This window comes from Actinomadura gamaensis (genome assembly GCF_042652125.1).
GTDB classification, from domain to species: domain Bacteria; phylum Actinomycetota; class Actinomycetes; order Streptosporangiales; family Streptosporangiaceae; genus Spirillospora; species Spirillospora gamaensis.
On sequence record NZ_JBHSIT010000004.1, the window covers coordinates 1 to 57,671 of the forward strand.

45 protein-coding genes, 2 pseudogenes and 3 CRISPR repeat arrays (1 of these 50 running past the window's edge) are annotated in these 57,671 nt (G+C 69.7%); of the genes and pseudogenes, 21 read left to right on the plus strand and 26 right to left on the minus strand.

Going from position 1 to position 57,671, the window contains the following annotated elements:
* The 11 genes from ACFPCY_RS14165 to ACFPCY_RS14215 all read right to left on the minus strand — a co-directional run.
* On the minus strand, window positions 1-452 hold a 452-nt coding region (locus ACFPCY_RS14165; protein ID WP_378255180.1), incomplete at its 3' end, for a transposase.
* Entirely contained in the window at window positions 443-1,045 is a 603-nt protein-coding gene (locus ACFPCY_RS14170; RefSeq protein WP_378255182.1) for a transposase family protein, read from the minus strand. The genes ACFPCY_RS14170 and ACFPCY_RS14165, both read right to left, overlap by 10 nt.
* A gap of 663 nt (window positions 1,046-1,708) precedes the next feature.
* Window positions 1,709-2,129: direct repeats of the CRISPR family, unit length 30 nt; unit sequence GTTGCGAACCCTCGCAGGGGCGATGAGTAC.
* A 147-nt stretch (window positions 2,130-2,276) separates the two neighbouring features.
* A complete protein-coding gene (gene cas2, locus ACFPCY_RS14175) occupies window positions 2,277-2,540 on the minus strand; it encodes a CRISPR-associated endonuclease Cas2 (RefSeq protein WP_253876619.1) in 264 nt (87 codons plus the stop codon).
* 9 nt (window positions 2,541-2,549) lie between these two features.
* Complete coding sequence (gene cas1, locus ACFPCY_RS14180) at window positions 2,550-3,530, minus strand: CRISPR-associated endonuclease Cas1 (protein ID WP_378255184.1); 981 nt, start codon at window positions 3,528-3,530, stop codon at window positions 2,550-2,552.
* Between the two features lies 1 nt (window position 3,531).
* Complete coding sequence (locus ACFPCY_RS14185) at window positions 3,532-4,029, minus strand: CRISPR-associated protein Cas4 (protein ID WP_378255186.1); 498 nt, start codon at window positions 4,027-4,029, stop codon at window positions 3,532-3,534.
* On the minus strand, window positions 4,026-6,437 hold the full coding sequence (gene cas3 / locus ACFPCY_RS14190) for a CRISPR-associated helicase Cas3' (protein ID WP_378255188.1): 2,412 nt from the start codon (window positions 6,435-6,437) through the stop codon (window positions 4,026-4,028). Before cas3 ends, ACFPCY_RS14185 begins: the two co-directional genes overlap by 4 nt.
* 17 nt (window positions 6,438-6,454) lie before the next feature.
* Window positions 6,455-7,108 carry a CRISPR-associated protein Cas5 gene (gene cas5, locus ACFPCY_RS14195; protein WP_378255189.1) on the minus strand — a complete coding sequence of 218 codons (654 nt, stop codon included), beginning with the start codon at window positions 7,106-7,108 and terminating at the stop codon, window positions 6,455-6,457.
* Window positions 7,109-7,183: 75 nt separating this feature from the next.
* Window positions 7,184-8,239: a type I-B CRISPR-associated protein Cas7/Cst2/DevR gene (cas7i, locus tag ACFPCY_RS14200; protein ID WP_378255191.1), complete on the minus strand. Its 1,056-nt coding sequence runs from the start codon at window positions 8,237-8,239 to the stop codon at window positions 7,184-7,186.
* Complete coding sequence (locus ACFPCY_RS14205) at window positions 8,236-9,693, minus strand: hypothetical protein (RefSeq protein WP_378255193.1); 1,458 nt, start codon at window positions 9,691-9,693, stop codon at window positions 8,236-8,238. Before ACFPCY_RS14205 ends, cas7i begins: the two co-directional genes overlap by 4 nt.
* Window positions 9,686-10,447, minus strand: a complete 762-nt coding sequence (locus ACFPCY_RS14210; RefSeq protein ID WP_378255195.1) for a CRISPR-associated endoribonuclease Cas6 — start codon at window positions 10,445-10,447, stop codon at window positions 9,686-9,688. Before ACFPCY_RS14210 ends, ACFPCY_RS14205 begins: the two co-directional genes overlap by 8 nt.
* Before the next feature lie 673 nt (window positions 10,448-11,120).
* Window positions 11,121-11,252, minus strand: a complete 132-nt coding sequence (locus tag ACFPCY_RS14215; protein WP_378255196.1) for a hypothetical protein — start codon at window positions 11,250-11,252, stop codon at window positions 11,121-11,123.
* 239 nt (window positions 11,253-11,491) lie between these two features.
* Here ACFPCY_RS14215 and ACFPCY_RS14220 point away from each other — a divergent pair, with 239 nt between their 5' ends.
* From ACFPCY_RS14220 to ACFPCY_RS14260, 9 genes and pseudogenes are all read left to right on the plus strand, one after another.
* Window positions 11,492-12,394: a HesA/MoeB/ThiF family protein gene (locus ACFPCY_RS14220; protein ID WP_378255198.1), complete on the plus strand. Its 903-nt coding sequence runs from the start codon at window positions 11,492-11,494 to the stop codon at window positions 12,392-12,394.
* Window positions 12,395-12,894: 500 nt separating this feature from the next.
* A complete protein-coding gene (locus ACFPCY_RS14225) occupies window positions 12,895-13,788 on the plus strand; it encodes a reverse transcriptase domain-containing protein (protein WP_378255200.1) in 894 nt (297 codons plus the stop codon).
* A gap of 1 nt (window position 13,789) precedes the next feature.
* A pseudogene (locus ACFPCY_RS14230) lies at window positions 13,790-14,021 on the plus strand (CRISPR-associated endonuclease Cas1); the annotation flags it as partial.
* Between the two features lie 18 nt (window positions 14,022-14,039).
* Window positions 14,040-14,213 (plus strand): annotated as a pseudogene (locus ACFPCY_RS14235) (CRISPR-associated endonuclease Cas1); the annotation flags it as partial.
* A gap of 16 nt (window positions 14,214-14,229) precedes the next feature.
* Entirely contained in the window at window positions 14,230-14,574 is a 345-nt protein-coding gene (locus ACFPCY_RS14240; RefSeq protein WP_378255201.1) for a CRISPR-associated endonuclease Cas1, read from the plus strand.
* Window positions 14,575-14,578: 4 nt separating this feature from the next.
* Window positions 14,579-14,860, plus strand: a complete 282-nt coding sequence (locus ACFPCY_RS14245; protein ID WP_378255202.1) for a CRISPR-associated endonuclease Cas2 — start codon at window positions 14,579-14,581, stop codon at window positions 14,858-14,860.
* Entirely contained in the window at window positions 14,857-15,015 is a 159-nt protein-coding gene (locus tag ACFPCY_RS14250) for a hypothetical protein (RefSeq protein ID WP_378255203.1), read from the plus strand. The genes ACFPCY_RS14245 and ACFPCY_RS14250 overlap by 4 nt, the downstream gene beginning before the upstream one ends.
* 64 nt (window positions 15,016-15,079) lie before the next feature.
* Window positions 15,080-15,880 carry a CRISPR-associated endoribonuclease Cas6 gene (gene cas6, locus ACFPCY_RS14255; protein ID WP_378255204.1) on the plus strand — a complete coding sequence of 267 codons (801 nt, stop codon included), beginning with the start codon at window positions 15,080-15,082 and terminating at the stop codon, window positions 15,878-15,880.
* Entirely contained in the window at window positions 15,877-16,317 is a 441-nt protein-coding gene (locus ACFPCY_RS14260) for a hypothetical protein (RefSeq protein ID WP_378255206.1), read from the plus strand. The genes cas6 and ACFPCY_RS14260 overlap by 4 nt, the downstream gene beginning before the upstream one ends.
* Here ACFPCY_RS14260 and ACFPCY_RS14265 read toward each other — a convergent pair.
* From ACFPCY_RS14265 to ACFPCY_RS14295, 7 genes are all read right to left on the minus strand, one after another.
* On the minus strand, window positions 16,280-17,356 hold the full coding sequence (locus ACFPCY_RS14265) for a hypothetical protein (RefSeq protein ID WP_378255208.1): 1,077 nt from the start codon (window positions 17,354-17,356) through the stop codon (window positions 16,280-16,282). The genes ACFPCY_RS14260 and ACFPCY_RS14265 overlap by 38 nt on opposite strands.
* A 791-nt stretch (window positions 17,357-18,147) precedes the next feature.
* On the minus strand, window positions 18,148-20,358 hold the full coding sequence (locus tag ACFPCY_RS14270; protein ID WP_378255210.1) for a TIGR03986 family type III CRISPR-associated RAMP protein: 2,211 nt from the start codon (window positions 20,356-20,358) through the stop codon (window positions 18,148-18,150).
* Between the two features lie 169 nt (window positions 20,359-20,527).
* Window positions 20,528-22,864, minus strand: coding sequence for a hypothetical protein (locus ACFPCY_RS14275; protein ID WP_378255212.1), 2,337 nt, complete (start codon window positions 22,862-22,864; stop codon window positions 20,528-20,530).
* A 136-nt stretch (window positions 22,865-23,000) separates the two neighbouring features.
* Window positions 23,001-23,540: a type III-D CRISPR-associated protein Csx19 gene (gene csx19 / locus ACFPCY_RS14280; RefSeq protein WP_378255214.1), complete on the minus strand. Its 540-nt coding sequence runs from the start codon at window positions 23,538-23,540 to the stop codon at window positions 23,001-23,003.
* A complete protein-coding gene (locus ACFPCY_RS14285; RefSeq protein WP_378255215.1) occupies window positions 23,537-25,180 on the minus strand; it encodes an RAMP superfamily CRISPR-associated protein in 1,644 nt (547 codons plus the stop codon). Before ACFPCY_RS14285 ends, csx19 begins: the two co-directional genes overlap by 4 nt.
* The gene (locus tag ACFPCY_RS14290) at window positions 25,177-27,528 is read right to left on the minus strand and encodes an RAMP superfamily CRISPR-associated protein (protein ID WP_378255217.1); all 2,352 of its coding nucleotides are present in this window, start codon (window positions 27,526-27,528) and stop codon (window positions 25,177-25,179) included. Before ACFPCY_RS14290 ends, ACFPCY_RS14285 begins: the two co-directional genes overlap by 4 nt.
* Window positions 27,525-29,141: a Cas10/Cmr2 second palm domain-containing protein gene (locus tag ACFPCY_RS14295; RefSeq protein WP_378255219.1), complete on the minus strand. Its 1,617-nt coding sequence runs from the start codon at window positions 29,139-29,141 to the stop codon at window positions 27,525-27,527. The genes ACFPCY_RS14290 and ACFPCY_RS14295 overlap by 4 nt, the downstream gene beginning before the upstream one ends.
* A 320-nt stretch (window positions 29,142-29,461) precedes the next feature.
* Between ACFPCY_RS14295 and ACFPCY_RS14300 the strand changes: the two genes are divergently transcribed.
* The 3 genes from ACFPCY_RS14300 (at window position 29,462) to ACFPCY_RS14310 (ending at window position 34,435) form a co-directional block, all read left to right on the plus strand.
* Window positions 29,462-30,529 (plus strand): hypothetical protein, encoded by a 1,068-nt coding sequence (locus tag ACFPCY_RS14300; RefSeq protein WP_378255221.1) that lies wholly within the window; start codon window positions 29,462-29,464, stop codon window positions 30,527-30,529.
* 663 nt (window positions 30,530-31,192) lie between these two features.
* Window positions 31,193-31,559: a CRISPR direct-repeat array (repeat unit 30 nt; unit sequence GTCCTCATCGCCCCTACGAGGGTTCGCAAC).
* An 87-nt stretch (window positions 31,560-31,646) separates the two neighbouring features.
* Window positions 31,647-32,204: direct repeats of the CRISPR family, unit length 30 nt; unit sequence GTCCTCATCGCCCCTACGAGGGTTCGCAAC.
* 1,077 nt (window positions 32,205-33,281) lie between these two features.
* On the plus strand, window positions 33,282-33,815 hold the full coding sequence (locus tag ACFPCY_RS14305) for a hypothetical protein (RefSeq protein ID WP_378255223.1): 534 nt from the start codon (window positions 33,282-33,284) through the stop codon (window positions 33,813-33,815).
* 47 nt (window positions 33,816-33,862) lie between these two features.
* On the plus strand, window positions 33,863-34,435 hold the full coding sequence (locus ACFPCY_RS14310; protein WP_378255225.1) for a hypothetical protein: 573 nt from the start codon (window positions 33,863-33,865) through the stop codon (window positions 34,433-34,435).
* A 301-nt stretch (window positions 34,436-34,736) separates the two neighbouring features.
* Here the strand turns inward: ACFPCY_RS14310 and ACFPCY_RS14315 are convergent, their stop codons facing one another.
* A complete protein-coding gene (locus ACFPCY_RS14315) occupies window positions 34,737-34,964 on the minus strand; it encodes a hypothetical protein (RefSeq protein WP_378255227.1) in 228 nt (75 codons plus the stop codon).
* Between the two features lie 955 nt (window positions 34,965-35,919).
* Here ACFPCY_RS14315 and ACFPCY_RS14320 point away from each other — a divergent pair.
* The 4 genes from ACFPCY_RS14320 to ACFPCY_RS14335 all read left to right on the plus strand — a co-directional run bounded on the left by ACFPCY_RS14320 (window position 35,920) and on the right by ACFPCY_RS14335 (window position 41,123).
* The gene (locus ACFPCY_RS14320; RefSeq protein ID WP_378255229.1) at window positions 35,920-37,782 is read left to right on the plus strand and encodes a methyltransferase domain-containing protein; all 1,863 of its coding nucleotides are present in this window, start codon (window positions 35,920-35,922) and stop codon (window positions 37,780-37,782) included.
* A 545-nt stretch (window positions 37,783-38,327) separates the two neighbouring features.
* A complete protein-coding gene (locus tag ACFPCY_RS14325) occupies window positions 38,328-39,200 on the plus strand; it encodes a peptidoglycan-binding domain-containing protein (protein WP_378255231.1) in 873 nt (290 codons plus the stop codon).
* Between the two features lie 50 nt (window positions 39,201-39,250).
* Window positions 39,251-40,138, plus strand: coding sequence for a peptidase inhibitor family I36 protein (locus ACFPCY_RS14330; protein WP_378255233.1), 888 nt, complete (start codon window positions 39,251-39,253; stop codon window positions 40,136-40,138).
* Window positions 40,139-40,175: 37 nt separating this feature from the next.
* Window positions 40,176-41,123 (plus strand): peptidase inhibitor family I36 protein, encoded by a 948-nt coding sequence (locus ACFPCY_RS14335; RefSeq protein WP_378255235.1) that lies wholly within the window; start codon window positions 40,176-40,178, stop codon window positions 41,121-41,123.
* Between the two features lie 246 nt (window positions 41,124-41,369).
* Here ACFPCY_RS14335 and ACFPCY_RS14340 read toward each other — a convergent pair whose 3' ends face one another.
* The 3 genes from ACFPCY_RS14340 to ACFPCY_RS14350 form a co-directional block, all read right to left on the minus strand.
* Window positions 41,370-42,845: an NBR1-Ig-like domain-containing protein gene (locus ACFPCY_RS14340; RefSeq protein ID WP_378255237.1), complete on the minus strand. Its 1,476-nt coding sequence runs from the start codon at window positions 42,843-42,845 to the stop codon at window positions 41,370-41,372.
* Window positions 42,846-43,087: 242 nt separating this feature from the next.
* Window positions 43,088-43,696, minus strand: a complete 609-nt coding sequence (locus ACFPCY_RS14345) for a LuxR C-terminal-related transcriptional regulator (protein WP_378256426.1) — start codon at window positions 43,694-43,696, stop codon at window positions 43,088-43,090.
* Complete coding sequence (locus ACFPCY_RS14350; protein WP_378255239.1) at window positions 43,696-44,991, minus strand: sensor histidine kinase; 1,296 nt, start codon at window positions 44,989-44,991, stop codon at window positions 43,696-43,698. Before ACFPCY_RS14350 ends, ACFPCY_RS14345 begins: the two co-directional genes overlap by 1 nt.
* Window positions 44,992-45,124: 133 nt before the next feature.
* Between ACFPCY_RS14350 and ACFPCY_RS14355 the strand changes: the two genes are divergently transcribed.
* The 3 genes from ACFPCY_RS14355 to ACFPCY_RS14365 all read left to right on the plus strand — a co-directional run bounded on the left by ACFPCY_RS14355 (window position 45,125) and on the right by ACFPCY_RS14365 (window position 48,712).
* Window positions 45,125-46,339 carry an ABC transporter ATP-binding protein gene (locus ACFPCY_RS14355; protein ID WP_378255241.1) on the plus strand — a complete coding sequence of 405 codons (1,215 nt, stop codon included), beginning with the start codon at window positions 45,125-45,127 and terminating at the stop codon, window positions 46,337-46,339.
* Window positions 46,333-48,279, plus strand: a complete 1,947-nt coding sequence (locus tag ACFPCY_RS14360; RefSeq protein WP_378255243.1) for an FtsX-like permease family protein — start codon at window positions 46,333-46,335, stop codon at window positions 48,277-48,279. The genes ACFPCY_RS14355 and ACFPCY_RS14360 overlap by 7 nt, the downstream gene beginning before the upstream one ends.
* Before the next feature lie 82 nt (window positions 48,280-48,361).
* Window positions 48,362-48,712 (plus strand): FtsX-like permease family protein, encoded by a 351-nt coding sequence (locus ACFPCY_RS14365; RefSeq protein WP_378255245.1) that lies wholly within the window; start codon window positions 48,362-48,364, stop codon window positions 48,710-48,712.
* A 22-nt stretch (window positions 48,713-48,734) separates the two neighbouring features.
* Here the strand turns inward: ACFPCY_RS14365 and ACFPCY_RS14370 are convergent, their stop codons facing one another.
* Window positions 48,735-49,748: a zinc-dependent alcohol dehydrogenase family protein gene (locus tag ACFPCY_RS14370; protein WP_378255247.1), complete on the minus strand. Its 1,014-nt coding sequence runs from the start codon at window positions 49,746-49,748 to the stop codon at window positions 48,735-48,737.
* A 140-nt stretch (window positions 49,749-49,888) separates the two neighbouring features.
* On the opposite strand from ACFPCY_RS14370, the gene ACFPCY_RS14375 reads away from it, so the two are divergent.
* The gene (locus tag ACFPCY_RS14375; protein WP_378255249.1) at window positions 49,889-50,764 is read left to right on the plus strand and encodes a helix-turn-helix domain-containing protein; all 876 of its coding nucleotides are present in this window, start codon (window positions 49,889-49,891) and stop codon (window positions 50,762-50,764) included.
* Here the strand turns inward: ACFPCY_RS14375 and ACFPCY_RS14380 are convergent.
* Window positions 50,698-51,105, minus strand: coding sequence for an isochorismatase family protein (locus ACFPCY_RS14380; protein ID WP_378255251.1), 408 nt, complete (start codon window positions 51,103-51,105; stop codon window positions 50,698-50,700). The two genes, ACFPCY_RS14375 and ACFPCY_RS14380, sit on opposite strands and share 67 nt — an antisense overlap.
* A 280-nt stretch (window positions 51,106-51,385) precedes the next feature.
* Here ACFPCY_RS14380 and ACFPCY_RS14385 point away from each other — a divergent pair, with 280 nt between their 5' ends.
* Window positions 51,386-51,859 carry a hypothetical protein gene (locus ACFPCY_RS14385; protein ID WP_378255253.1) on the plus strand — a complete coding sequence of 158 codons (474 nt, stop codon included), beginning with the start codon at window positions 51,386-51,388 and terminating at the stop codon, window positions 51,857-51,859.
* A gap of 405 nt (window positions 51,860-52,264) precedes the next feature.
* Here the strand turns inward: ACFPCY_RS14385 and ACFPCY_RS14390 are convergent, their stop codons facing one another.
* Both ACFPCY_RS14390 and ACFPCY_RS14395 read right to left on the minus strand, forming a co-directional pair.
* Window positions 52,265-53,395 carry an acyl-CoA dehydrogenase family protein gene (locus ACFPCY_RS14390; protein WP_378255255.1) on the minus strand — a complete coding sequence of 377 codons (1,131 nt, stop codon included), beginning with the start codon at window positions 53,393-53,395 and terminating at the stop codon, window positions 52,265-52,267.
* Window positions 53,396-54,729: 1,334 nt separating this feature from the next.
* Window positions 54,730-57,671 carry the 3' portion of an indolepyruvate ferredoxin oxidoreductase family protein gene (locus ACFPCY_RS14395; protein WP_378255257.1) on the minus strand. The gene runs 736 nt beyond the window's last position, so 2,942 of the gene's 3,678 nt are visible here — the last part of the coding sequence; its start codon lies off the right edge, out of view — the gene reads right to left on this strand; it ends in the stop codon at window positions 54,730-54,732.

The following is a 57,671-nucleotide window of genomic DNA, read 5'->3' on the forward strand; positions in this document are numbered from 1 at the left end:
AGCTGGAGAACCGGGACCGCGGGGTCCTCGGCCCGGCGTTGACGCAGGTACTCGCGGTGGGGATCGACGAGCGTGGGCCGGTACTGCGGTGCTCGCCGCATCCGTTCGGGCTTGTCGATCCGGGCATAGCGTTTGACAGTGTTCAGGGCGAGGCTCAGCCGACGGGCGCATTCCAGCAGGCCGACTCCCGCCTCGAGCAGGTCATGGACCTGCTGCCATCGCTGCAGGGCGGTGGTCGTTCCGCCGTCGAGTTTGCGCACCCGGGAGGCGGTAGCCCAGCAGCCGCTGTGAACGGCCACTTCCTTCCCGACGGCCTGGGCGAGGTTGTGCCAGATGTGCCACCGGTCACCGACCTGCAGGGCATCGGGCAAGGCCTGGTGGACGGCGTCGGCATAGCCGGCGGCTCCGTCACGGCAGACGATCTCGACGCCCGGGTGTTCACCTAGCCACACCGCGAGGTGTTGGATCTGCGGTCGGGCAGGACATCGACCCGTCGGCGGGTCTCGGCGTCGATCAAGACGGTGGCGTAGGTCCGGCCTCGCCGCAGCGAGAAATCGTCCACGCCCAGCACTCGCGGCGTCTCCACTGCCGGCAGCCGAATCCCCAGGAGGGCCCGCAGCGCGGTGTGGCGGGAGATCCGCACTCCCAGTGCGGGTAACACACGGGCACTGGCCCGGCTCGCTAACTCCCGGACCACCGCGCTGAGCTGGCAGGTCAGGCGGGTGGTTCGTCTTTGGTGACGTTCCAGCACACCGGTCACCTGTTCACGGAACGTCCGCTGAGGACACCGCCAGTCCCGGCAGGCCAGCCGCCGCACCCGCACATTCACCACCACCGGCCGCCCGTCGATCGGGACATCGGTCACGGTCCGCTCGCACCACGCGTGGACATGCGCAGTCTGAACAGCGCATCGCGGGCACGGCACTGGAACCTCCCGGCTACGGGCCCGCACCCGAATCAGCTCACCCTCGTCGATCACATCATCGATGACCAGGCCAGACAGGACCGAAAACACCACATCGACAAGCTGACCGACCTCAAGCATGCCCCAGCGTGACAGGACACCACCGTCCGTTACCACCGAAAGAACGACAGAGCCGAAATCCGTACAGTCCCCTCGCACGCTTTGATCCGTCCATGTGGGAGTCGGCCCCGCGCACGCGGGGATGGTCCGCGCTGGGTGGCGCTGGAGGGGCACCGCACCCGGTCGGCCCCGCGCACGCGGGGGTAATCCGAGGACGCTGACGACCCACTACACCGCGCAGGGGTCGTCCCCGCGCGTGCGGTAGTTCAGAAGGAGCCGACCGACTCGTCGCGCGGCCGCTTGGCCGACCTGCACACCGAGATCGGCCTTGGATGGGCGCGTTGGCCGGATCGACCACGGGCCCGTCTTGCTGGCCTCTCTATACGCGCGACCTCTCGGGTGGACGGATAACGCCCACGTTTGTCCTTCGAGAACAACCATCGCCAATCAGCCTGAGCGCTCCGGTTACGTTAAGTAACTGACTTGCGGTCATCGTTGCGTGGCGACTTCTGCCCTCTGGTGGGCACATCGTGGGCACGGACTGTCAATGGAGATGGCCGACAGCGGTATACCTAGTGGACTGTTGAGCTGGGGAAACGGGAATTTGGGGGACCGCAAATCATGACGTAGTACCGGTCACAGAGAGCTGGTCGGCGGATCCCCGGATCCGGGGGAGCCGATCGGGTTGCGAACCCTCGCAGGGGCGATGAGCACACTCGATGCCCGCCGACCGGCTCTGGCAGATGTACGTGTTGTGAACCCTCGCAGGGGCGATGAGCACGGATGCGCTGGAGCGCTGCTGGGGCCATGTCGTCGGGTTGCGAACCCTCGCAGGGGCGATGAGTACCCGCGCCATCCCCGGCGCCCGCCAGCGCATCACGTTGCGAACCCTCGCAGGGGCGATGAGTACCGGTCGACGTCATCGCGCAGGCCGAGCTGCTCATGGCGTTGCGAACCCTCGCAGGGGCGATGAGTACCACCTGAACAGCGGCAGGCCGACCTAGACCGGCTGTTGCGAACCCTCGCAGGGGCGATGAGTACTGGACGCCCGGCAGTTCCTGGCCGCCGTCCGCGTGTTGCGAACCCTCGCAGGGGCGATGAGTACCCCACAGTAAAGCCGCAGGTGGCGGCCGGTGTGGGCGGAGGTTGGGTGGCGACTTTTGCAGCGATCCGCCGGTTGTGCCATCGAGCCCGGCGTGTCGCTGAAAAATGCTTGATCAACTTTGTTCCGGCGACCGGTAGCTGGTGGGACTTACAGGATATCGGTGGGGGCAGGTTCAGCGGCGCCCCAGGCGTGGCGGATCGGTGTTGTTCCTGGTGGAAAGGTGTAGACGATGACGTTGTCGTAGCTGAGGTCCAGGAGGGTTTCGACCTCTGATTGGAAGCGGCGTAGTTGAGCTGGGCTGACCTGGCCTTCGAAAACGCTCCGCTGGACGTGGTGCAGGTATTTGCGGCAGGTCCGCAGGATGCGGGGGTTGCGTTCGGCTGCGGTGTCGTAGACGACGATGACGTGCACGGCGTGACTTCACCACCAGATCCGGAAGGGTTTGTAGGGAGTGCCTTCGAGGCATCGTCGGGTCAGCGCGAGTGCGTCGAGGTAGAGGAGTTCGTCGTAGGCGACGGCGCGGCCAAGGGTGCGGTGAGCGACGGTGACGGCGAGTTCATCGCGGACGGCCTGGACGGTGAGTTTGCGGCCGCTTTCGCTGAGCATGGCCTGGTTGGTCTCACTGTCGAAGTGGTGCTCCTTGAGTTGGTTTCGTGCGGCCATCCGAAGGATTAGCCGCTCGGCGAACAGCGGTTTGAACATCTCGGAGATGTCGAGGACCAGGGAGTGGCGCTGGCGTTCCATGCTGCTGTGCAAGAAGGCGATGCCGGTGTGCAGAGGCGTCAGCCGCAGTGCCGTGAGGGTTCGGGCGTAGATGATTCCGTTCACGTAACTGATGAACGCGTTGCCGGCGTTCTTGGGTGGGCGGCGGCTGCGACCTCCGAGTTGGAGCCAGTCGGGGAGTTTGGTGTCGAGGACCTCCCATGCGGAACGGCGGAACGTACCCTCGATGCCCATGAGATGGGCGGAGTTCTCGGCTGATTCGAGGCTCTTCTGCAGAACGTCGTATGGGCGGGCGAGGAGTTTTCGGTCGATGATGCGGCGGGCGTTGAAAGCGGTGGAGCCGACGATGCTGCGGGCGATCTGGAGTGCGGCTTCGGGGTTTTCGGCGAGTCGGGCTTGGGCGAGGGCGGTTTCGCCGGACGTGCTGGTTTCGGAGGTGAGAAGTGACCCCGCATAGTCGCCGTAGTAGCTGAGAAGGTGGACGTTGATGCGGTGGCGGTTGAGAAGCGCGACGACGGAGGTGTTGATGTCGGTTTCGGCGCAGGCGACGATGTCGCGGACGTCGGTGATAGGGATGTGGACTTTGCCGGCGGATTCGCGTTCGATGACTAGTGATTCGTCTTTGCGACGGATCCGGCAGGGGCTGGTGAGCCAGTAGGTGCGTGCGGCGGCAGGCATGTCACTCCGTCCAGCAGTAGTCGGTGAAGCTGCATCCGCGGCAGGCGGAGCGGGCCAGGCGGGGCGGCGAGGTGAGGGCCGCAGCGACGCTGAGAATTTCGGCGATGTCGTTCTGCGCTTGTCGGGCGGCTTCGGCTGTGTAGGGGTGGCGATGGGTGCGGCGGGTTTTGGGGTAGTGCAGGATAGCGCCTCGGGCGATGATGCCGATCTGTTCGAGGCGGTAGCAGTAGTGCCGTCCTTGTGCTTGGTCGGCTGGTGTCGGCCGTGTGGATGACTTGACTTCGTGGACCCAATGCTGGCCGTCGATGAAGTCGAGTTTGGCGGCGCCGAGGTCGATGGGGCTGCTGCGGGTATAGGAGGTCTCGTGGACGGCTTCGCCGAGTTTAACGGTGCCGCTCAGGTGTTCGGGGCGGATTCCGCGCAGGTAGAGCCAGAGCTGGCGGCGGCAGTGGTAGAGGTACTTGATGTGTACGCCGCCGACATCGTCCGCATCGATCAAAGGATTTCCCCCGGTTCATAAGAGTGCCGTACATCGCGATGTACGGTTTGCAGGCCGAGACGCGGATCGTACTCGGCGTCGATGATGCGGACTTTGAGATTCTTGTCGTAGGCTCCGAGGCCCATGCACCATCCCGGGAGAGGAATGAGGTACTGGTCGGCATACAGGCGGCCCGTAGTCTTGTCGGCTCCCTGATCCAGGGAGGCCTTGTACTGGTCGCGGTCCGCCGAGAGGATTGCTTCGGTTCCGTCGAACTGCTCGTCGAACGTTTTTGCGAGGTCGGAGCGGTCGTCGAAGGGGTGCAAAAATTCCAAGAAGGCTTGTTCGAACCAGTGCCGGTGGTGGTTCACTTTCTCGGCCCATTCTCGGCCCCAGGGACTGCTGTAGATCTCGTCGAGCCACCCGGTGATGACTTGTTCGTTGATGGTCCGTCCGTCGTGGCGGGTGAGGATGTCCCAGCCGTGCAGGGTGGGCTCGGCTTCGTAGACGCCGTCGGCCCATAGGTCGTCTCCGCCGCCGCGCCGGGTGGAGTAGGCGGGTTGATGGACGACGACCGGGGCGGGGGCCAGCGTGCCGAGCCGGTTGGTTCTGCCGAAGCGCTGGACGAGGGCTTCGAGGTCGGCGGCCGAGGTGTGACAGGCGTCGAGATCAAGGTCGAGGGAGACTTCGAGGGCTTGTGTTCCGATCAGCAGGCCTGGCCGGCGGGGTCTTCCGCTCGCGAAGCGTTCCTGGACGGCGCTTTCGATGGCGGTCCGGTCCATGCGGCGGTACCGCGAGTGCAGGAGGTGCGCGGAGTCATCGCCGTGGAGCTCGACGCAGTAGGGCCCAAGTGTTTGGTGGAGCGTGATCGCATCGCGGACGTTGTTGGCCACGACCAGGACGGACTGGCCGTCGGCGAGCCGTTGGCGTATCTCGTCGAGGGATGGTTCGTCGGTGAGGTGAGCTTGGCGGATGTGGAGCCGGTGGCGAATCGGCGCGTGGTTCTCTGGTGGTGGTTCGACCAGTGCTGTACGGCCGTCGAGGGCACGCGTGACCAGGTCTGCGAGGACGGTGGGCATGGTCGCCGAGAGCACGGCGATGCGTCCGCCGAGGCGGTGCCAGAAGCTCATGATGGCGAGGATCATGCCGAGGCGGCGGGCGTCGTAGGCGTGCAGCTCGTCCAGAATGAAGATCGAGTTGGCGCTGTCGGTCAGGATGCTGGAGTGCGCTGGTCCCGCGAGCGCGCCTCGAAGCAGTTGGTACGGGGTGCCGACGCGCAGGAGTTCGCGGAAGTTCTTGGTGGCTTCAGCGCGGGAATGAGCTTTGCCCGCGGCGTCGACCGGGTCGGTGTCGTCGTCGGGGCATCCCTCGGCGAGAGACCGCGCGAGATGGTACGAGGCTGCTCTGGAGTGGGCGACGCCGATTCCATCGGGCGAGTTCAGATCTTCGCCGAGACGGCCGGTCATGGCGTTGATGCTGGCCAGGTAGGGCAACAGGTAGAAGACGCGGGGATTGCCATTGGTGCGGGCCGCCAGGTCGTCGATTTGGGTCGCCGCCCATAGGAGGACCGCCTCGGTTTTGCCGCTCCCGGTCCAAGAGCGCAGGAGGAGGTCGCCGTTGGTGCAAGCGGCTTGGTGTTGTTGTGGCCGGAGCGTGTGACCTTGGGTGGCTAGCCGTTCTGCCAGGTGGGCGGCGTAGCTTCTGTCCAGAGGGTGGTGGGTGTGCAGCGAGGCGTGCGCCGAGGAGAGGTGGTCGGCCATGGTGACGGCGCCCAGCAGCAGGACGGCCGTTACGCCGCTGGCATCGCCGCGCGGGAGTGGCCATTCCCATCGCTTCATGACGTTCTGGAATAGTTGGTGAGCGGCGTCGGTCAGTTGCCGGACATCGGTTCGCGGTGCGGTCTCAGGGAACGGCAGCCCGTGCCGCCGTCCCGTGGCATGTAGCCACGCCATGAGGTCGACGAGTTGTTCAGAATCGGCGGGGGTGAATTTGCCGGCGAAGTCTTCGGCCTTGTCGTCGCCGTACTGGGTGAGCAGCGGGAGTTTGGACGAACCTTCGAGGCCGGAGGTGAACGAGCGATGGTGGCCGGCGACCGCTGCGGCGACCCAATCACGGTGTTCAGCCGGCAGGTCCGCGAGGAGCTGGTGCACGAATCCCAGAGACAGCACCTCGTGTCGTTCGCCCCAGACGGCCTGCTTCTGTTGGGGAGGGTTACCGATCATGCGCTGGAAGCCGTCCGGCAGCTTCCCGGTGTCGTGGAGCAGCGCGGCGAGCGCCGCCCACGTCCAGAACTCGGTCGGCATGCCCGGGATGTCACCGACCCGGGCGCGGATCTGCTGAACGGCTTGCAGGGTGTTGAGCAGGTGGCTGATCAGCAGCTCACCGGGCACTCCCGGCGTGGTGGAGCTTTTGGCGCGCAGGTCCTTCACGTCGGTGCTCCGCGGGTTCAGACGATCGGTGCCAACTGGTGCGGATGGACGGGCGGGAGCATCGCGACGGCGTAGCCGTGCCTGGTGGCGAGCCCGGTGTGGATTTCGGTGTGGGCGCCGGCCGGGGCGTACCGGTAGTCGTCCCAGGTGAAGCGGGCGCGGTCGTCGGAGATGACAGTCGTCAGCCGCATCGCAGTACCGGCTGCGTTCGGCACTTCGAACGGGACTAGGGAATGGCCCTGGCGTCCGCTGGATGTGGTCAGCTCGATGTGGCGAGTGGCGGCGGCGACCAGGTCCTGGCTGCGGCCGAGTCGAAGTGGCCAGACCGGACGGCGGATCGCACGGGCCCACAGGTCGGTGTCCTCGGTGAGCCATACCGTCAGCGTGACGAGGGCCAGGAAGTCGCGGTCCTTGATGGTGACGTTGGTCGGGGTGCCGGGGCTGCCGAGCGGGTGGTAGGTCTCCAGGTCTTGGCCCGAGCCGGCGGCGTGGAACGTCATGGCGAACCGGGTGTGCAGGGGCACTCGGTCCCATCCTCCGGCGGCGGCGGCGAGCATTCCGCCGACCGTGGACGGTGGTGGGCAGGGCAGCCCGACCTGCAGCCCGTCGTAGAGCGGGTTGCGGAAGCTGACGACCGGAGCGGTGACGGTCACTTCCAGGGCCTCGGGCATGGTGGTGCTCCTTGCAGGCGAGCGGCGCAGATGGCGAAGACTCCCCTCGAAGGGGCGATGAGCGACGCGGTCGCGCTACTGCGGGTCGTCGAACCAGGAGTCGTGGACACCGGCTTCGATTTCGTCGGCCAGAGCGTTCAGCACGGTCCGGGGGTGGCCGAGGACGAGCCGCTCCTCCTTGATCAGGTCGGCGAGGTCGCTGCCGGCACGGTCGCGCTGGCTGCCCAGGAATCCTGGGGCCCAGCCGATGCGGACGGGGCCATCCAGTTCGTCGGCCCACGCCTCGATCTCCTCGCGCAGGACGTCGGCGTCGAAGTACGTCGCCTTCTCGCGCTCCCGCACGACCCTGGTGAACGGGTTGGTTCCGCCCTTGATCGGCGCGAGGATCACCAGGCCGGGCGTGCGGTCACCGTAGTGGGCCGACTGCTTGGCACCGCCCTTGACCATGGCCATCGTCCGCAGGAGCACCGCGACCCGACGGCGCCGCTCGTCGATCGGCAACCGCACGCACTGCAGGTCGCGCAGGACGATCTCGCTGCCGCCCTTCTCGACCACCTCATCGGCCAGGCCGCCGGGCAGCGCGGCCTTGCTGGTCCTGCCGCCGATCTCGAACGTCCCGACGCGCGGCAGGTCGAGGAGCAGGTCACCGGCCAGGTCCGCGGTGTACATCTCGTGCTCGTGGATGACGGGATGCGTTCCGGGCTCGAAGTCGCGGCTCATGGTGCCGAAGTCCATGACCGGCTTGCTCGGCACGACCGAGACCAACGTGCCGGTCGCCAGCACCGTGTCGCGCATGAACGTCTTCGACTCGCCCCTCTTCGCGCCCGTCTCGTCCGCCTTGACCGCGATCATGTAGCCGAACAGGTCGTCGTCCAGATAAAGGTCAGGACGGCCGCGGGTGTAGGCCTGCTGCTTCTTGCCCTCCCCGCTGCGGATCACCGGCGAGGTCGGCTCGCCGGCCGGCAGGCTCTCCCGCAGCCACCGGCGGCCCGCCTGCGCCGACACATACGGGTACCTGGCCCCCCGGCCGACCGTGAACTGCTTGACCATCCCGCGGTTGTCCTCGCCCCGCCCGTTGTTTGGCGCCCCGGCTTTGATCTGCAGGATCTGCTGTCCCACCAGGAACGTCACTGTTCCGCCCCTTCCTCCTGGTCGCCGCCGGCAGCGTCGGCCAGGTCCTTGATCTCTTGGAGTTCGTCCTGCGAGCCCTTCGGCTCCCAACCCGTCTCCGCCAGCGCCTCCAGGACGGCGAAGACCAGCAGCCGCCGCCAGGACCAGGACCGTTCGTCCTCGAACAGCAGCCGGTACTCCTGCACCGGCAGCAGGACCGGCGGGGTGTCCTTGGGCCGCGGGAACAGCAGCCAGTCCACGCCCTTGGAGCGGAACCAGCCGTACAGGTTCCCGCCCTTGCCGTTGGCGCGGATGAAGTCGCGGAACGGGCCCGGACGGCTGTCCTGCCCGAGCAGCGCGGCCAGCCGGCGCGCCAGTTCCTTGATCCGTTCGACGTCCTTGTCGTCCATGGTCAGCACCTCACGGCAGTAGGAGCACAGGAGCGGGGCCAGCACTGTCGTCTCGGCGGGAATGAGAACGGCCGCTGAGATCCGGCTCAGGACGTGACCGATCGCGAAGTCCAGAACTTGCGTCGGCTGAGTGAACGCCCGCTTGGCCAAAAACGCCTCTCCTGGAACCTGCTTGGTCCCCTGAGTCGCGACCAGCGCCGGATATCCGGCGCGACGCTTGGAGTCCTTGTTCGTGGACCGGAGCCATTCGGCGACCGGCTGACTCAACTCCTGAGCCGCGTAGAGCTGCTCCTTGTTGGAGTTGGACAACACGATCAACTCCACACCGGCGGTGATCCGCTGGCTGTAGGCGCGCACCGCTTGCAGCACCCACAGCTCACGCGCGTACGGGCCGGGCTTCTGCTTCTTGGACGGCCCGGCAGAAGCCTGACGCAAGGTCCGGCCAACCGTCGTCGCGGTCATCCTCGCAAGGAACGCATCGTCCCAGGAATGCATCAGCGCGGCCCGACCGCCCGACAGCGACGCGCCATACGGAAAGGCCCACAGGCTGGCGACACACGGGTAGCACAACGGCGTGCCCTCGTGGCCGGGCGCAGTGGTGTTGCGGTGCGCGACGCTCGCCCCCAGCGGAATGTCGACCTTCCCGTACCAGTCGCAGGCCGGCCGCCCGCAGTACGCACACGGCACCCCCGGCCAGCCCGCCGGATCCGGATACGCCCGCCACTCCCGGATCAGCCGCTCTCGCTCCGAGGAAGACTGCTTGCCACGCGCGGTCGGATTCAGCTTCGAGTTCGGCCACAGCAAGTAACTGGCTCCGAGCCAGAATCCGCCCACATCGGTGGCCTTCGCCGCTCGAACTGTCTCCACGAGATGGCCCGTTATCTGGTCGACCGTCTTGAGGAGAACCTCACCCGTCACCTTGCGGGGATGGTCCGCCTTGGCGAGCGCCGCCAAGGCGAACGCCCCCACACGCTGCAACGGACTCGCGGTCAACACCAGGACCCCTGAATCGGCCGAGCCCTTGGACGCAATCGTCCCCGAGACGTCCGATGCGGTGTCAGGCACCGATCCAGCCCATCCCCGTACTGTTGGCCTGCCCCAGCCCCCAGGAGTGCAGCGCCGAAAGCGTCTCCGGCGCGCCGGAAACCATGACCTCGACGCAGGCACCCGGCTTCTTCCCGCCCCCGCCGCTCCCCACCGTGAACGAGCGCTTCGGCCCGACCCACCCGATGTTCTCCAAGGTGACGTCCGGATCCAGACTCAGGGACTCCGCCTTGCGTCGCAGGTTGTTCTGCACGTAGACGTCCCACTCGGGCTCGCCCGGAAGACACCACGCCTGCCGACGCACGCGAGCACCGGACTCATCACGCCCCGAGCTCTTCATCACCACGGGCGTCTCGGTGCGGAAGACCGCCTTCCCGGTCTCGAACTTCGGCGCCTCCACCGGCTCGACCTTGTCGACGATGAACGCGGTCGCTCCCCACGCCAGCACAGGGATCGACGCCAGCGCCTTCGCCCACCCCTCGACCACCGCGATCAGCGGACTCCCGAACTCCACGATCCCGGGACCATCGGTGGCGTACACACCGCGCCGCCGCCGCGCCGCAGGAAACACTGGCGCGCCATACCCGAACGGCACCAGCCCGTGCGGCCCCCAACCGTCCTTGTGAAGAGCCTTCCCCAACTCGGGCGCGCCCCGCTCCAGCAGCGCGTACAACAGCGCCCGGCCAGGAGACAGCACGTCATCCCACGGCAGCTCTTGGGCCCCCGTATGGAAGGTCACTCGCAAACGCATCGCACCCCGTCCTTCCTCGTCCATCGGTAGCGGACAGTGACATGAACCTTCAGCGAGTACAGATGGACGGCCTTTGTCAGACCCGCCTGCAAGCGTGAGTCCCATTTGACTCTCCGCTCACGTCTCGGGACGATACGGACCTCCCGATCGACAAGATGGGCTTCCAATAAACTTGATCACGACATCGCCTGTCCGGATGTGGCCTTAAGCGCAGGGGCAGCTATGCTGACTAGGGAGATCGTCCCGCCCGGACAGCATCCGCCGGGGTCGCAACTGATCGAGTTTCTTGCTGGATACGTCCGCAGACTCGCCCTCATCGCCCCTAAGAGGGGTCACCGCAGTGCTCTACGCATGGCTCAGCCAACGCTGCGACAACCCGTTTTACAGGCCCCGTTTTCAGCAGGACCCCGGGGTCTACTGCACAACCGGAGGGTTGCTGAAAAATCGACCGACATCGCCGGTGTTAACACCTGCTTCACCTGCGGCTTTACTCTGGGTCATCGCCCCTGCGAGGGTTCGCAACATAAACTCGTGGATAGGTAGATAGTCCTCGGGAACGGCCCTCATCGCTCCTGCGAGGGTTCGCAACAAGAACACGATGTCGCCGGGACGTGCGGCGCTGACCTCGCCCTCATCGCCCCTGCGAGGGTTCTCAAGAGCGGAGGGCCGGACGGGAGGGGCCTCCCTCCGCTGGTCTTCATGCCGCGTCGAGGACCGCGAAGACGACCTTGCCGACGTTGCCGGCGAGCGGGCGGACGCCGCAGCGGCAGAACTGGTCCACGATGAACAGGCCCCTTCCGGCCTCGCTGATGGTTTCCGCGCGCCTCATGCTGGGCAGATCGCATATCGCCGGCGGCGGACCGGTCCGGTTCTCCGGCCACGACGAGCACAACATGCGCCTCACCCACGCCGAGTTCGCCGCCACCATGCCCGAGGACCCGCCCGCGATCGCCGCATCGCTCGTCCTGGGACCCGGCGGGCTCGCCGGCGCCTGGTCCCCGCACCCCGACCGGCTCGCACCGCTCACCGCATGCGTCCTGCTCGGCGACACCTCAGAGAGGTCCCGCTATGCACGCCGTAAGCCTCGTCCGGCACGCCGACCGGCACGACCGTCAGATCCGCGCGTTCGGCCGCCACGGGCAGCATCGGCTGCGCGCCACCACCGCGGCCGTGGTCGGCGCCGGAGGGATCGGCTCGCTGATCGCCCAAGGACTGGCGCATCTGGGCATCGGACGCCTGATCGTCGTGGACCCGGACGTCGTCGAGGCGACCAACCTCAACCGCCTCGCCGGCGCCACCCCCGACGACGCCAGGGACGGCACGCCCAAGGCCGAGGCGGCCGCCCGCACCGTCCGGCGCATCGACCCGCGCATCCCAGTCCAGGCCATGACGGAGGGCATCCTGGACACCGACGCCTGGCTGTCACTGCGCTGCGCCGACCTCATCTTCGGCGCGGTCGACGGCCACGCCCCGCGCTGGGCGCTCAACACGCTCGCCGTGCAGTACGCCCGCCCCTACGTCGACACCGGCGCCGAGATCACCCGCGATGCCGCCGGTCCCCTCGACGTCTCCGGCCACGTCACCACTGTGACACCGGGCGGCCCGTGCCTGCTCTGCCTGTCAGGCTATGACCCCTCCGCCGCGTCCACGGAGCTCGACCCGGCCCTCACCACCGCCAAGCGCAACGCCGGCTACCTCCGCGACGACCCCGGCGAACCAACTCCCAGCGTCATCTTCCTCAACCAGGCCATCGCCGGTGTCGCTCTCGGCGAAGCCCTCAACCTCCTCACCGGCTGGCACCAGCCGCGCCCTTACACCCTCATCGACCTGAGCCGTCCCGCCCTCACCCCCATCGACGCCGAACGCCAACCCGACTGCCCCGCCTGCGGCCCCGACTCCGCCCGAGCCGAAGGCGACGCCGCACCCCCACCCCACCTCACCATCCCCGCCCCGCCACCGCCGCACATCTGACCCTCAGCACCGGCAAAGCGCGCGCCCCCGAGGGGCGCGCGCTTTGCCTTTTCATCAAACCGACACAGTTTCCGCCGAGTAGAGCCACTCCGTCTACCAAAAACACAGGTCTCCGCTAACACGAAGTTTAAATCCGATGCGGTTTTGTTGAACGCTGCGACCCTCATGAGATGAACCACCGTTCACTTTGCCGCGTTTCAATCCGATGCGGTTTTGTTGAACGCTGCGACTACAGACCTGGCGATCCTGGCCGCCGATACTCCACAGTTTCAATCCGATGCGGTTTTGTTGAGCGCTGCGACAGTACCTCAGATTATGAGGTCCTGACTTGCAGGTTCGCAAGATCATGCGCCAACCTCCTCGTAGCGATCTCGGCGAGCACCGCGAAGACGATCTCCGATGCAGCGTTCACCCAGGTCAGGGGCCGTTTTGGGGGTGTGCGCCAGCCTCCCTGCAATTCTTGGAATGGTCGCGCGGCTGTTCGTCCATCGGTTGGGGGCATGAGAACACACGATGCGGCCGGGCGCGCTTCGCGGCTGGTCGAGCAGATGGCCAGTGACCGGGTGCTGTGGGCCGCGTGGGCGCGAGTGGCGGCCGGCAGCGGCATGGCCGGAGCCGACGGCGTCACCGCGTCGGTGTTCGGGCGCGAGGTCGGCCCCAGGCTGACGGCCCTGGCGACCTTGTTGAGGCAGGGGCGGTACCGGGCGCAACCGCTGCGGCCCGTCCGCATGGTGCGCGGTGGCAAGCCGAGAACACGGGGCCTGCCCACCGTCTGCGACCGCATCGTGCAGCGCGCCTTCCTCAGCACCTACGGAACGCGATTGAACCCGACCAGCCCGGTCAGCTCCTCATACCGGCCCGGACGGTCATGGCTGAACGCCCTAGAACAGGTACAGCGGCACCGCGATGAAGGGCTCCGATGGGTCCTGCGCACCGACATCGCCGACTTCTTCGCCGACATCGACCACGGACAACCGCTCGAAAGGCTCGCTGCGCGCATCAATGATCCGGACGCCGCCGAACTCGTCCGGGACTGGGCGTGCGCGCCGTGGCTGATGCCCGAAGGGGTCCTGGAGCGGAGACGAGGGCTGCCCGAGGGTGCGCCGATCAGTCCGGCGCTCGCGGAGTTCTTTCTCGCCGACTTCGCCCGCGAGATCGACGGGCGGTCGGGGCGGCTGGTCCGTTACGCCGACGATCTGACCGTCCTGTGCAGGGGCCCGGACGAGGCGATGGCCGCTCTGCGGGACGTGGACAGGGCCCTGACCTCGCGCGGTCTTCGCATCAACCCGGACAAGACCTACATCGCCGATTTCGAGTTCGGTTTCACCCTGCTGGGCTGGCGGTTCACCGGGAACAGCGCGCAGCCGGTGGGCGACGTGCAGGGAGGCCGCTGAGATGGCGTTAATCCACGGCCGCCCGTTCCATGTCGTGGGCACCGGTTGCATCGTCCGGCGCCAGGGCGGACGGCTCGTCGCGCTCAGGGACGGGGAGCTGCGCGCGTCGGCGACGCTGACGCGGATCTCCGAGGTCGTGCTGTCTGGACAGGTCAGGATCTCCACGCAGGCCATGCATGCGCTGCTGTCCCGCGATATTCCGCTGGTGCTGCTGTCGGCGGCGGGGCGTCCGCTGGGCCGGATGGAGGCTCATGGGCGTGGAGGGTGGCGCTTCCGGCGTCTACTACCGGGCGTTCTCCTCCGTGCTCGACTCCGCTCTGGGGTTCACCGGACGCGACCGGCGCAGCGGCGACGTGGTGAACGCGCTCACCAACTACTGCTCGGCTCTGCTCCGCGAAACCGTCCTGTCGGGGCTCCTGGGCGCGGGGGTGGACCCGGTACGTGTCCTTCCTGCACACACCCGCTCGCGGACGTCCCACGCTGGTGTTCGACCTCATGGAGGAATGGCGGCCGGTACTGCTGGATTCCACGGTCCTGGCGCTGACGGGCCTGCGCGCGGTCACCGTCGACGACCTGGACGACGGCCCGGACGGGCCGTGGCTGTCGCCGGGCGCCCGCGGCCAGGCCGTCACCCGGTTCCACGCCCGCCTGTCCGCTCCGGCGCGCGGCTGGCCGGCGCCGCCCGCGCGCCGCACCTGCGCCGACCAGATCCGGGCCCAGTGCATCGCGCTGCGCGCCTGGATTCTCGGCGAGTCCAACGCCTACGAGCCGTTCGCCTGGAGGTGACCCGATGGCAGACCGCATTGCCGGGGCGGTGACGTTCGACGTCGCATCGGACCGCGGACGACGGGCGGTGAACCGGCTGCTGGCCGGGTACGGACCCCGCGTCCTCTATACCGTCTACGAGATCGGCGCCGATCCGGCCGAGCTGGACGACATCGTGCGCCGGGCGGGCGAGCACCTCGAGCCGGGCGACCACCTGCTGGCGCTGCCGACCTGCCCGCGGTGCCGGACCACGCACCGCGGGACAACGGCCGAGACGCCCGCGCCGCTGGGCTGGGTCGTGCCGTGAACGGGTCGGTGCTGATCTGCTACGACGTGTTCAATGACGGCCGCCGGGACCGGCTGCGGGCCGCGCTGGACGAGGTCGCCGACCGGTTCCAGCAGAGCGAATGGACGATCCCGGACGGGCCGCCGCTCGTCCGACCGGTCTGGGTCGCGGACTGACCTTCGAGGCCGTCCTCAATAGGGTTCCGTCAGACTCACCGACGAGACGAAGGCCGAGGCACGCATGCCCGCTCGCATCATCGTCCACCTGGAGCCGACCGGTGCGCGCCCGCCCGTCCCGCCGCCGCACACCGGCCCGGCGGTCAACGCGGCCTTCCTCGCCGCGCTTCGCGACTTCGGCGAGGACGACCTGTCGTCCGCGCTCCACGAGACGCGGCCGCCGAAACCGTTCTCTCTCACTCCGCTGCTGGACGAGCGGGACCGGCCGGCCGGCGCGTCCGGCGGCGTGCGGTTCGAAGTGGGGGTGCTCGTCGACTCGCTGACCGCGCCCATCCTGCAGGCGCTGGCGGCCACCGGGAATGTGCGGGTGGCACGGTGCGTGTATCGGGTGGCGGCCGTCGGGGTGGGAAGGGCCGAGCCGTTTTCGGACCTGGCTGCGGCTGCCCGTCCCGTCGAGAGGTGGACGCTGCGGATCGCCACGCCCGTCGCGTTCTTCACCGCCCGCGAGGAAGGGGTGCGCCGCGTCCGTCCCTTCCCCGAATCCGAATGGGTCTTCGCCGACCTTTACCGCAAGTGGAACGCCTTCGCCCCTGAGGCGGCGCTGGACGAGTCGACCGGCCAGGCGATCAGGCAGAACCTCGAAGTCGCCGACTACCGTTTGACGATGGCCGAGCATCTGCTCAAAGCCGGCGTCCCACCGGCGCGCGGCAGCATCGGCACCATCACCTACCGTGTCGCCGACACCCGCAGGTCGACGCCCGAAGCCCGGGCCGGGTTGGACGCCCTCGTCCGCTTCAGCGCCTACTCCGGCATCGGCGACCGCACCACCATCGGCATGGGCCACGTCCTGCCGCAAGCCCGATGACGACACCCGACGGCTATCTGCGGCGGGTCCGCGCCCGCCCGTACGGGCCGCGGGAGGTCCTGGCCGGCGGCGTCACCGCCTGGTTCCACGGCCCTTTCGCCGTGCTGACCTTCACCGGGGAGTCGGCCCTGACCGTTCGGGCCGACCTCGACGACGGGATCGGCGCCGATCTCATCGAGTTGTTCGCCGCGGCCGAGGCCGAGCGCGGGGCGTGCCTGCCGCGCCCCGAGCTGCTCGCGGGTGAACAGGCGCTCGCCGGTGAACAGGCGCTCGCCGACCGCAGTCCGACCGTGGTGCGGAGCGTCGCCGTGCGGCCCGGCCCGGAGGGGGCGCGGCTCACCGTGGACACCGGCGGCAGGAGGATCGAAGTACCGCTCAGCACGTCCGACGCCGCGCGCATCAGATGGGAGATCTACCGGTGGTCGCATCGCGGATGAGCTGCTCGGACCAGTCCACTCCGGCGGCAGCCACCAGGATCGCCAGCCGCCGCACCAGATGCCTCGCCGACCTGGGAGCGAGCCCCAGGTTCCTCGTCGCCACCGCGACCGGGTCGCCGCTACGGCCCGCGCCGACCGCGCACACCGCCGCGATGACGGCGCGGTATCCGGTCCGGCGGTCCGCTCGCCGCCGCTGATCACCGAGTCTGGCCGACACCAGACGGCACATCGATGCCCGCGCGATCTCCCGGTCCACGGCTGTGTCGAGCCGCTCCTGCGGGTCGGCCACGGGCGCAGCGGGGACCTCGAACGGGGGCCCGCCGATGTTGGCGGCGAAGAACGCGGGATTGGTCCCGCGCAGCGCCCTCAATGCCTCCCCCATCCGGCGGGCCGCGTCCGGGCGCGTCAGACCGTGCCGGTCCCGCAGGTCGTCCGGTACCTCGAACGGTTCGGTGACGCCGCGCCGGACGCGGAACACCGCGAGCACGAGCATGTCCAGCACGGCGGAGTCCGCGCGGAGCGGGGCGGCCCACGCCGCCTGCCGCAGGTCCCGGTCGGGCCGTGCGGACGCACCCCGCCGGACCGCGTCCGCGCGCCGCACCCGCTCCTCCAGGTGACGCAGCGGGTAGTGGACGAGCTGCGCCCGGGCCGCGCGCAGCCACGCCGGTTCGTCGTCGCCCCCTGCGCGCGCGAGCCGCCTGCCGAACGCGGCGGCGTCCTCATCCCGTGCCTGCGGGGACGTCAGATGCCCGCACAGTAGAGCCATCTCCCTGACCGGCTCACCCGAGCGCGTCGCCGGGATCGGCCCGGCCACCGCCGACCGGAGCCGGGCGAATCCGTCGAGCAGCAGGTCGTCGATGGTCGCCTCGCAGTCGGCGCAGCCACCTGGCCCCGCCGGGGCGCGGCAGGCGACACCGGCGTGACGGGCGCGGCACAGCGGCCGTCGGGCGGCGGCGCGCAGCGCCGGGGCCACGAGAGCATGGAAGGCGGCGAACGCGATCGCGTCATCGCGGTCGGCCACGTGGGAGAGGGGCCGCACGGAACCTCCTGAGGCAGCGGAAAACCGGGCCGCCCCGCCAGGTCTGCACCTGGTGGCAGCGGCCTCCTCAGGAGGCGTGGAAACCTCAGAATGCTCTTCGGCCCGAAGCCGTCGAACGACGACCAGTATCCGCAAGCCCGCACTGGCCGGTCAAGGGAGATCCGCCGCCCGGTCGAGAACGGCGCGGATGCCTTCGTGCCGGGTGAAGAGCGTGAGATCGTCGGCTCCGGGACGGCTCGCAGGACCACCCCGCCCACGCCGATACCGGCCGCCACGAGTCCCCCGAACACCCGCCGCAGCGGACGACGCTCCCAGCCGGCCGGGCTTCGAGATCCGCCGGCCCGGCAACCCGGCTGCGCGACGCAGACCCGAGATCATCGCCTCCGAGTGGGCAAAACCCAACATCACCCATCTACGCCCCTTTTTGCGGTCCGGCACGACAAACGCGAGAGCAAGCCGACAGCCTTCAAACCCAATCTCGATGCGGTTTTGTTGAATGCTGCGACAGCGGATCCCCATGATCGTCAATCACATGGAGTTTCAACCCGATGCGGTTTTGTTGAGTTCTGCGACAGTACCTTAGACTATGGGTGTCTGATCTGCGGGTTTGCAAGATCATGCGCCAACCTCTTGCCGAGCCCCCCGGCGAGGTCGTCAAGTCGATCTTTGCGGCGACGTCACCGCAATTCAGAGCGTGTTTGAAGGGTGTGCGCCAACCTACAATCGGGCGGGAATGGGCTTGGCGGCGGCCGCCGCATACGTTTCCCGGGGCGCCAGAGGGCTGCGGGCGGTCATTTCTCCTCGTCGTAAGTCGGGAGCGGCGCACGGCTCTCGGCTGAGGGAAGGGACCGGCCACGGCCTCTGACGGGGGTACCCCTGTTGGTCTTCTCGTTGGCGACGAACCAGGAGTAGGAGCGGCCGCGCGGGTCCGGCGGCATCGGTGCGCCCCCTTTGAGGCCCTTGTAACGGGCCCGGGGATAGTGGACGGGCAGGCCGGGCACTCCGGCGGCCGCCGCGAGGAACGCATCCCTGACGTGCCGCAGGTCGTCGTGCTCAAGAAGCCTGTCGAACGCATTTCGGCAGCGGTCCTGGAGCTGGTGTTGCTCTGCGCTGTCGGAGGGCAGTTGCGCGGAAAGGCTGCGGTAGTAGTCCGCCCATCTCTCGCTGTTGTGCAGATCCGTGCCGTCCTCGCCGATATCCAGGCGGACGCTGCCGAATCCGAGGGGCTTGCCGAGGCCGAGGCGGTGGAAGTGCCCCGGAGGAAGGGTCAGCAACCACAGAAGTGCACCCAGTTCCGTTTCATTCAGGTCCTTGATGTGGATGGTGAAGGAGAACTTCTCCCCCTTGTTCACCCAGCCGCCGATGGATCGGTTCTGGTTGTCACGCTGCTCGCCTCGGGTGAAGAAGGCCCGTCCACCGTTGACCATGCGGGGGTTCTTCTCGTTCTCGGCTTTTCGGGGGCGGCGGTACTCACGGAAGTGGCGAGGACCGCCGATGGGCTGCTGGGACGGGTCCTGCCCTCCCGCCGTTTCCTTCCAGTAGTTCTTGCTGTTGGCGACTTCCGCGTGGTGCCAGTAGACCTTGCGTCCGCGCAGGCCGCGCTCGGGCCCCTTGAAGATGTCCTCCTTCGGCACGCCGTCGGGAATCGGTTCGTGCGGGCTGTCCGGGCTGTCCGCCAGGTAGAAGCGTCCTTGGCTCGGCTTCGGCTGTCCCAGGACGGCCAACGGCAGTCCCTCGTCGCCGAAGCGCGTGACCGCGTCGGCTTCGGAGCGGGCGCAGGTGACCGGTCCGATGCGCAACCGGCCCTTGTAGGAAGAGGAGCGGGTGGCCGAACCTTTGGGGGCGACCCATCCGAAGACCCGGTCCGCCGGCGAGGATTCGTCCAGGCGAGGCGCGGGATGCAGGGATCCGGGGAGCATGTCGCGCGGTGTGCGCGTGGAGGTGTCACGCGGGATGAGTACGGGGAAGAGGCCCAGAACCTCGCCGTCCACGATCTCGGCGTAGCAGAGGGAGCCGGGCTTGAGTTCGGCGCGTTCGCCGTCCCAGATCTGCGGGCTCCAGGCGAGCTTTCCGATCTCGTCGGAGATCCATTCTCCCGGTCCGTACCGGCGGCCGTTCTCCTTGCGTTCCTCGATCTCCTTCTTGCTGTGCACGGCAGGGTCCCGATAGCTGTTCATCAGCTCTTTCCAGCGGCTGACGCCGCCTTTGCACGCCTTCGTGACGGGTTTTCCGGTGCTGAAGAAGAGCCTTTCGTGTTCCTTGCCGACGGCGTTGCGCCCGGTGATACAGACGATCCCAGTCACGACGTCGGTTTCGGCGTCGTCGGCTCCCCGGGCAGCGGGTGGTTCCCCACCGCTCCGCGTCATGGGAATCATGGATCTCACGGTCCATGGTCCGGGGAACTTGTTGCCCCTCTTGGGCACAATGAACTGCCGGCCGATCCGGGCCCGGACGACCTGGCCGTGCTCCGGTTCGCTTCCGTCGGGATAGGTGACCGGGTGGGCGCCGTATCTCGGTAGCCGAGCCGGCTGGAAGATGTCAACTGTGACCACATCGTTCTCGGCATCGACCTCGTGGACCCGGACCGGACACATTTGCCGGGCGTCATCGGCTGCGCGGCGCCAGCCGAGGGCGCGGGTGTTCGGCCCCTGCCGGACGTCGAAGACGCCGAACCGGGAGTTGGTGACGGCCTCGTACGCCGAGCGCAGCATGCCCTTGACGGACGTCGAGGGCAGGTGCGGTCTTCCATCGCGGGTGAGGACGGGGTAGAGGAGGTGGTCGTCGCCGGTCGTCTCCGCGCGGGCGGTGTCGAGGAGCAGCAGCGGGGTCTGGACGGTGAGCGTCACGTCGATCGTTCCGGACCAGCGCTCTTCGTCCCGGTGGAGGCGGTCGTGCCCGACCGGTGCACGGTCGGCCAACTCGTCCGGCAGGTTCTCGCGCGGGTAAGCGGGGACGAACGTATAGGGGTTGAGGAAGTCGTCCAAGCCTGGCTTTTCGGGCATCAGGAGTCCTTTGGGCGGGACGGGGCGATGGTGTGGAAATGGGTTGGGCGAAGCGCGAGCAGCCACACGCTGTGGACCGCCCGGTTGGTCCCTCCTGCGGGTATGGGGAAGACCGGGCGTCGGCCTCGTTCCGCAAGCGACCGCGCATCGTCTGATCGAGGCTGCCTGGTCAACACAGGTCCCCGCCGAGTACTTCGAGTTGCTCGCGGAGGTGGGTGTAGCGGGCGACGAGGTCCGGGCCGGGCTCGGTCTGTCGATTGCGCATCCGGCCGAGTCGCTGGAACACCTCGATGGAGCCGTGCAGCATGTCGATGACTGTTGCGGGTGCCGGCGGCGTGTGTGACAGTTTCCGTCCTTTCATTCCGGACGCCTGTCGGCGTTTCTCGTCGCGGAGCCTGTCGAGGAGATGGGAGTAAGGGCTCTCGTTGCGCTGATTGTTCAGTTTCTTGAGCGCCGGGAAACGTTCCCGAAGGATCTTCCACGCATCCCAGTCGAAGAGCCCCGGCCGGAGCACTTCGACGGCCGTGTAGCAGGCGGGCCACGGCTCGCCCGCAAGGACGGGCGCGATCAGTTCCAAGCGGCGGCAGGCGAGGGCGCAGCGGGCGCCCGTGTTCATCGTGGGATCAGCGTGGCCGTACAGGTCGTGGTGGAACCGGGCGGCGGCGTCGCGGGCATCGGCCAGGGCGGGGGAGCCGTTGGCGAGCATCTGCCAGGCCGTGCGGGTGTCGAGGCGACGTACGGCAGCGGACGCGAGCCGGGCGAGGGACCCGTCCATGCCGAGGCGGCACAGGGCGAGGCCGGCTTCGTTGATCACGGTCCGCAGCGCCCGGTCGCGGCCGAGTTCGGCGACGCGCAGCGGGCACGCCGCGTCCAGGGACCATTGGACGCCCGCGGCGACCATGCCGTTCACCGTCACGGGCTTCCCGGAGTTGATGACGAGGAGGACCTCGTCCACGTCCCGCAGACTGGTCGAGCCGTACCGTCCTGTGGGTTCGGCCTTGCCGAGTTCGGCGAGGAGCTCGGTGTTGATGTCGGCGGCGTCGCCCGGAGCGGTGGAGAACGGGCCGAGGACGGCGGCGTCGAGGCTGCCGGCGGGGGCGGTCGACCGGGCGAGCGTCACCCAGGCGCGGGCGCGCTCCATCGTCTCGTCGCTGGCGAGCAGGCGCAGCCTGATGCGGCCGGGGCGTGCGAGAGACCCGCGGCGCTGGGATGCCCAGCCGATGACTTCCCGTACAGCCGCTTGGCCCGCCCTGTCGGCCGGGTCGTCCTTGGTGACCTTGCCGACGCACATCAAGACCAGGACGTCGCCGGTTCCCAGGACGGGCCATGCCGTCAGGCCGCGCTTTCCCAGCAGGCCGGGAACCAGGTCGCTCGCCTCCCACTGGTCCGCGTTGGCGAGCAGCGAGCCGGGCAGGCGGCGGGCTCCCGGCGGGGCGAGGTGCGCCTCGTGCGAGGCGCTCCGCTCGAAGAAGTCGAGGAACTCGGCGTCGCCTATCAGCGCCGCGTGCCGCGCCCGGGGCACCGGCACGAGTCGGCGGCGGGCCTCCTTGATCTGGCTCGCGCCGCCGCGCCTTTCCGGGTCGCCGAGGCTCCTCGCGAGGTCCTCGATCACCCTGCGCGCCGACGCGGGGACCGCGGCGGCCTCCTTGGCGGACGGGCTGCTGATCCGATGGGTGAACCAGGTGCGCAGCAGCGCGTGGTCGAGGGCCTCGCCGCGCGCGAGGCGTTCGTAGAACGCGGCCTGCACGGTCGGCCACAGTTCAGTGAGCTTGCCTAGTTTCCCCTGGTCGAGGCCCGGAATGGGCGTGGTGTCCTCGGCGGGACCGATGTCGGCGCGCTGGCGTGCGGCCAGCAACCGCCAGATGTCGGCGTTGGACGGGTCGACGGCGGCGAGTTCGTCCCAGAAGCGGTGTCGCAGGAGCCAGTTGCGAAGCGTGTCGCGCGGGTCGATCAGGTCGCGCAGACGGTAGGCGGCGGACGGTTCGTCGACCGGCAGGAGGGTCATCGGTACGCCGGTCTCGATGCCGGCGAGCAGGACGCCCGCGCCAAGGGCGTAGGAGCCGCTGCCGGACGTCAGGAGGCATTCGCCGTCGGCCAGTGCGGTGAGCGCGGTCTTCAGGGGGTCGACGCTGTGGCGGACGGTGGGTTCGGCGACCTCGACGATGTGGAGCCGGTCCTTCGGGAACGTCCGGCCGCACAGGCCCTTGGCGGAGCACAGCAGTTCCCCCATCCGCCGCGCGTGTTCCACGAAGGGCTGCTGCGAGGGGCCGTGGAGGTTCGTTGTTCCGATGAGGAGGAGGCCGCTGATCTCGGTGCCGGTCTCGGTGAGGCCGTCGAAGACCTTGTGCAGTGGCCTGCGGTCGTCCGGGCCGCCGTGGAAGTCGATCGGTGCCGGGGACGCCGCCAGCGGCGGCCAACCGAGATCGCCGCCGCCGACCGGGTGGATCAGCAGCGGCGGCGGTGCGCCGGTCGGGTCAGTCCTCGCGTTCGTAGACGTCGAGATCACGTCCTTGGGGGTCTCCGGCGGCGGAGGGGAGGGAGCGGCCCCGGTCGGGTCCGACTTCCTGTCCTCGCCCCTCTCGTTGCGGAGTCGAACTTGTTGCAGATCTCGGCCGAGGTGGGATTGGGCGGCTTGTCTGCAGTCATGCCTTCTCCCTGTGCGGTGCGGAGACCTCGAAGGACAGCAGGCGTTCTTCCGCGATGTAGGCGTTGCCGTGGACGGGCTCGCGCGCGATGTACTCGCGGGTCGTGAGGGCCACGCGGTCGCCGCGACCGAACTCCCCCGGGATCCGCAGGGTGCCGATGCGTTCGGTGGTGAGCGTCGTCCAGCCGTCCGACGCCTCGACGACCCTGCCCCACAGCAGGTAGCCGCCGGTCTCGGTGCCGACGGCCTCCAGCCGCCCGGCGTCGGGGAAGGCCGCGGGCAGGGCCGCCGGGTCCTCGGTCAGGACGACGGTGCGCCCCGGGTCGTCGGGACCGCCGAGCCAGCGCAGTTCGGTGCGCTCGTCGAACACACGCGCCTCGAAGACACCTTCGGGCGCGGCGCGGCGCGCTTCGGCGGCGGTGACGACCTCGTACCGCCACGGCGTGGTGAGTAGCGCGATCCCGTCCGGGGCGTGCCGCATGGCCTCGGCGAAGGTGAGGCCGTCGCGCGCCGCGACGTGAAGGATGGTGCCGGTCATCGCGGGCTCCCCACGTATTCGCGCCATGCGGCCGCCAGCCTGTCGTTCCGGAGGGCGTCCGCGAGTGCCGTGCCGGGTGTCCAGCCGTTGCCGGAGAACTCGATCCCGGTGATCGTGACGTCGCCGAATCCCCGGTTGACCATGCCGCCCAGCGGGACGCGGCGCTGCTCCAGGTCGCGCAGGACGAGCAGGAGCAGCGCGAGCGCGACGTCCCGGTCGTCGCCGAGCCTGGTCAGGTCGACGGTGAGCCGGATCGGTTCCCAGCGGACGCCGTGCGGTTCGAGCACGCTGAACAGCAGGTGCTCGGCGGCGCCTCCCGTCCAGCGGTCGATGGCGACGTGGTCGGCCTGGTCGAGACCGCGCGCGGCGAGCGCGTCGCGCACCGCGGGCGGCAGCGCTGGGCGAGCGCCGTCACCACCGCTGTTTCCCCCGCCGTCCGCGTCGCCGTTGCCATTCGGCGCACCGTTCACGACCAGGTCCCACACGTCGGCGGGGACGGTCGTCTCGCTCACGCATTCGTGGACGGTCACGGCGCCCCGTCCCCGCGGGTGAGCGGACGCGTCACCGTCCGGTTCGCGGCGGGCCGCGCCGAACAGCATGCGGACGGCGTCCAGGCCGTCGAGCTGGTCGAGGAAGGCTTCGGCGTGGTGCCGCGCGGCCACGACGTCCCGTGCGCCGTCCTGCATCGGAGGGTGCGGGGCGTCCAGGCCGCGGGCGGTGCGCTCGATGAATTCGGCGTGGGTGCGCAGGGCGCCCTTGATGGAGCTGCCGCTCAGCGTGAGCGTCAGCGCGTCCGGCCCGATCTCCGTGGTCAGCGGCAGCGTCTTGATCGTCGCGCCTTCGCCGGCGGCCCTGACCATGACGGGCGCGTCGGGTCGCCACCGCAACCGCACGGTGAGCAGCTCGCGGCGAGCAGGCAGATCGGCGGCGCCCGCGTTCACCTTCGTCTCGTCGAACACCTCCGGTTCGCCGCCGAGAAAGGCGAGCAGGCCCGCGCGGCCGGTGAAGTCGTGCTCGTGGACGTCCAGCGGCGACGGCAGCAGCGTCACGATGCCGAGGCCCTTCCCGTTGGCGGCGCCGAGACCGATCTCCTCGGACTTCAGGGCGCTCAGCAGCGCGTGCAGCCGGGCGCGGTCCCGGTCGAGGTCGGCCTCGGTCGTCTCGATGTCGACCTCGAAGGACAAGTAGCGGCCGGGCGGGACGACGGTGCGCGCGTACAGGAAGCCGGACGCGGCGGCGCCGGTGACGCGGTCGATGCCGACGCCGTGGACGACGGGCAGCATGCGGGACCCGAGCCGGTCGTTGGGGATCCCGTCGCCGTCGGTACTGGTGGAGGCGGTGATGATGGCGTCGCGGACGATGATCCGGCTGGCCTGCCCGGAGTCGGGTTCCCCGTCCCGGATGAAGCCCCATAGATCGTCCAGCGTGTCGGTCTCGGGGTGGGCGCCGCGCATCCAGGTGCGCAGGGCTCCGGCGAGGCTGGTGCCGGGCACGTAGACGCGGTCCTGCCCGTCCACGGCGACCGGCAGCGCCTCGGCCGGGTCGAGCGCGATGCCGCCGACGTGCAGCGGGGTCTGGGTGCGCAGCCAGCCGCGCACCCGGAGCCGCCGGTCCATCGGGCGGCCCCTCGCGGGCGTCATGTGCGGGCCTCCTCGGGGTGGGCTTCGGGGTGGGCTTCGGGGTGGGCTTCGCTGCGGGTGTGGGCGGCCAGGCACGCGGTCAGCAGCGACCGCAGCGCGTCGGCCCGCAGGTCACGGCGCAGGACGTCCAGACCTTCGGCGGTGAGGACCAGTTCGGCCTGGTCGGTGAACCCGAGCGTTTCCCACACGTCCCTTTCGATGAGCAGCGCGCGGATCGCGGCTGTCGCCTGCGGCGCGTTCCAGCGTCTGGTGAGCGCGGTGATACGGGCGCCGAGCCGAGCGGGCTCCTCGTCCAGGTGGTCGAAGAGGCGGCGGAGCGCGTTCAGCCGGGTCGCGGAAAGCTCGACAAGGGGGCCGAGGACCTTGCCCGGGTGGGCCGCCCGTTCCTCCGCGAGCCGCCAGATCTCCGTGCGCCACGCAGCCGTCTCGATCAGCCGGGCGCCGGCGTGGCCAGGGTCTGCAGAGGACAGCAGGAGTCTGGCGGGACGCGGTGTCTCGGACGGGTCACTCGGCGCCTGGTCGCCGCCGGTCCCCGGCGGGACCCCGCCCGTGACGAGCGGGTCGTTGATGCGGATGCGGCCGAACCCCTCGCCGCGCCGTTCACCGATGCCGGACTGTTCGACCGCCGCCAGGACGTCCGCTCCGACACGACCTTTCCCGACCTCGAACGTGAGGCAGCCGCCGGCCGCGAAGCCGAGGAGCGCGGGTCTCGGCAGGCGCCAGCCGCGGTGCCAGGAGTCGGTCCGGGCGATCTCGTATCTGGTCGGTATCCGGCCGGGCTCCCGGAGGACTGGTTCGAGCTCCACTCCGTCCGCACCGGCGGCGGCGAACGCCCTCTCCAGGAGGCGCGCGAAGTCGGCAGGGTCGTCGCTTGGGGCGAGCCACGCGTCGCGGACCAGGACATCCGACAGCAGCCAGACGCGCAGCCGGTCGCCGCTCACGACCGGCGCAGCCTCGTCCGGCACCGTCTCGTCCGTTCTGTCGAGGGGCTCGGCGGTGACGGAGATCAGGCCGTAGTCGTCCTTGCGGGACCTTCCGAGCCGCCACTGGCCGCTCAGCTTCTCCCACCATCCCGCGTCCAGGATGCCGCGCCGGACCCGGACCTCGGCCGCCAGCACGGTCCCGGATGCCAGCGCCTCGTACGCGTAGACGCCGCCGAGGGCCTGGGTGGGGCGCTGTGACGTGTCCTCGATGGTGTTGTGCATCCTGAGGACGAAGCCAGGTGTCTCGACCGTCACGTGGGCAGCGCCGCCGACATACCCGTTACGCACCCGCTTGAAGGCCCGGCCCTTGGGGACGCCCTCCACCGCCCGGTTGAGGTAGACGTCCTTCTTGTCCTTGTCGCGTTCGAAGACGTGTGGGACGGGACGTCCGGGCAGCCCGTCCACCTGCGGAGTGGCCGGGGTCACCACCAGGTCCCCGCAGCGTGCCGCCGCGGCGGCGGCAGGCGAGTCCAGCCGGCGCAGCACCGGCCCCAGCAGCATCCAGCCGGGGGCGTGGTCGCGGCCCTGCACGAGGTTCCCGACGGTGCGGTCGTGGGCGAGCAGCGGCGTCTCCAGGGTCATGTGCAGGACGGCGCCTTCCCATCCGCCGTCCGCCACGTACCGCTCGGCGGAGTCGGGTCCCGGCGGTTGCTCGGGTTCCGGCGGCGGCACCGGGTCCGCGGTCCAGCGCTCCAGGTCGCCGACGCTCGGCGGCAGGCCCGCGCCGCCCAGATCGAGCCGGCACCGCCCCGACCCGCGGCGTCGCTTGGCGCCGATGCCCTCCACCAGGCGCGCACCCGCCCACAGCAGAGCCCGGGCGCAGCCGAGCTGCTCCTCGGACAGCTCGTCCGACAGTTCCGCCGTTCCCTCCAGCGTCATACCGCCGCGCGCCATCTCGTCGAAACGCAGCATGTCCTCCCGCGCCGCGCCGGTCACCGGATCATGCGCGACGCCCGGCTTCACGAACGTCGCCGCGTCCACGAGGCGCCGGTTCCGGGCGACGGCGGGACCGAGACCGCCCGGCACGCGCAACGGACCGAGATAGCGGAGTGCGGCGGGACGCGGATGCCCTGCGGAGCGCACTGGTGCCGCGGCCGCCTCGGCGCCGGGGAATGCCGGCTGGTACCCGAACAAGTAGTCCACCCAGTCATGCCAGACGCGGCGGTCGCCGCCCTTCCCATCGAGGGCGCGGGCGGCGATCTCGCAGCCGTCCCGCCAGACTCCGTTGAGCGACTTGGCCGGGACGAACGGAAGCCGGTTCTCGTCACGAAGTACCTGCCGGCTGAGGCGACCGTGCTGTCCGGTCCCGGCACCGATGTGCCAATCGCTCAGCATCCGCAACGTCAGGGAAATGGTGTATCTCATACCCGCTCCTTCGAGGAGAGGAAGGGAGCGGCGTTCAAGGCGTCCAGAAGGCCGGTGCGGCGGTACCGGCCGTCATGCCAGAACAGCGAACCGTCATCGGCGAGTCCCTCGACCGCATCCTCGCCGAGCCATGTGGACACCATTCTCAACCGCGCGTCCGCGGCCCGGTGCCCCCGGAACAGGGCGGACCGCAGTTCGTGTACCTGCCCGGCCGATATCACGCGGGTCCCGTCCCGCGTGTCCGTCAGGGCGGCGACACGTCTTTCCAGGTCGTCCCAGTGCCGGTGCCGCGCCCACTCCGCGTCTTCCGCTTCTCCTACGATGTAGGGCTGGCCGGTCAGGCAGGTGCCCTCGTCGTCGAGGGTCTGCTGCTTGCGCAGCCGCTCCAGGTCGGCGAACGCGCTCTCGAAAAGGACATGGAACGAAAGGGCGCTCCTGTCCTGGCCCAGCTCCTCCTTCACCGCCTTCGCCTCAATGGTCAGTTCCTCGGCGAGCTGGACGGCGCTGTGGAACGGGTAGGCGCGCTTCACGATCGCCACACCCGCGCACGCGCCCAGCCCGTTCAGGTCTTCGATGTGTTCGAGCGCTCTGCAGACCGCTTCGTCGGTGTTGGCCAGACGAGTGAACTCCTCCAGGTAGCGGCGGGCGAACGGCAGGGCCAGTTCCCCATCGCAGACCACGGTGAGATCGTCGCCACCGAGAATGAGCGGAAGAACCGGCGGCTCCGGCGTCCGCGCCGACCATGCGCTGTCGCGCAGCATGCCGAACGCCGACCGGAAAGCCTGCCGGGCGCTTTCGTCCACGCCTTCGGACAGCCCGCGCAGCCGCCTGGTGTACTCGTCCGCGCGCTTGGTTCCACTGCCGGACGCGAACCCCTGGAAGATCCTCCCCATCCCGTTGCCGTCCGCGTGGACGACCGCGACCCACTCCGCCTTGTCGTTCAGGTGGTCAACGACCTCGAGGAGTTTCTGGCGGGCCGCCCCCTTGCCTTCCTCGTCATCCTCGTCGCACAGGCCCATCTCGACGGCGAGCCGCAGCAGCGCCGGACCGAAGGCGTCCAGCTTCGCCAGGCTCGGCGCCGAACGGGCCTCCGGTCGCCGGTCGCCACCGAACTCGACGACCCGGCGGGCGGGAAGACCGCTGGACCCGCACCGCGCCGCGATCGGCACTCCCGGGAACCGCAGCCTCGGACCACGCCTCTTCGCACGCGCCACCGCGAGGAGCTCGCGGGCGTCCGCGATACCGTGCGCGAGTTCCTGCGCGTCCCCCCACTCGATCGCCTCGCCGACCGCACCGCACACGTCCAGCCCCGGCGCCTCCCGCAGCGCTGCCTCGGTGATGACGCCGACCACCCGCCTGCCCGTCTCCTGGTCTCTGACGAGCATCGTCACGCCGCCCGCGTTCGCGGTCACCACCTCGACGCCGTGCTCCTCGACGCGCCGCCGCCGGGCGTCCGGCCCCGACACCCCGACCGCCGCCAGGGCCCTGTCCAGCCATTCGCCCTCGACACGGGTGATCAGTTGCGACGCGCCGACATTCTCCCGCCGCTTGTTCGAGCCGAAGATGTAGTTCTGGTTGCCCGCCGTGCTCAGCACCACCGCGTGCACCTTCACCCCGGCCCCCCTTCACGTCCACCGCATTGACACCGGGTACTGATGGACGAACCTCCACGGACGTCCAGAGCGGCATGCTAGGGGCGCCGACCGACAGCACCGCGACCAAACCGCCGTATCCCCCGATGACCGACTCCGGCCGACCGCCACGCTTCCTGCTCGCCCTTCCGCTCTTCCCAGGAGGTGACTGAGGCGGGGCAGGCCGCGGGCCTGCGACGGCGGAATGACCTGCTCATCGCGGCCCCGCGTGACCGGAAACGGACGGGATGCAACGGCCGTCCATCAGTACGTTGTGCCCCACGACGGAAGAGAGGCTCGCAGTGTCCGAGACCGTGAACGCACCGACGATGACCGTCGTCGGCGGCCCATCCGCCACCCCCTCGGCGGCCCGACGCCTGGCCGAGGACGGCGCGGTCTGGAGCGGGCTCGGCGGGGTCCTCGCGGGCGGGTTCGGCATCGAAGCCGCCAAGTCGTTCGTGACCGATCAACCGGCCGGACGCTGGTGGCTCGTCCTCGGTTGCCTGGTCGGGCTCGCCCTGATGGGGGTCGGCGCCTGGCTGCGCCTCCGCAAATCGGCCAAGACGCAGATCGGGCTGGTCGTCACCGCAGCCGATCCCGTCCGGGGCGCTCGGCGAGCCGAACTGCTGGACAGCAAGGCGGTCGAGTACAGCCGGGAGAACACCGTCACGGTCAAGACGCACCTCACCCTTCCCGCCACACATCCCTGGCCGAAAGAAGGCATCGACGCCCTCGCCGACGAGACCCTCGCCGCCGCAGGCATCGCCGAACGCCTCGTCACCGGCGCGGCCCGCATCAACGTGATCCCGACCATGCCCCTGCCGGCCGCCTTCCGATTCGGCGCCAGGATCGGGCACACCCACCCCCGCGAGATCGTCGTCCACGCCATGCGCCAGCAAGACGGCAACCCCTCCTACTTCCCGGCCACCAGCCTGCGCGAGAACCCGCTCACCGCCGAACCGCTCATCGCGGAACCGGTGGAGAGCATCGAAGGCGGCGCTCCGTCCCGGGCCGCCCTCGCCGTGGACCTGCAGAACCTCGGCCCCGACTTCGTCCAGCCCGTCCGCACCGCATGCCGTCGACACGGCATCGGCACCCTGCTGCTCTTCCGCCGCAAGACCGCCGGCCCCTTGGACGAGACCGCCGAGACCTACACCGCAGTCGTCGAACAGATCTGCCGCGCCTGGCGGGACGCCCCACTACCGTCCGCCGCCCGCACCGGCCGCCACGCCGCCTTCCTCACCGGCCCGGTAGCCATCTCCGTCGCCCTCGGAGCGCGCCTTGCGAACATCCAGCCCGACCGCTGGACGGCCTTCGTATTCGACAACACCTCCAACACCTACGAACCCTTCCCCGCCGAAGTGACCTAACGACCCCCTCGCAGGGATAATGAGCACCCTGCTGGAATTACAGTAGCGGGGCGATTTCGGGTTATTGCACCCCTCGTAGAGGCGATGAGGACCTGATGGTGGTGGCCACCGAGCATTTCTTCCCTTACGCGTTGCGAACCCTCGAAGGGTCGACGGGCACCTCTACCTGGCCGGATGTCTGGACGTCCGAGGCGGCGGCAGGTACCGACCCAACTGTCAGCACTGTTGGCTGCCCGAGGCCCCAGTAGTGCAGGGTCGAAAGCGTCTCCGGCGCACCGGACACCACGACCTCGACACAGGCGCCCGACTTCCTTCCACCTTGGCGTGACGGGCATGGTGGGTGAAGGTGTCGTTGTCGGCGATGCGCAGGCGCTCAGTCTCCAGGATGCGAAGGCGCACGGTCTTGGCGCGCTTCGGTGGAATCGACCATGGTTCTCAATGGCGGTGGGCCGGATGCCCATCGTTGCTCGAGCGGTGACGGTCCGGGGCCGCGACCGTGCTCCCACCAGCCTTGTAGCCTCTTCAACCATCCAGTCTACGGACCGAGTTGATCAAGCATTTTTCAGCGACACGCCGGGCTCGACAGCACAACCGGCGGATCGCTGCAAAATCCGCTTTCGGCGGGCCGGCCTTCCCTCAGCGCACCTGCGGCTTTACCGTGGGGTCCTCATCGCCCCTACGAGGGTTCGCAACTGGGTGCCGCAGTCCAACTGCCGGACACTGCGCCAGTCCTCATCGCCCCTACGAGGGTTCGCAACGTGCCGGGCTGCCGCGTCCCGCCTCGACCTTCGCCCAGGTCCTCATCGCCCCTACGAGGGTTCGCAACTGGACGGCGTAGACGAGCGTGTACATCCCGTCCGGCTGGTCCTCATCGCCCCTACGAGGGTTCGCAACGCCCATTCGGAGACGATCGGCGCCGCTTCCGCCAGCGTCCTCATCGCCCCTACGAGGGTTCGCAACAGCCGCAGGACTACGAGACCATCACGGACTGAGGGTTGCGTCCTCATCGCCCCTACGAGGGTTCGCAACGCCGCAGCAGGTCGTTGGGGTCCTGGAGGGGGCCCCTACGAGGGTTCGCAACCGGTCGGTGGTTCCGGTGCACGGCCAGGTCATCCCGGTCCTCATCGCCCCTACGAGGGTTCGCAACCCGCCGAACAGCACGTTGTCGGGGACGACGACGGCGGGTCCTCATCGCCCCTACGAGGGTTCGCAACATGCCGAGCATCGCCAGCCACCCCACCAGCGCACCGTCCTCATCGCCCCTACGAGGGTTCGCAACTCGCCGTCCAGGGTCCGGGCCAGCAGTGTTCTCAGGTCCTCATCGCCCCTACGAGGGTTCGCAACGGCAGCACCAGCGGCCCGTCGTACAGCTGTCCCGCGGTCCTCATCGCCCCTACGAGGGTTCGCAACAGCCACACGGCGCGGTCCGCCGACGCGGGCACGAGGTCCTCATCGCCCCTACGAGGGTTCGCGACATGACGATCAGCAGGCCGGGCCGCTGTCTGGAGGGGACGGTCCTCATCGCCCCTATGAGGGTTCGCAACGAGTCCAACCCCGTACCCTCCCGTGCCCTGTCGGGTCCTCATCGCCCCTGAGAGGGTTCGCAACCTGCCACGGCGAGCGCGGTGTTGAAAAGAGATCGCCGGTCCTCATCGCCCCGGCAAGGGTTCGCGACCCGGCGGCCGACGTCGTCCCCGCGCACGCGGGGGTGTTCCGCCCTCGGCCTCGCGCAGAACACTGGACAGGGCCATTCGTGCACAGGGGATGGCCGAATCTGTTGCCCGGATCGGCCGCTAGGCCAGCCTTGCTGGGTTTTCTGGGCGTGCGGCCTCTCTGGACTGACATTTGCCCTTGGAGAACAACTATCGCCGCCCAGCCTCAGAGCGCTCCGGTTACGTTAAGTAACTGACTTGCTGTCATCGTTGCGTGGCGGCTTCTGCCCTCTGGTGGGCACATCGTGGGCACGGACTGTCAATGGAGATGGCCGACAGCAGTGCACCTGGTGGACTGTTGAGCTGGGAAAACGGGAATTTCAGGGACCGCAAAACATGACGTAGTACCGGTCACAGAGAGCTGCTAATGCGGTTTGGGCTTACCGCCCATCCGGGGTTCAAATCCCCGATCCTCCGCCTCTGACCTGAGGGGTTGCGTCACACGACGTAACCCCTCAGCGTCGTTTCAGACCCGGGAACCCCCGTTGGGGGCACATTGGCTGCACATGCCGACGGCTTCCCAGGCAAAGAGACGCTGTCCGTGCTCGCCCGCGTTCTGGACGGCAAGCCGCTGGACGAGGGCCTCGCTGGCGTCGGCGAACAGTTCGCCGCCCCCAGGCCGCCGGATCGCCGTCCGCCGAGCTGAAGCTGACCGCCGCCTATCGGCACGCCGTCCGCGAGATTCTCAGCGCCACCGGCGGCGGTGGGCTCGATCTTTCCGCCGCGGAAGCGAGCGAATGAGTTGCGGGTTCACGACCGGGCCGTAGGTCACCTACGCCTGCTGGACCCCGGCCTGGACTCTCTGAGACTCGTCCCCCTCCGATCGTCGACCCATGTTTCCACTGGTTAGGGGCTCATCTACGGCTATTAGCCACACTCTGTGTCGATGTGGATACATAACCGTACAGCTCTGTGTGGCGGGTGCCTGGGGGAGCAAGCTGGGTGCGGATTCACTCGGGAGCACTCACCGGCCGTCCAGGGAACCCCACCGAACCAGGCACCAGTGGACGGCCGGCCGGACCAAGAGAAGGCGAGCCTGTATGCGCTCGAGCATGGCGGTGGCGCTGACGGTCGCGGCGACCGCAGCCCTCACCCTCCCGATCTCCATCCACGCCGACGCCGCCGCTCTGCTGTTCTGCAAAGCAGGCGCTGAGCAGTACACCTACACCCCGTCCCCCGGCACCACCTTCACGCCCGTTCGGGTCGACCACGTGGAGAACTTCACCAACTGCTCCGGGAGCCCCGGCATCGCCACCGCCGACGCCGAAACCGGACCTGTCACCCGCGACGCCGCGTGCGTTCCGCCGAACCTCTTTCGGCCCAACGACACCGAGACCGTCAGCTACACCTTCCTGCCCGGCACCGGCGGAAGCACCGTGACCTACACCAGCTTCGAAACCCAGAACGTCAACGGGCAGATCCTCAACCTCATCAGCAAGGGCAAGGTCACTGCCGGGCTCTTCGCGGGCGCCAAGGTCACTCGGACCACCAATGGCCTGGCCTGGCCCATCTGCGACGCCCCGAGCTTCGCGCAGCTCAGCAGCCCGACCGACAGCCTGCTGTTCACCGGCTGAACAAGCCGACCCCCTACACGCGATCCGCACTGCTTCAAGGAGCCCGCATGTCCACCATCCGCGTCCATGCCGCCCGGGCCACCGTGGCGGCACTGACCCTCAGCGCCGCTCTGGCGATCGCTCCGGGCACGCCCGCCCACGCCGACGACACGCCCCTGGTGTCCTGCGACACCGGATACATCCAGCAGACCATCAGCCCCGGGTTGACGGCGCTGCCCACCTTCAACACCGTCACGGTGACCGGCACGTTCGGCCCGTGTGTGAACCAGGTCCTCGATCCCGACCACACCTACGGCGTGTACACCGCCACCGCCAGCGGAGTGATCAGCTGCACGATCAACGCCCCCATCACCAACGCCACCGGCACCGTGGACTGGCAGGACGCCTCCCACCACCACACCGGCAGCTCGCACTTCTCCGGCGGCATCACCCTCAGCCAGCGGCCCGTCGGCGAGACCGTCGGAATCGTGGTGGCCACCATCGACTCCGGCCACGACAACGACTTCGCCGGCCACCCCATCAACGTCACCAGCGCCCGGCTGAACTTCGACCCCACCCAATGCCTCGAGAGCGGGATCAAGAGCGTCGCCGGACCCGGCACCCTGCAGGTCCTCCCGTAACCATCCCGCACCACCGCCTGATGAACGCGCCAGGCTACAAAGGGGTGCGACCGATCACGACCTGCGCTCCTGTACCGCATCGGGGTGGAGCCGGCCCGCGTGACACCGGGCCGGCTCCACCCAGCCTGCCCCACCGCCATCTCTCCGCGCCCACACCTGACGCCCCGCGCGGCGCACGTGGGGGCTCGCCCCGTCGGGAAGAGCACTCGATGCACCCAGCGCTGGGAGCTCGCGCTGAAAGCGCGGCGGCAGGCTCTCCCTGCAGGCTTGGGACGGCTGGAGGAACAACTCTGGTTTGTGGTCACGGGGTGGCAGTGCCGGGTGGAGATGCTTTCGGCGCGGTGGAGAACGGAGTCCAATGGATCGTGGGGGACGGCTCCGGGGTGTGCGGGCCTTCCTGCCAGCCTGGGACGGGTTCGCCGTCCAAGTCCAGGGAGGCCCACAACCAGACGAGCAGTCCGGCGGCGAGCGCGAGGGCGGCCAGTACCGCGATGGCGCAGCCGCAGCCGGCTTTGTTCAGGCGGTTCATCAAATCAGTTCGCCGTCATCTGGTGGGTTCGGCCTCGAACGTCGAAGTCGTGGGCGTCGCCGATCATGTTGGGGCGGGGCCTTGTCCTGGGAAAGGAGGTCCCGCGCGACTTAGCGGTCGGCGATCCTCGCTTAGGACGTCCCAATCGTAGCGTTTCTGCACCTCGACGTGCCTGTTCTAATTGGTGCCGATGATACAGTATTGAAAGTACTTGGGAGCGTAGTTCCAGTTGAAATTGTCGCCCTTGTCGTTCCGCTTTATGACGTAGACGACCAGTCACTGCTGAATGCCCCGTCCGGACCGCGTCTAGTCTGTGAGAGCTCATCGCCCAAGCCTCGGACGCAACCGCTCTGACGTCGTGGTGAACGCCGTCGAGCCTGCCGACGGCGGACCTGGCGTCATCGGTCGACCATTTGAATCCCGCGCAGCTGAGTTGCGTCACCGAGCCGTCCACATCGCCGCCGACCTGGCCCAGGCACCAGGAGGTCCAGCGCCAGTTCTTGGCGACCGTGTGCAGGGCGGGCAGGTCGTTGGAGAGACGTTGCTGGACGCTCACCAAGGGTGTCCCTGTCACGTCGGTCAAAGGAATTGATGGCGTGCGTTACTACGACGTTCTCGCGCTTCACATGGTTCCCGATGCATTCCTCGAAGGGGCACGAAAAATGTCAGTCACCAGCAGGAATGAGGTGAGGTATCGGATCGATCAGTGGATGGCTTCGCTTGCTTCGGGACGCGTGCTGGGTGCGTCAGGCGGGACGGGAGTGACCGGTCGTCATCGGGTGGGGTCGAAGGCGTGACGGGATCTTGCGGAAGTCTTACGGGCGGCTCTCACCTGGTCAGATGCGGACGATCGGCCCGTACGTTCCTGGGTCGTGATCTCAGCTTCTACGCCGTCCACCGGACGGCTCGGTGCGGCGGGTGCCGCTTTGCAGGACTTGTCGTTTCGGAGACGCCCGTGGTCTGGCTGATCTGGGTGGTGATGGGCGGGGTACTGGTCAACGGCCTGCGCTTGCGTCGTAAGGTCTGCGGCCTGTCCGTACTGTCCGGGACGGAAGGGTCTCTGGAGGGCTATGCGGCTGTCATGGCCGAGGACGCCGATGTGCCTGCGAGCGTGTTGCGGGCTGCCGGCGAACACGCTCGGCAACGCGGGCTCGGGATGGTCGACCTGGTTCCGGACGACCTGCCGGTGCAGCAGGCTCTCGACCTCGTTCGTCATGTCGATCCGCGGGCCTATCGCGGACAGTGGTTCGGGCTTGGACGGGGCGCCGGTTATGCGGTGCTCGTAGAGGCGGACGGCTTCCGGCGGGCACAGGTCTCCTTGGAGCGTTCCGAGATTCCCCTGGACGCCTCCAGTGGGCTCGACGTTGGTGAGATGGGCGAGGCCACGGGACGGCTCCGGTTCTACGTCGAGTCCGCGGACATGGTGGTCGCCCCGTTCCGCGCCGTCGACCGGACCGGGCAGCGGCGGGCCTGGCTGCGCTCGTTGGCGCTGTCACTGCCGCCCTCGGTGGCGCTGCCGCAGACTTCCTATTTCGCCGGAGTCGGCTATCTGCTCGTGCTGTCCAGCTTGCTGATCGACGTTGGGTGGGGGCTCGGGCTCGTCCTGCTCTACTGCCTGAGCCCTTATGTCGTGTTCGTCCGGACACCCCTGGCGCCCGCAGATCTGCATCTGGCCGCTTGGGGGCGCCTCGTTGCCACGCCGCTGACGATCTGGCGGACGCTGCGCGCGCCCCGGACCAGGTGGGAACGACGGTTGCTGGATCGCAGGGAGAACGCCCGGGAGTGGTACTGGAAGGAGATCGCGGCGGGCGTCGAGCGTTTCCAGGGCGAGCGGCGCACCGAGTGCCCGTGGTGCGGGTCCGCCGAGCTCGTCCGCCACGTGGTCACCCGGGACGTCATCCTGGTCAAGCCGGGCCGGTTCCCGCTCGACCGCTGTCAGCGGTGCGGGCACGTCTTCCAGAACCCGCGGCTGACGCCGGACGGCCTGGACTTCTACTACCGCGACGCCTACGACGGGCTCAGCGAGCAGACGACCGAGCTCATCCTCAGCTCGACCAACCGCGACTACCTCGCACGTGCCCAGATGGTGCGGCAGTTCGGCACGCCCGGCCGTTGGCTGGACGTCGGCACCGGCAAGGGCCACTTCTGCCGCGTCGCCCGCACCGTGCTCACCGGGACCGCGTTCGACGGCCTGGACATGGGCAGCGGCGTCGAGGAGGCCGCCCGCCGCGGCTGGGTCGACCGGGCCTACCGCGGCCAGTTCCTCGACCTCGGGCCCGACATGGAAGCCGGCCGCTACGACATGATCAGCATGAACCACTACCTGGAGCACACCTCCGACCCGCTCGCCGAGCTGGACCTGGCCGCCGGGCTCCTCGGTCCCGGCGGCCACTTCCTGCTGGAGATGCCGGATCCGGAGTCCCCGTTCGCGACGCTGCTGCGCACGTTCTACCTGCCCTACCTGCCGCCGCAGCACCTGCACCTGGTCCCCGTCGGCAACCTTGAGCGGGCTCTGCGCGAGCGGGGCATGGAGGTGGTCGCCGTGCACCGCCGTGAGGCCCGCCGCGGCGGCGACCTCGCCGGCGGCGCCGCCTGCCTGATCAATCTGATCGGGGTGGACGTGGAGTATCCGTGGCGCAGCCCGCACCGGCCCGGCGTCCGGCAATACGCCCGCGCAACGGCGGGACAGTTGATCGGCCTTCCCCTGCTCACCGCGGCGATCGTGCTGGACTTCCTGATCACACCATTCCGGCGCCGCAGCAATACTTACCGGGTTCTGGCTCGGAAGCTCCCGGTGGATTGTCCTCCGACGCGCTGACTGGTGGTTCGCTCGGCTTCGCCGACCATTTTGTACTCGATGAGCAGAACGCTGAACTCCTCGTGTTCTGGATCCGCGGATGCCGATCTTGATCGCAGCCGTCCACCGTATTGCCGTCCAGGAATCAGCCATTCACTGTCGGGCGGCGGGCCTGCACTTGATCGGCGTTTCCGTCCACACGTGTAGCAGCTCGGGTCGGTAACGACTCGGAGAACCGGGGCCGTACGACGTTTGCGCAAGCATTGAAAGGAGTCGCGGTCGGTAACGCGGCGGGCACGAGTCCCTTCGATCGTTTCTTGTTCCGAGCGGACGCGTCCATTCCCCGTGTTCGAGGACGAGGCGTGTCCGCCAGCGCGGCCCGGCAGGTGTTCGGAGGCTCTGGCCTGCGCGTTCACGAGGCCGTTCGGTGTCAGACCGCGTGCGTGCGTGTACGCACAGTTCGTCGAACAGCCTGACAACACCCGACTTCTTGCGGAATCGGACGCCGGTCCGCCAAGGTGATCACCGCTTCGAGCCTTACCCCCCGCCTGCAACCAGGAGAAACGATGAAGCTGTCCGCATACGCCGCCCTCGGGGCGACCGCTCTCAGCGTCACGCTGGCCGGTGTCGCCGTGACGTCGGTGGCGCAGGCGCAGGACCACAAGATCGAGTCGGTGGCGCAGGCGAAGCCGCTGCCGAGCGTGGACATGGAGGCCGTCGTCAAGGCGGCCCAGATCGACCCGCGGCGGCCGGACAACAAGCTGACGCCGGGCGCCAAGGCCAGCGTCCTGCTGGTCGAGCAGGCGCTGCGCGACCGCCACCTGCTGGACAAGAAGTGGGTGGACGGCTACTTCGGCACCACCACGACCGCCGCCTACACCAAGTTCCAGCAGTCGCTCGGCTACAAGGGCCTGAGCGCGAACGGGCTGCCGGGGCAGGCGTCGCTGGCGAAGCTCGGGGCGGGCCGGTTCAAGGTCACCCACGTCATCGCGCCGGGCCCGCGCGTCAAGATCGGCAAGTTCGTCGTGAACACGCGGACGCAGAAGATGCTCAACGAGGCCCAGCGCCTGCTGCACCGCAAGCTGACGCTCGACCAGGGGTCCTACAACCCCGGCGGCGACCCGACCTCGGCCGGCACGCACGACGGCGGCGGGGTCGTCGACATCAACGTCAAGGGCATGAACGCCGCCACCCGGACCTCCGTCGCCCGCGCGCTGCGCCGCGTCGGGTTCGCCGCCTGGGTGCGCAGCCCGCAGCAGGGCAACTGGCCGTGGCACATCCACGCGACCGCGATCAACGACACCGATCTGTCGGTGCAGGCCCAGCACCAGATCGGCGACTACTACCTCGGCCAGAACGGCCTGGCCAACCGCCGCCCGGATGACGGCCCCAAGGTGAGCCCCATTCGCACCTGGGAGGAATACCTCCGGGCCCGCTGACCCGTCCACATCCCCGAAGCCCCGCCAGGAAAAAAGGAGTAACACCCCCCATGCGAACCCTCAACAAGGTTCTCACGACGGCGACGGCAGTCGCGGCTGTCGGCGGAAGTGTTCTCGCCACCGCGGCCCCCGCCATGGCGGCCGGACGCAACGGCGTCTGCGACAACGGCGAATTCTGCCTCTATTACAACAGCGGCCAGAAGGGCTCGGTGTCGGACTTCACGAGTTCGGTCGCCGACTATGGCGCGAAGCAGCCGTCCTGCTTCGACTTCAAGGGCCCGGGCGCCGGCAAGGGCAAGTGCGTCAAGAACTCCGCGGCCTCGGTCTGGAACCGGACCGGCAAGACCGTCCGCGTGTACTTCAACTCCAACTACGGAGGCAAGTACCAGGACTTCAAGGCCGGGACCAAGGGCAACCTGAACTCCGGGCTGAAGAACCAGAACGCCTCGCACGCGATCGGCCCGACCAACCGGGTGAACATGTCCTGGGCGCTGTACCGGGCCAGCGGCGGCCACATCAGCTGCCCGTTCGACGGCTACACCACCACGCCCGGACGCCACGAGGGCACCGACATCGCCCGCGGCATCGGCTCGGACGTGCACGCGCTGGTGAGCGGCAAGATCATCTACATCGCGCGCGGCTACAACGGCCGGTCCGGCCTGTCCACGATCTCGATCTACAACGCCTCGCTGAAGAAGACGGTCATCTACCTGCACTCCGCGCCGCGCTCGTCGCTGCGGGTGGGCCAGTCGATCTCCAAGGGCCAGATCATCGCCGACGAGGCCTGGCACGGCGTCTCGTCCGCCGGCGCCGCGCACACCCACGTCGAGATGCGCCCCGGCTACCAGAAGCTCGCCGCCAAGAGCGTCGGCGACCCGCACCTGGACAACCCGAACCCGGTCTCGTTCTGGCTGTCCCAGGGCTACAACTACCGCTGATCACCGCGACGGCACGAGCTTCAGGGAAGGAATGACCGTGTCCAAACGAACCACACGGGCTCTCAGCGTCGCCGCCGCCGCGATGACGCTCGGCGGAGCGGTGGTCGCCACCGCCGCGCCCGCCATGGCCGCCGGACGCAACGGCGTCTGCGACAACGGCGAGTTCTGCCTCTACTACAACAGCGGCGAGAAGGGCTCGGTGTCGGACTTCACCGGATCCGTCGCCGACTACGGCGCCAAGCAGCCGTCCTGCTTCGACTTCAAGGGCCCGGGCGCTGGCAAGGGCAAGTGCGTCAAGAACTCCGCGGCCTCGGTCTGGAACCGGACCGGCAAGACCGTGCGGGTGTACTTCAACTCCAACTACGGCGGCCGGTACCAGGACTTCAAGGCCGGGACCAAGGGCAACCTGAACTCGGGGCTGAAGAACCAGAACGCCTCGCACAAGATCGGCCCGACCGGTGGCGGCGGCCCGGGCGGCGGCTGCAAGACCGACGGCACGAACACCAAGGCGCCGTCGACGATCCTGGTGTACCGCGTGGGCCTGCACCGCGTGGACCGGGTGAACTTCAAGTACTACGTCAAGAACGTCCTGCCCAACGAGTGGGTGTCGAGCTGGCCGCGGGAGTCCCTGCGCGCCGGGGCGATGGCGGTCAAGAGCTACGCCTGGTGGTGGGCGATGCACTCGACCCGCAAGACCTCGGGCGGCCAGTGCTTCGACGTCTACGACAACACCTCCAGCCAGGTGTACAAGCCGGGCTCGGCCAAGGCGTCGACGAACGCCGCGGTGGACGCCACCTGGGGCGTCCGGATGAACCGGGGCGGCTCGATCTTCATGGCGCAGTACTGCTCCACCTCGACCGCGTGCGGCGCCTGGCGCAACGGCGACTGGATGTCGCAGTACGGCTCGCGTGACAAGGCCAACGCGGGCTGGAGCTACTCGAGGATCCTGAAGGCGTACTACAGCCGGATCACCCTCAGCTCCTAGTCCTCCGGGACGGGACGACCATGGTTCCCCGCCGTGCTCCCACGGCGGGGAACCTTGGCGCCTCACCGGAACGCCAGGACGCTCGGCGGACGCACCGGAACGCCGGGACGCTCGGCGGACGCAGCGGAACGCCAGGACGCTCGGCGGACGCAGCGGAGCGTCCTGGCGCTTGGGCGGCGTCGCCAGTGCGTCAGGGCGTTCGGCGCCTTGCCGAAGCGTTCTGGTGCCCGGGGCGTCGCCGGTGCGTCAGGGCGCGTCCACGATGATCTGGAAGTTGACCGGACGGTTCCCGGGGAAGGCGACCTTGCCCTCGGCGTCCATCATCTTGAAGCGGACGTAGCACAGGCCGGGAGTCTTCGGCGTGGTGACGTCGACCCGGATGTCGACCATCTGGCCCGGCCCGGTGTCCTTGATCGGCACGCGCGTCCGGGTCTGGCACTCGTCGGGTCGTTGCGGGACGTCCAGACGCCGCAGCGTGTAACCGCTCCACGGCACCGTCCCGGCGTTCTTGATGCGCCACACCTTGGGAACCGTCTGGCCGGGGCCGACATGGGTGCAGTCCGGTAACGTCATGTCCGCGATGAACGCGGCCGCGTCACCCTTGTGCAGGGGCGGGGCGAGCGACGGATGTGCCGGGACGACCGGACACGAGACCGGTGTACCTGCGGCCTCCGACGCGCTGCCGGACGGGTTCAGATCGTGTGCGTCCCGGTCGGGGCCAGAGTCGCCGTTCACGAGCACCACGCAGAGGACCGCCGCGCCCACCGCCGCCGTCGCGAGCCCGATGGCGATCGCCGTCCGATGCCTCCGGAACCGTCCTCGGCGCTCGGTCGCGGGAAGAGCCGCCTGGACGCCGACGCCCTCGATCCCGACGCCTCCCAACCCGACACTCCCGGTGCCAACGCCCCCGGTGCCGGCGCCGGCGAGACCGGCGCCCGTGGTTCCGGTTCCTGCGAGGCCGACGCCCGCGTGGCCGTTGCTCATGGTCCCGTTCGTCGCGGATCCGCCGGGGTGCCGGGCGGACGGGGGCATCGTGACCATGCTCTCGTCCTGCGGCTGGGGCAGAAGCGGGTCGGACGACGGGTACGGCGGCGGCGTTGGCACACCGGGCACGCCAGGTACGCCGGGCATGCGCGTGGGCGCGGACGCCGCGTCCGATGGCGGCGGTGACGGCGGCAGCGGCACGGACGCCGAGGTCTCGCCCACCGGCTGCTGCGCCTGCGAGCCGATACCGACCGGAACCGACTGGCGTTCTGCGACGTCCGGAGCGTCCGCCGTTGAAGGTGAAGCAGAAGCGGGGGCTTGGGGCGCGGACGGAGCGGGGGTGCCCGGCGGGCCGTCCGACGCAGGTGTCGGAGCGGCGAGAGGCTGGCTCGCCGGGGTGGCGAGGGGTTGGCTCACCGGAGCGGCGAGGGGCTGGCTCGCCGCCGGCGTGGCGAGGGGTTGGCTCGCGGCGGCGGCCGACCTGACCACCAGATTGGCGCGTTCCCAGCGTTCGCGGTAGTCGGCCGGGTCCGCGCCGCACGCCTTGACGAACTCGGCGGTGGTCCCCCAGCTCGGGAGGCGGTTGCCCTTCGTGGCCTCGTACAGCGTCGTGTGGGAGATCGCTCCAGAGCGGCCGGACATCTCCCGGAAGGAGGGGTTGCCGACCGACTTACGCAGTTCCCGCAGAGTCGACGCGAAGTCCGCGATCGCCTCCGCCCGTGCACGCGTGTCGTCCACCGGCTGAAGCTAACAGCGCTCCCACGCTTCCCTCAAGCCCAAACGCGTATCAGCGTACAAACCAGGATGAGCTGCACTTTTCCATATCTTTAACCGGTAAAAGGGCAGGATTTCGTGGCCGAACTCACCGTCCGCCGCATGACCTTCCGGCCCTTGGGGCGACAGTATCGTCACCCGAAGGATCCGCAACGCTCACCAAGGGTGACATGCGTCCGGTTTCCGCCCGGAAAAGAGGGTCGCCGTCACGCGCGGAGGAACGCGAGGACGGCCAGCACACGGCGGTGGGCGTCGGCGTCCGGAGGCAGGTCGAGCTTGGCCAGAATGCTGTTGATGTGCTTGCCTACGGCGGCGGACGAGACCGTGAGCTCCTGGGCGATCGCGGAGTTCGAATGACCCTGCGCCATGAGGGACAGCACCTCGCGCTCGCGAGGGGTGAGCCGGTCGAGGGGGTCGCGGCGGCGGCCGAGCAGGTGGCGGACCACCTCCGGATCGATGACGGTGCCGCCCTCGGCGACCCGCCGCACCGCGTCCGCGAACTCGGCGACGTCGATGACGCGGTCCTTCAGCAGGTAGCCGACCGCGCGGGCGTCGGTGGAGTCGAGCAGCTCGCCGGCCGACGCGGCCTCGATGTACTGGCTGAGGACGAGCACCGGAAGGCCCGGATCGCGCTCGCGCAGGGCGATCGCCGCGCGCAGGCCGTCGTCGGTCTGGGTCGGCGGCATCCGGACGTCGGTGACGACGATGTCCGGCTTGTGTGCTTCGACGGCGCCGGCGAGCGCGGGCGCGTCCGCCACGGCCTGGACGACGCGGTGCCCGAACCGGGTGAGCACGGCGGTCAGTCCGTCGCGCATCAGGGCGCCGTCCTCGGCGAGGACGACCCGGAGGGAGCGGGTTTCGGACACGGCAACTCCACGTTCAGCGAGGTCGGGCCGCCCGGCGGGCTGGACAGGGCGAGGGTGCCGCCGACGACCGCGAGCCGGTCGGAAAGTCCGGTGAGTCCGCTTCCGCGCGACGGGTCGGCGCCGCCCGCGCCATCATCGCCGATCTCCAGGTGGAGGGTGTCGCCGCGGTGTTCGGCGACGATCCAGGCGCGTCGCGCGCCGCTATGCCGGGCGATGTTGGCGAGCGCTTCGCAGACGACGAAATAGCCGGTCGCTTCGGCGTCGGCGGGTAGGCGTCCCTGGATGGTCAAACTCAGGTCAACCGGTATGGGAGAACGGTCGGCGGCGTCCTGGATGGCGGCGGGCAAGCCGTGCTGCGTCAGGACCTGCGGGTGGATGCCGTGGATCAGTTCGCGCAGTTCGGTGAGCGCGTGCCGGGCCTGCTCGTGCGCGTGCGCGACGTGGTCGGCGGCGGGGCCGGGCGCCAGGTCGAGCAGGGCCAGGCCGAGGCTGGTGGCGACCGCGACGAGCCGCTGCTGCGCGCCGTCGTGCAGATCGCGTTCGATGCGCCGGCGCTCGGCCTCGAAGGCGCTGACCAGGCGCGCGCGTGATCCGGTGACCTCGGCGAGCAGGCGCGCGGCCTCGTCGGGACGCGGCGCGAGCAGCCGCCGGGTGAGCGCGGCGCGCGCGGCCGCCGTCGCCGTGACCAGGTACGCACCGCCCGCCAACAGGACGATTCCGGCGGGCACGGCCGCGAGCGCCTGGGCGGGCGTGTGGATCGCCAGGCCGGGCAGGAGTCCGCGGCGTCCGCCCGACAGGACGGGCATCCAGGCGGTGAGCAGCGCGAACGGCACCGCCGCCCCCGCGGCGGCGACGGCCAGGTCGAGCGGCCAGAGGACGATCGCGAGCAGCAGCGTGAAGCCCAGTTCGCGCCAGGTCGCGGCCTCGCGGATCCGGGTGGCGAGCCAGCCGCCGACGCCCGGACGGTCCGGGGCGCGATGCGGGTCGGCGACCGGCGCGGCGTCCACCAGGCGCAGCCGCCACCGCTCGAACGCCGCGACCGGAATCCCCGCGAAGGCCAGCGCCGCCAGCATCGGCAGCCCGACGAGCACCGAGGACAGCGTCCCGCCGACGAGCAGCACCGCCACGACGACGGTGAGGACCAGCGCGCCCGGCACCGAACTGGTCACGAGGTAGGCCAGGCTCCGCCACGGCCGGGCCGACGCCAGGAACCCGCGCCGCCGCAAAGCCGTCATCGCGTCCATCCGGCCAGGATAGAAGCGGGTTCCCGGACGTCCCATATGGCGCGGATGAGGGCATGAGGTAAGGCCAGGCATACCCGCGAGACGGTGTCCTGGCTGATCGACCGGGCCCGGCGGCGGCGCTTGGCTTGGACGCATGGAGATCGTGCGGCTGACCGCAGTGAGCAAGACCTTCGGGACAGGGGCCGGTGCGGTCACCGCCCTGGACAAGGTCACCCTGGGATTCGCAGAGGGTTCCTTCACCGCCGTGATGGGCGCGTCCGGATCGGGCAAATCGACGCTGCTGCAATGCGCCGCGGGGCTGGAACGTCCGACGGCGGGGGCCGTCTCGCTCGCGGGCGCCGACCTGTCGCGGCTGCGCGAATCCGCGCTGACCAGGCTCCGCCGCGAGACGATCGGGTTCGTCTTCCAGTCCTACAACCTGCTGCCCGCGCTGACCGCGGAGCAGAACGTCGGACTGCCGCTGCGACTGGCGGGACACCGTCCGCACGCCCGGGCCGTCGCCGCCGCCCTCGACGCCGTGGGGCTGGGTGATCGCGCACGGCATCGGCCCGCCGAGCTGTCGGGCGGGCAGCAGCAGCGCGTGGCGATCGCCCGCGCGCTGGTCACCGCGCCGCGCGTGCTCTTCGCGGACGAACCGACCGGCGCTCTCGACAGCACCGCGTCCCGCGCGGTCCTCGGCATCCTGCGCTCGCTGGTCGACGACCGGGGCCAGACGATCGTCATGGTCACGCACGACCCGATCGCCGCCGCGCACGCCGACCGCGTCGTCTTCCTCGCCGACGGCCGCCTCGCCGGAACCCTGGACCACCCGGACGCCGCAACCGTCGCCGCCCACCTGACCGCCCTCGAAGCCGGCGACACCGAAACCGTGGGCGACCACGGAACCTCACGCGCAGGTGGAGCCATGGAAGCCAGGACGACCAGCAGCGCAACGCTAACGGCTGACGGCACGACGCGGGCGGCTGACGGGATGACGCGGGCGGCTGACGGCACGACGCGGGCGGCTGACGGGATGACGCGAACGGTTGGTGACACGACACGAACGGCTGATGACGCGACGCGGGCGGTTGGTGCCGCGGCACGAACGGCTGATGACGCGACGCGGGCGGTTGGTGCCGCGGCACGAACGGCTGATGACGCGACGCGGGCGGTTGGTGCCGCGGCACGAACGGCTGATGACGCGACGCGGGCGGTTGACGGCGGGACGCGGGCGGCTGGTGAAGCTGGAAGTGCGCGCAGGGGTGAAGCCGCTCGGGTGGGCGGGAGACGAGAGGGTGCCGCAGACGGACGTGTGGGCGGGGCTGGTTGGGGTGGGTTTGGGCTTGCTGGGAAGGCATCGGCGTGTTGAGGGTGGCGGGGGCCGGGGTGCGGGCTCGGTGGGGTTCGCTGGCCGGGCCGGTCGCGGCGCTCGCGCTCGGGGTGGCGGTGATCGCAACGATGGCGCTGGTGCTGGGGGCGGCGTCGGCGGATCCGCATCGGCTGCCCCGGCGGTTCGCTGCGGTTCCGGTCGTGGTTCAGGCCGATCCGAATCTGCGGTTGCGGGATCGCTACGGGACGCCGACCGCCGTGCCGTTCGCGTCCCAGCCCGCTTTGCCCGCTTCCGTGGTGGCGCGTTTCCCGGGTGCCGCGCTGGATCGCTCGTTCCCGGCGCGGTTGCCCGGCGGGCCGTCCGACCAGGTCGGGCACGGTTGGGCGTCGGCCGCTTTCACGCCTTACGTCCTTGCGGCGGGGCGCGCTCCGGTGCGTCCGGACGAGATCGTCACCACGGGTGGGGCGCGGCCGGGACAGCGCGTGACGGTACGAACCACCGAACGCGACGCGCCGTACACCGTGGTGGGCGTCGCGCGGCCCGTTTCGGACGCGCCGCAAGTCGAACATCCGGTCTTCTTCTCCGACGCCGAAGCGGCGCGCCTGTCTCCCTCCGTTGACGCGCTCGTGCCGGCGGGGCCGGTCAGTGAGCGACAGCTCCCCGGCGTGCAGATCCTGACTGGACGCTCGCGGGCGCTGGCCGATCCGGGGGCGCTGAGGGATCGGGCGGATCTCACGTCGCTGACCTCGTTCCTGGGCGTCGCCGCATTGCTGTCAGCGTCGATCTCGCTGTACGTCACGGCCAGCGCGTTCGGCCTGTCGGTCGCGCGCCGCCGCCGTGAGCTGGCGTTGCTGCGGACGCTCGGCGCGACACCGGCGCAGGTCGTGCGGTCGGTCGCCCTGGAGGCGGTGCTGGTCGGCGTCGTCGGATCGTCGGTGGGATGCGTCTCCGGCCTCGTCGGCGGGCCGTTGCTGGCCCGATGGCTGGCGCGGCACGAGCTGGCGCCCGCGTGGTTCGGCGTTCCGCGCGACGCCGCGTGCGTCGTGCCGCTGACGCTCGCTTTCGTCGGGGGCGTGCTGGTCGCGGTGCTGGCGGTGGTGGCCGCTTCGGTGCGGGCCGCGACCGTCCGCCCGGCCGAGGCGATGCGCGAAGCCGACGTGGAGCGCGCCGGATGGGCTCTGCCGCGGCGGCTCGCCGGGCTGGGCGCGCTCGGCTGCGGAACGGTCCTGCTGGTGGCGGTGGCCGTGCTGGCGCCCGCGACCGCGCTGGACGCCAAGACGGACGTCGAGCTCGCGTTGCTGATCGTCGGCGGGGCTGCGCTGCTGGCTCCGACCTTGCTTCCGTCGCTGGTCAGGGTGCTCAGCTGGCCGCTCACGCGGGGGGCGGGGCCGGGCGCGCTGCTGGCGCGGGAGCGGGTCGCCGCCGGGCCGCGGCAGGCGGCGAGCACGATCGTCCCGCTCGTCATCACCTTGGGGCTCGCGCTGGCCGTCCTCGGCTCGACCGATATCGGGCAGTCGGTCAGGAATCGGGGGTTGCGAGCTCAGGCCGCGTCCGCTGACGTGGTGGTTCTACCGGCGGGCGGGGGCGGAAGCGGAGGCGGGCTCAGCGCGGAGACGGTCGCGCGCGTCCGTCGCGTGACCGGGACGACCGGAGTGCGGCGCGTGACCGGTGTGCGGCGCGTGACCGGTGCACCGGGGGTGGCGGCGACTGCTGTTACTGAGACGAGTGTCCTTATGCGGGAACCCGCGTTGACCCCGTTTCACTTGGAAGCGCCCACGCCGGTGCCGTTCTCGGCGATAGCCGTCGATTCTCCGGCGGTGCTAGGGCTACGCGTCCGGCAGGGGTCGCTGGACGGTCTGAACGACGCGTCCGTGGCGATCGACCGTTCCTGGCACAAGCGTGTAGGCGAGACCGTGCGGATGTGGCTCGCCGACGGAACACCGGTTTTCGCTGCGGGTCGCTGCGGTCTTCGACGCTGAGATCGGTGGTCCGCGCATCGTGCTTAGCGCGCATCGAGCGGGAACCGCGCAGCCCACTCGCATCTACTTGCGCGGAGTATCCGTGTCTGCTGTCAGATCCGCGCTGGGGAACGAGCAGCGCGGGATCACGGTCGTCACCACGTCCGAATGGACGGCCGCCGTGAGCGACCGCCAAGCCGAGCAGACCCGCATCGGACTGCTGGTGATGATCGGCATCGCGGCCGCCTACGGCGCGATCGGGACGGTCGCCACGGCCGCGACGGCGATCTCCGGCAGACGCCGCGAACTGGGACTCCTCCGCCGGATCGGGACGACCCGCCCGCAGGCGGCCTGGTTCGTCTGCCACGAGTACGCGTTGCTGCTGGTCAGTGGCGCTTTGACGGCGGCGGGCGCGGCGGGCGTCGTGCTCGTCGGCGTCCTTCAGGCCGCCTGACCGCGTGGCGTGGCGGCGGGTTTCAGGAGTGGGTGATGATGATCTTTCCGAAGCCGCCGCCCGCCTCGCCGTACCTGAGCGCGTCCGGGACGTCCTCGAACGGGAAGACGCGGTCGATCACCGGACGCACCCGGTGCGCCGCCACCGCGCGGTTCATTTCGAGGAAGTGGGCTCGGCTGCCCGTGGCGATGCGGTGCAGCGACGCGCCCGCCATGAACAGCAACGCCGGGTCCACGGGCCGGGCGCCCACCTCGCCGGACAGCCAGTATCCGACGAAGGCGACGTCGCCGGTGACGGCGACCGACTTCAGCGACGTCTCCAGCGGCCCCGCCGCATCGACGACCCGATCGACGCCGGCGCCGTCCGTCAGGGCGCGCACCGCTTCGTCCCAGGCCGGGTTCTCGCGGTAGTCGATCACCTCGTCCGCGCCGAGCGCGCGGAGCCGCTCCGCCTTGGCCTCACTGGACGTCGTGACGATCACGCGCGCGCCCGCCAGCTTCGCGAACCGCAGCGCGAACAGCGACACCGCCCCCGAGCCGAGCGTCAGCACGGTCGCCCCGGGACGGAGCGGGCTGCCGCAGGTCAGAGCGTTCCAGGCGGTCACGGCGGCGAGCGGGAACGCCGCCGCCTCCTCGAACGACAGGTGCGCCGGGATCGGGACGACGCCGTCCTCGTCGAGCAGGGCGTACTCGGTCAGCATCCCGTCGATCGCGGTGCCGAGCTGGGCCGCCCTGTCGCGCCGGAACGGGCCGTCCAGCCACTGCGGAAAGACGGTCGCGGCGACGCGGTCACCCGGCTTGACCTGCGTGACGTCCGCGCCGACGGCCACGACCTCGCCCACTCCCTCGCACCCCGGCACCACGCCGGGCCGCAACGGCAGGACGTACCGGTTCTTCATGATCATCAGGTCGCGGAATCCGAGCGAGTTCGCGCGGACCCTCACCACGACCTGCCTGCGGCCGGGTTCCGGCTCGTCGTGCTCCCGGATGGTCAGACCTTCGAATCCACGACTGGCATCCAGGTGGTAACTCTTCATCATTAGTCCTCTCGAAATCGCGTTGCGTGACCGCGCGCTTCCGCCCGGCCATCGGAGGACGATCGTTCTCGGCGACGTGACGCCCGACAATTCCCTGGAGGGAATCGCGGGCGCGCGCGGGCGGCGAGTAGAACGGAGCTGTGAGCAGTGTGAGCGTGAGTCACGGCGTCGGAGCGCAGTTGAAGCACTGGCGGTCGGTCCGGCGGATCAGCCAGCTCGAACTGGCGTTGCTGGCGGGCACGACCCAGCGGCATCTGAGCTTTATCGAAAGCGGCCGTTCCCGGCCCGGACGCGCGATCGTGATCCGTCTGGCGGAATCGCTCAGGCTCTCGCTGCGGGAACGGAACGACCTGCTCGCGACGGCCGGCTACGCACCGGTGTTCACCGAGTCGGGCCTGGACGAGGAGGCGATCCGTCCCGTCAGGACCGCGCTGGAGCAGGTCCTGCACGGTCACATGCCCTATCCGGCCGTCGTCGTCGCGCCTTACGGACGAGTCGTCGCCGCCAATCCCGCAGTCGAACTCTTCCTGGAGGACGCGTCGCCGGAGCTCCTCGAACCGCCCGTCAACATCCTGCGCGTGATGCTGCACCCGAAAGGGATGGGAGCACGGGTCCGGAATCTCGACGAGTGGGGACGGCACGTCATCGAGAACCTGCGCGCGCGAGCCCGCCGAAGCCCGGATCCGCGTCTTGACGAATTCGTCGCGGAACTGGCCGGTTACGTTCCCGAACCCCCGGTCGGCCCCGACCATCTGGGCTTCTCCGTCCCGATGCGACTCGCTTCTGCGGACGGTGAGTTGCGCCTCATCACCACGTTGACTTCGTTCGCGACGGCAACCGACATCACGCTCGCCGAACTGCATCTGGAGGCCTTTCTTCCGGCCGACCAGGAAACGGCCGAGGCGCTACGCGTTCGGGCCGAACGAAACGCCGATGCGCCGCGTCCGGTTCACGATGACGCCTTGATCATGTCGAGCACGTCCTCGGTGGACCGGACGTCGCCGAAGCTCCGGTAGAAGGTGTGCAGGGTCGCGTTGTGCTCGTCGTCACGGCGGGCGGCGTTGGCGTCCGCGACCATGATCGTGCGAAACCCATGGGTGGTGGCGTCCCGCGCGGACGTCTCGCAGCACACGTTGGTGACGGTGCCGGCGATGAGCACCGTGTCGATCGCGCGGGCGGACAGGTCGTCGGGGAGGGAACAGCGTCCCGGGAAGAAGGCGGTGGCTGCGGTCTTCTCGACCTGGAGATCCGCTGGGTGGACGGTCAGGTCCGGCCAGATCCGCTCGGCGATGGGGCCGGTCCCTCCCGCCGTCCGGAACACTTCAGCGGCGTCCGGGCCATAGAACTCTGTCTTCACGGCTAGTGGCTCGGGGCCGGGCTGGGGTTCGGCCTGGGACTCGGCCTGGGACTCGGCCTGGGGCTCGGCCTCGCCTGGGACGACCCATGCCACCGTCCCGCCGGCGACGCGGAGAGCCTCGGCATCTTGGGCTCTCCGGTTGTCGGGCTGCTGGACTGCCGGGCGTTCGGGCTCTCGCGGCGGGATGAGAACCTCGGTCAGCGTCGGCGTGGCGGGGAACCGGCGAACCGCGCCAGGCGTTGGCCACACGGGCTTGTCCCTCCAAGTCTTGGGAGTTTCGATGACATGTTTCTTTGACGCGGCGCACGGCCCGGGGATGCAGACCATCCTCTGGACGCCGCAGTGGGGCGCGGCGCGCAACGTCACCGCGTGCCCGGCCTGCGCCCAGCGCTGGCTCACCTACCAGCAGCAGATGGCCGCCGGGCAGCCCGGCTACCCGGCCCCGCAGCCCGGCTACCCCCAGGCCGGATACCCCGCCCAGCCCGGCTATCCGGCCGCCGGCTACCCGCACGCGGGCTACGACGCCGACTACGACCACCACCACCGCCGCGGCCCCGGCTGGGCGGGCGTCGCCGCGGCGGGCGCGGCGGGCCTCGTCGGCGGCGCCCTCATCAACGAGATGCTGGACGACGACGAACCGCGACAGCAGGTCGTCTACGAGGTCACCAACAACGAGTACGTGACCAACAACGACTACAACGATTACAGCGACAACGAGTACATCTCGGACGATTCCGACGACAACAGCTGGTGACCCTCACCCACCAGACCGCCCGTGCCGTCCACCAGGGGACGGCACGGCACCCGCACCCTCTCGCTCGCGGGCTCGCTCGCTCGAGCTAACACCTGCTCGCACGTCCGTGCCGCCGCCTACCCGCCTCCCGCATCAGGCCCCAGCACCCCTCTCGCCACTGTTTAGAGACAGCGCCCGCGAACTCTGGAGCGCCTATCCGTCCACGCCTGCTCACATGCACGCGAATCGGCCCGCCGCCGCTCGTGTCTGCTGGGCGGCGACGACCTGCGCTAGCCGTTCCCCGACTTTTTTTAGGTTTTTGGGTAGCCGGGACTTCGTGCGTGGTGAAGCCAGGCTCATGGCAGGGCACGAGATTTGGCTCGCTCTGCCATGAGCTGGACTGGCCCTCAGACGCTTCGGTGCTGGTCAGCGGGCTAGGGATCGGGCGATGACCAGGCGCTGGATCTGGTTGGTCCCCTCGAAGATCTGCATGATCTTGGCCTCGCGCATGTAGCGCTCGACGGGGAAGTCGCGGGTGTAGCCGTTGCCGCCGAGCACCTGCACCGCGTCCGTGGTGACCTTCATCGCGGCGTCGGTGGCGGTCAGCTTGGCCACGGACGCCTCGCGCGAGTAGGGCAGGCCCAGGTCGCGGCGGCGAGCGGCGTCCAGGTAGGTCGCGCGGGCGGACGTCACGGCGGCGGCCATGTCGGCCAGCAGGAAGCCGAGGCCCTGGTGGTCAATGATGCGGCGGCCGAAAGTGGTGCGCTCCTTGGCGTAGGCGACCGCGTGGTCGAGCGCGGCCTGGGCGAGGCCGACGGCGCAGGCGGCGATGCCGAGGCGTCCGGAATCGAGGGCGCTGAAGGCGATCCGGAGCCCCTGGCCCTCGCCGCCGATGAGGCGGTCCTCCTCAAGGAACGCACCGTCCCAGTGCGCGGTCGTCGTGGGGACGGCGTGCAGCCCCATCTTCTCTTCGGGACGTCCGAAAGTGAGCCCCTCGACCTGGCCGGGGGCGAGGAAGCAGGAGATCGAGTCGCCGCTGCGGGCGAACAGCGAGTAGAAGTCGGCGCGGCCGCCGTGCGTGATCCATGCCTTGGTGCCGGTGATGCGGTAACCGCCGTCCGTCCGCTCGGCCTTGCAGGTCAGGGCGGCCGCGTCCGAACCGGCGTGCGGCTCGGACAGGCTGTATCCGCCGACCGTGCGTCCGCCGAGCATTTCCGGAAGCCAGCGTTCCTTCTGCTCGGGCGTCCCGAACGTGAACAGCGGGAAGCACGCCAGTGTGTGGACGCTGGTGGCGACCGCAACGGCGGCCCATCGCGCCGACAGTTCCTCGATGACCTGGAGATAGACCTCGTAGGGCTGTCCGCCTCCGCCGAACTCCTCCGGGTAGGGCAGGCCGAGCAGACCGGCCTCCCCGAGCATCGCGAAGAGTCCCTCGGGATAGGTCTCGGCTCGCTCGTGCTCGTTGACGCGCGTAAGGAGCTCCTTGTCGGCGAGCTCTCGCGTCAAGGCGATGAGGTCGCGCGCTTCTTCGCTCGGCAGTAGACGATCGACGGTCATAGGTCTTCCTCCAAGAGCACCCACTGGCGAAACCCACCTGCCCCGAAGTTATCCACAGTTCGGGGCCCAACTTCCCTTGCAGCTCACCGACCCGCGACGATGGATGTCGCGGGCCACCGATCGGTCCGCCAAGGCCCGGCCAACCGTGCAGGTCAGCCCTACCAGTACGGTCCGTCCGGCCAAGTCACGGTCGGCCCGATCAGCCAGATCGGCCCGGCCGAGGTGACCAGTCCAGCCAAACCAGGCTGGGCCGGCCTGAGCAGTCCGTCCCATCCGCGCGGGCCGAGCCAACTGGCCCGGGTCAGCCCGGTCCGCCGGACCGCGCCGACCAACGCCTGCTGCCTGACCAGCCAGGTCAGTCCAGCGCCCTTCCTCCGGTCCGTCCAGCCCACGCCAGGCGGCCTGGTGAGGGCAACCCCGCCGTCCGCCCCTGCCCGATCCGGCACTTGGCGTGGCCTGGCCCGGCCGCCGCAGGCCAGCCACCTTCGACGTGGACGGCCCGGCCGACGCAGGTAGCCAACCTGTGCCAGTCGGTCCGCCTCCCCTGTGGTCGGTGTCCGTCAGCCGCTCCACAGGGACGGGCGGTCGCGGCCCAGGCCAGTCTCCTTGCAACAGGCCGCTCGGTCCTCGCAGGCCCGCCCGGTGCGCCTGCCGGATGGCCTGGGTCGGTCCCCACAGCCCCCGCCGGTCCACTGCTGGCCGGTGCACGGCTCGGGTTCGCGGACCCGGTTTGGTCCGTGGGGAGCGGCCAGCGCGCGGCCGGATCGTCCGGGCTGATCGATCCGGCTCGCGCTGGACCATCCTGCCTGGGGGGACCAGCCCGTCCCGACTGGTGCCGGGCCAGGCCCCAGTCGGGGGAACGTCCCGCGCGTGGCCGGCTCGTCCGGACTGGTCGATCCGGCCCGCACTGGTCCGGATCTGGCCGGAGTGATGCATTGTCCGTCCCGATCATGGCCACCCCCGGTCCGTGGTTGAGCCGTCCGTCCGGATGGGCGATCCGAGTGCACCGGATCGCCCAAGGGTCCAACCCCGTCCCGGCCGGATGATCCAGGCCGGACGATGTCGGCCGGGCGGCGCGGGCTCACGCGGTCCGGAGTGGCTCGTGGCGGCGGTTCGGCTTGCGGGGTTGGCGCTGGTCGATCGGGGCGTGACCGGCTCGGGCCAGGCGGGTGGCCGAACGGCCCGGACGGACAGCCCGGACGGACGACCCGGACGGACGACCCGGACGGACGACCCGGACGGACGACCCGGACGGTCGGGTCGGAGGGACAGCCCGGACGGTCGGGTCGGATGGACGGCCCGGACGGTCGGGTCGGACGGTCGGGTGGGGGCGGTCAGGCGAGTTGGCGCGGGCGGTCGGGACGGGTTGCGGCGGCGAGGTCGGCGAGCGCGGCGTGGGCGCGTTCGCGGTACTCGGCGACGCGGGCGAGCTTGATGTCCTCGTAGCCGCGGATGGTCTCGGGCAGGCGGACGAGATCGACCACGGCGGCGACGGTGCCGGGGGTGAGGTGGGTGAGGGCGTCCCGCACCAGTCCCCGGTACTCCTGGACGAGCTCGCGCTCGATCCGGCGGACCTCGGCGTAGCCGAACACGTCGAGGGCGGTGCCGCGCAGGCCACGCGCGGCGCGCAGGGCCCGGAACGCGACCGGGGCGGTCCGGGTCAGCCGGATCTTCCGCTTCATGCCCAGTGCCCGAAGGATCGGCGGGTGCAGCATGACGGAGACCTTGGCGTCCGCGCCGAACTCGTCCTCGCGCTTGGCCCGCTCCACGGGGTCGAGGTGAAGGCGGGCGACCTCGTATTCGTCCTTGTAGGCCATCAGCTTGTGAAGGGAGGTGGCGTAGGCGAGCCCGACACGCAGGGCGGCGTCCTCGCCGACGCGCTCGGCGGCCAGCGCCGTGACGCGCCGGACGTCCTCGGCGTAGCTGCGTGCGTAGTTCTCGTTCTGGAACTCGATCAGATCGGCGACCCGGATGCCGAGCGCCTCTTCGAGCTCGGCCCCACCCTGCGCGGCCTTACCCTGCGCGGAGGCGGCCTGTCCGGCGATGGTCCTGGCGACCGGGGTGAGCTCGATCAGCGGACGGGCCGGGGGCTCGACCGCCGCCTGGACGGCCTTGGGGTCCAGCGCGGCGGCCCGTCCCCAGCGGAACGCGGCCAGGTTCTTGTCGACGGCCGCGCCGTTGAGGCGGATCGCGTCCTCGATCGCGTCGGCGGAGACCGGCAGGCAGCCGTGCTGGTAGGCGGCCCCGACCAGGACCATGTTGGCGGGCATGTGGTCGCCGAACAGGGTTTCGGCGAGGCCCTGCGCGTCCAGGTACAGGTTGTCGGCGCGCCGGGTGACCGACTCGACGCGGGTCAGCGCCTCGTCCGGTGAGCCGGGCAGCGCGACGCGGCCGGTGACCATCGCCGCCGTCGGGACGAGCGCGGTGTTGACGACCGCGACCGTCCGGCCGGGCTCGGCGGTGGCGAGGTTGCCGTCCGCGGCGGCGCCGAGCAGGTCGAAGCCCAGCAGGACGTCGGCCGTGCCTCGCGTGGCGCGCAGCGCGCCGGGCACCGGACGGGTGGAGAAGCGCAGGTCGCTGACCACCGGTCCGCCCTTCTGCGCCAGTCCGGTCTGCTCCAGGCCGGCGGCGTAGGAGCCGTCCAGCCGGGCCGCCATCTGCAGGATCTGCGAGACGGTCACCACGCCGGTGCCGCCGATGCCGGGCATGCGCAGCAGGACGTCGGCCTCGCCGAACCGGCGGACCGGCTCGGTCAGCGCTACCGGGAGCTCGGGCAGCGCGCGCTGCCGGCGCGTGCCGGGCTCGACCAGCAGGAAGGACGGGCAGTCGCCCTTGAGACAGGAAAGGTCGGTGTTACATGACGCCTGGTGAATGCGGGTCTTGCGACCGAACTCGGTCTCCACCGGCTGCACCGAGAGGCAGGTGGACTGCTCGCCGCAGTCGCCGCAGCCCTCGCAGACGCGCTCGTTGATCAGGACCTTCTCGGCGGGCGTCGGGAGCTTGCCGCGCTTGCGCAGGCGGCGCTCCTCGGCGGCGCAGCGATCGTCGTGGATCAGCACGGTCACGCCGTCCAGCGCGGCCAGCTCGGTCTCCACCTCGGGCAGGTCGTCCCGGTGCCGGACGTGCGCGATCGGGTCGAGCGCAACGCCCCGGTAGTCGGCCGGGGAGTCCGTGGTGATCACCACGCGGCGGACGCCTTCGAGCGCGAGCCAGCGGGTGAGCGTCGGGATGTCCAGACGGCCTTCGGCCTTCTGCCCGCCGGTCATCGCGACCGCGTCGTTGTAGAGCAGCTTGTAGGTCATCGTGACCCCGGCCGCGACGGCGGCGCGGATCGCCAGCGAACCCGAGTGGTGGAAGGTGCCGTCCCCGAGGTTCTGCACGAAGTGCTTGTCTGAGGTGAACGGCGCGAGCCCGATCCACTGGGTGCCCTCGCCGCCCATCTGGGTGAGGCCGAGCTGGTTGCCGCGTCCCGCGCCGTCCAGCGCGATCATCACGTGGCAGCCGATGCCGGCCCCGACGAGCGTGTCGGACGACGCGCGCGTGGACGTGTTGTGCGGGCATCCCGAGCAGAAGTAAGGCGTACGCGCCGCCACGACCGGCAGCGTCACGCGCCCCTTCTTCCGGGCCGTCCGCAGCATGACCGCCGCCTTCGGCAGCCGCTCCTCGCCGAACCGCGCGACCAGCGCCCGGACGACGTCCTCCGCGCCAACGGTCCCGCGCGAGGGCAGCAGCTCCTTGCCGTCCGCTCCGCGTCGCCCGACGACCCGAGGCACCTTCACCCCGACCGTCGCAACACCCGTGCCCGCCGAGAACCCCAAGCCCTCGCCCAGGCCAGAGCCCGGGCCATCGCCCGCGTCGGTGTCCGTCTTCGCCGCGGCATCGGCGTCACCGTTCACCATGCCGTTCGCCTTGGCGTTGACGAGGGCGTTCGCGTTCGCGTGCCGGTTCGAGTGGGTGTTGGCGTGGTCGTACAGGACGGCCTTGAGGTGCTGCTCCAGGAAGGGCACCTTGTCCTCGACGACGAGGATCTCGTCCAGGCCGGCGGTCATGCGGGCCAGCTCGGCGTCGTCGAGGGGGAAGGGCATGCCGAGGCGGATGAGGCGGATGCCGAGGTCGTTCAGAGCCTGCTCGTCCAGACCGAGGTCGGTCAGGGCGCGCTGGACGACGGCGTACTGCGTGCCGGAGGCCACGATGCCGAGGGCGGTGTTGTCGGCGCCGAAGGTGATGCGGTTGAGGCCGGCCTCGCGGGCGTAGGCGCGGGCGATGTCGAGGCGCC

Excerpts from the sequence above, each read along its gene's own strand:
- ACFPCY_RS14170 (WP_378255182.1), bottom strand. The coding sequence starts at position 1,045 with ATGCTTGAGGTCGGTCAGCTTGTCGATGTGGTGTTTTCGGTCCTGTCT.
- cas1 (WP_378255184.1), bottom strand. The coding sequence starts at position 3,530 with ATGCCTGCCGCCGCACGCACCTACTGGCTCACCAGCCCCTGCCGGATC.
- cas5 (WP_378255189.1), bottom strand. The coding sequence starts at position 7,108 with ATGCCCGAGGCCCTGGAAGTGACCGTCACCGCTCCGGTCGTCAGCTTC.
- ACFPCY_RS14210 (WP_378255195.1), bottom strand. The coding sequence starts at position 10,447 with ATGGACGAGGAAGGACGGGGTGCGATGCGTTTGCGAGTGACCTTCCAT.
- ACFPCY_RS14215 (WP_378255196.1), bottom strand. The coding sequence starts at position 11,252 with ATGAGGCGCGCGGAAACCATCAGCGAGGCCGGAAGGGGCCTGTTCATC.
- ACFPCY_RS14220 (WP_378255198.1), top strand. The coding sequence starts at position 11,492 with ATGCACGCCGTAAGCCTCGTCCGGCACGCCGACCGGCACGACCGTCAG.
- ACFPCY_RS14225 (WP_378255200.1), top strand. The coding sequence starts at position 12,895 with ATGAGAACACACGATGCGGCCGGGCGCGCTTCGCGGCTGGTCGAGCAG.
- ACFPCY_RS14245 (WP_378255202.1), top strand. The coding sequence starts at position 14,579 with ATGGCAGACCGCATTGCCGGGGCGGTGACGTTCGACGTCGCATCGGAC.
- cas6 (WP_378255204.1), top strand. The coding sequence starts at position 15,080 with ATGCCCGCTCGCATCATCGTCCACCTGGAGCCGACCGGTGCGCGCCCG.
- ACFPCY_RS14260 (WP_378255206.1), top strand. The coding sequence starts at position 15,877 with ATGACGACACCCGACGGCTATCTGCGGCGGGTCCGCGCCCGCCCGTAC.
- ACFPCY_RS14270 (WP_378255210.1), bottom strand. The coding sequence starts at position 20,358 with ATGCCCGAAAAGCCAGGCTTGGACGACTTCCTCAACCCCTATACGTTC.
- csx19 (WP_378255214.1), bottom strand. The coding sequence starts at position 23,540 with ATGACCGGCACCATCCTTCACGTCGCGGCGCGCGACGGCCTCACCTTC.
- ACFPCY_RS14285 (WP_378255215.1), bottom strand. The coding sequence starts at position 25,180 with ATGACGCCCGCGAGGGGCCGCCCGATGGACCGGCGGCTCCGGGTGCGC.
- ACFPCY_RS14290 (WP_378255217.1), bottom strand. The coding sequence starts at position 27,528 with ATGAGATACACCATTTCCCTGACGTTGCGGATGCTGAGCGATTGGCAC.
- ACFPCY_RS14305 (WP_378255223.1), top strand. The coding sequence starts at position 33,282 with ATGCGCTCGAGCATGGCGGTGGCGCTGACGGTCGCGGCGACCGCAGCC.
- ACFPCY_RS14310 (WP_378255225.1), top strand. The coding sequence starts at position 33,863 with ATGTCCACCATCCGCGTCCATGCCGCCCGGGCCACCGTGGCGGCACTG.
- ACFPCY_RS14315 (WP_378255227.1), bottom strand. The coding sequence starts at position 34,964 with ATGAACCGCCTGAACAAAGCCGGCTGCGGCTGCGCCATCGCGGTACTG.
- ACFPCY_RS14325 (WP_378255231.1), top strand. The coding sequence starts at position 38,328 with ATGAAGCTGTCCGCATACGCCGCCCTCGGGGCGACCGCTCTCAGCGTC.
- ACFPCY_RS14330 (WP_378255233.1), top strand. The coding sequence starts at position 39,251 with ATGCGAACCCTCAACAAGGTTCTCACGACGGCGACGGCAGTCGCGGCT.
- ACFPCY_RS14345 (WP_378256426.1), bottom strand. The coding sequence starts at position 43,696 with ATGCGCGACGGACTGACCGCCGTGCTCACCCGGTTCGGGCACCGCGTC.
- ACFPCY_RS14350 (WP_378255239.1), bottom strand. The coding sequence starts at position 44,991 with ATGGACGCGATGACGGCTTTGCGGCGGCGCGGGTTCCTGGCGTCGGCC.
- ACFPCY_RS14355 (WP_378255241.1), top strand. The coding sequence starts at position 45,125 with ATGGAGATCGTGCGGCTGACCGCAGTGAGCAAGACCTTCGGGACAGGG.
- ACFPCY_RS14370 (WP_378255247.1), bottom strand. The coding sequence starts at position 49,748 with ATGAAGAGTTACCACCTGGATGCCAGTCGTGGATTCGAAGGTCTGACC.
- ACFPCY_RS14385 (WP_378255253.1), top strand. The coding sequence starts at position 51,386 with ATGACATGTTTCTTTGACGCGGCGCACGGCCCGGGGATGCAGACCATC.
- ACFPCY_RS14390 (WP_378255255.1), bottom strand. The coding sequence starts at position 53,395 with ATGACCGTCGATCGTCTACTGCCGAGCGAAGAAGCGCGCGACCTCATC.